This window comes from Streptomyces sp. NPDC048191 (genome assembly GCF_040652655.1).
Lineage (GTDB): Bacteria > Actinomycetota > Actinomycetes > Streptomycetales > Streptomycetaceae > Streptomyces.
This window is the reverse complement of record NZ_JBEZMO010000001.1, coordinates 1-57,671: the sequence shown is the minus strand read 5'-3', so window position 1 is coordinate 57,671 and position 57,671 is coordinate 1. Positions and strand designations below refer to the sequence as shown.

The window sequence follows — 57,671 nt, the reverse complement described above, 5'->3', positions numbered from 1 at the left end:
AGCCGTGCAGCACGGGTTCCAGCAGATCCACCGTGACGACGTCGGCGAACTGCGGCACCGCCGCCTCGGCCAGCTCCTGGGCCGTACGCCTCACGTCCAGCGTCGTCCCGACCCGCATGCCGGCCTCGTACAGCAGCTGCAAGCGCTCCCGCGCCACCTCGGCACGCCCCGACACCGCCGCCAGCTCCGTGGTGTCGCGCAGCGTCACGACGCAGCCGCTCGGGTCACCCGGGAAGGTGGGCCGCTTGTTCACCGCCAGCAGCCGGTCCCGCACCGGGCGCACCTCGTCGCTGACCGCGTCCGTCGACGTGAGCAGGCCGGCGATCGACTCCGGCAGCCCCAGTTCCCGCACCTTGGTGCCCGGTGCGTCCTCCGGCAGGTCCAGCAGCCGCCGCGCCTCGTCGTTGGCGAGCACCAGCCGCCCGTCGGCGTCGGTGATCAGCACTCCCTCCCGTACGGCGTGCAGGACCGCGTGGTGGTGGTTGTACATCCCCGCGAGCTCCGCCGGGGCCAGGCCGCCCGTCTGCCGCAGCAGCCGCCGGGACACCAGCGTGGTCCCCGTCCCGGCCACCACCAGGGCGACCAGGCCGGCGCCTACGGCCATCAGGAGCTCCGGCAGCCACAGACGTGCCACGTTCTTGACCGTGATGCCCGCGGAGACCAGGCCGACGATCGTGCCGTGCGCGTCGGTCACCGGTACCACCGCCTGGACGGCCGTCCCCTTGCCGGCCGGCAGGGGCGGTCCACCGGCCTGTTCGACGACGGTGCGGCCGTGCAGCGCCGGTTCGATGGTGCCGACGAACTTCTTCCCGATCTCCTGCGGGTAGGGATAGGTGTAGCGGATGCCCTGGGTGTTCATGACGACGACGAAGTCCACGCCGGCCCGCTTGCGCGCCTCCTCGGCCCGCGGTTGGAGCAGCGCCGTGGGGTGCCGGCTGCGCAGTGCCGGGGCCGTTCCGGGGGCGCTGGCGAACGACTGGGCCGCGATCACCGACGCCCGGCGGCCCTGCCGCAGGGCGTCGTCCGCCGCCTGCGTCACCAAGCCTGCCACCGCGGCGAGGACCAGCAGCAGCACGATCAGGACCTGGAGAAGGAACACCTGCCCGGCCGAGCTGCGCGGGTTGACCAGGCGAGGGAGCTGACGAGAGCGCTCGGGGAGCGCATCACGCGACGGTGTTCGAAATCGCCCGAAAGGCACCTCCACGTACCCTTCATAACACTTCCGGCGCCACCCGGCCGATCGGCGGGGGACCCCGCCCCCCGGCCGGCGCGCGAGCCTCGCGGACGGCTTGGCCCTGGACGAAAAGGGCCTGAAGAAGCCCCCGGTCAGGGCATAGGCTCACCGCCATGCCACCGGCCAAGAAGCGCGCCCGCAGCTACGACCCCGCCAGGACCCGAGCAGCCGTCCTCGCCCAGTTCGGCAACGTGCGGGAGGCGGTGGGAGGTCTCGGCCCCGAGCGGCTCGCGCTGCCCACACGGCTCGGCGAGTGGACCGTACGCGAGCTGGTCGTGCACATCGGCATGGCGCTCACCGCCGTCCACCGGGCGCTCGCCCTGCCCGAGCCGCCGAAGGCGGACGCCGCGCCGCTCGACTGGCCCTTCGCCACCGCGGCCAACTCCGCCGCCATCGACGAGTTCACCCGGAACCTCGCCGCCGAACAGGCCGATCCCGACGCCTTCCTCGCGGACGTCCAGCGGTCCCTGCGCGCCCTCCTCGACGAGCATCCCGGCAGCCGGGTCCTCGCGACGAGTGCCGGTGCGATGTCGATCGACGACTACCTCGTCACCCGCGCCGTCGAACTCGTCGTCCACACCGACGACCTCAACGCCGCCGTCCCCGGCCTGGACGTGCCGTACGACCGCCAGGCCCTGGCCGCCGCCACCCGGCTGCTCGCCGACGCCCTCGCCCTGAAGGCGCCCGGCGGCTCCACCGAGGTGCGCGTCCCGCCGTACGCCGTGGTGCAGTGCGTCGAGGGGCCCCGGCACACCCGGGGCACCCCGCCCAACGTCGTGGAGACCGACCCGCTGACCTGGATCCGGCTCGCCACCGGCCGGGTGACCTGGAAGGACGCGGTCGAGGAGGCCAAGGTGAGCGCCAGCGGGGAGCGCGCGGACCTCGGGGGGCTGCTGCCGCTGATGTCGTAGGCGCCGGTGGCGGAACCGGTCGTACCGTCGCACCGTCGAACCCACATGAACCGGTACAAGCACCGCATGATCCTCACGCCGGCGGCGGCCACGCTCGTCGCCCTCACGGTGGCGTGCGGCAACGGGAGGGCGGACAGTGGGGCGGTGACCGTCCCACAGCCCGTGACCGGCATCGACTGGCGCGTCGACAGTCTCACCGTCGGCGCCACGACCCGGCACGCGCCCGCCGCGGCCCGCCTGCGCATCGACGAGGACGGCAAGGCGGCCGGCAACCTCGGCTGCAACCAGTTCAGCGCCCGCGCCACGGTCCACGGCGACCGGATCACCTTCGGCGACCTGCGCACCACCCGGATGGCCTGCGCGCCGGAGCGGATGGCCTTCGAACGGGCCCTGTCCCGCGCCCTGACCACCGGCACGCTCGTCGCCAAGAGCGAGGACGACAGGCTGACGCTCACCGACGGCGACGGCGACCGCATCCACCTCAGCCGCAACCCGGCCGAATGATGTGCGACACCTCACTCACGCACACGGCAAACGGACCCGCGATCGCCGCACGGTGGGTTCCCGGCGATCGCCCGAACGTCACAGATTCCGCGCTGACCAGCGAAAACGCGGAAACCGACAAGGTGATCGGCGGGCCGTGACCTGTCAGGGGCACGTATCCCCAATTCGGACCAGTGGTCGACCTCGCCTACACTCGGTGGCGTGCCACGTGGTGACGGTCGACTCAATCACGATCTGCTTCCCGGCGAGAAAGGCCCCCAGGACGCTTGCGGCGTCTTCGGTGTCTGGGCTCCGGGTGAAGAGGTCGCAAAGCTCACGTACTTCGGGCTCTACGCCCTCCAGCACCGGGGTCAGGAATCCGCGGGAATCGCGGTCAGCAACGGCTCCCAGATCCTCGTCTTCAAGGACATGGGCCTGGTCTCCCAGGTCTTCGACGAGACCTCGCTCGGTTCGCTCCAGGGTCATATCGCGGTCGGACACGCCCGCTACTCGACCACCGGCGCCTCCGTGTGGGAGAACGCCCAGCCGACGTTCCGCGCCACCGCGCACGGCTCGATCGCGCTCGGCCACAACGGCAACCTGGTCAACACGGCCCAGCTCGCCGAGATGGTCGCCGAACTGCCGAACGACAACCACAGCCGCTCCACCCGGGTCGCGGCCACCAACGACACCGACCTGCTGACGGCCCTGCTCGCCGCCCAGGTCGACGAGGACGGCAAGCCGCTCACCATCGAGGAGGCCGCCCACCAGGTCCTCCCGAAGGTGCGGGGCGCCTTCTCGCTCGTCTTCATGGACGAGCACACCCTCTACGCCGCCCGTGACCCGCAGGGCATCCGCCCGCTGGTCCTCGGCCGGCTGGAGCGCGGCTGGGTGGTCGCCTCCGAGTCCGCCGCCCTGGACATCTGCGGTGCCAGCTTCGTCCGCGAGATCGAGCCGGGCGAGTTCGTCGCCATCGACGAGAACGGCCTGCGCAGCTCCCGGTTCGCAGAAGCGAAGCCCAAGGGCTGTGTCTTCGAGTACGTGTACCTGGCCCGCCCGGACACCGACATCGCCGGCCGGAACGTGTACCTCTCCCGGGTGGAGATGGGCCGTCGGCTCGCCAAGGAGGCCCCGGTCGAGGCCGACCTGGTCATAGCGACCCCGGAGTCCGGCACCCCGGCCGCCATCGGCTACGCGGAGGCCTCCGGCATCCCCTTCGGCGCGGGTCTCGTGAAGAACGCCTACGTCGGGCGGACCTTCATCCAGCCCTCGCAGACCATCCGCCAGCTGGGCATCCGCCTGAAGCTGAACCCGCTGAAGGAAGTCATCAAGGGCAAGCGCCTGGTCGTCGTCGACGACTCGATCGTGCGCGGCAACACCCAGCGGGCCCTGGTCCGCATGCTCCGCGAGGCGGGCGCCGCCGAGGTCCACATCCGGATCTCCTCCCCGCCCGTGAAGTGGCCCTGCTTCTTCGGCATCGACTTCGCCACGCGTGCGGAGCTCATCGCCAACGGCATGACCATCGAGGAGATCGGCACCAGCCTCGGCGCCGACTCCCTCGCCTACATCTCCATCGACGGCATGATCGAGGCGACGACGATCGCCAAGCCGAACCTGTGCCGCGCCTGCTTCGACGGCGAGTACCCGATGGAGCTGCCGGACCCCGAGCTGCTCGGCAAGCAGCTCCTGGAGACCGAGCTGGCGGCCGGTCCCGCCGCCACGGCCGCGGCCGACGCGATCCGTCGCCCGTAACACCCTGCAGTACGACACGAAAGCTCTCACAGTCATGTCTGAGACAACTGGTGCCAGCTACGCAGCGGCGGGCGTCGACATCGAGGCGGGCGACCGCGCGGTCGAGCTGATGAAGGAGTGGGTGAAGAAGACCCAGCGCCCCGAGGTCCTCGGCGGCCTCGGCGGCTTCGCCGGCCTCTTCGACGCCTCCGCCCTCAAGCGCTACGAGCGTCCCCTCCTCGCCTCCGCCACCGACGGCGTGGGCACGAAGGTCGACATCGCGCGCCGCATGGGCGTCTACGACACCATCGGCCACGACCTGGTCGCCATGGTGATGGACGACATCGTCGTGTGCGGCGCCGAGCCGCTGTTCATGACGGACTACATCTGCGTCGGCAAGGTCCACCCCGAGCGCGTCGCCGCCATCGTGAAGGGCATCGCCGAGGGCTGTGTGCTCGCCGGCTGCGCCCTGGTGGGCGGTGAGACGGCCGAGCACCCGGGCCTGCTGGGCGAGGACGACTTCGACGTCGCCGGGGCCGGTACGGGCGTCGTGGAGGCCGACCGCCTGCTCGGCGCGGATCGCATCCGTACGGGCGACGCGGTGATCGCCATGGCGTCCTCCGGGCTTCACTCGAACGGGTACTCCCTGGTCCGCCACGTCCTGCTGAACACGGCCGGGCTGTCCCTGGAGTCCGAGGTCGCCGAGTTCGGCCGCAGCCTCGGCGAGGAGCTGCTGGAGCCCACGAAGATCTACTCGCTGGACTGCCTGGCGCTGACCCGCACCACGGACGTGCACGCGTTCTCGCACATCACCGGCGGCGGTCTCGCGGCCAACCTGGCCCGAGTGATCCCCGACGCCCTGCACGCCACGGTCGACCGCTCCACCTGGACCCCGGGCGCGATCTTCGACCTGGTCGGCAGGACCGGGAACGTCGAGCGCCTGGAGCTGGAGAAGACCCTCAACATGGGCGTCGGCATGATGGCGATCGTCCCCGCGGAGTCCACCGAGGTGGCCCTCGCGACCCTGGCCGACCGCGGCGTCGAGGCATGGGTGGCCGGCGAGATCACCGAGCGCGGCTCCAAGGAGACGGGCGCCGAGCTGGTCGGGACGTATTCAAGCTGAGGGCGCCGCGGCCGGATTCCACGGCCGGTGACCGTGCGGACAGCACAGAAACCGGTCGGTGGCTGTGCCACCGACCGGACTGGTCACTGCAAGGTCAAGCGCCGCGACGGTGCTGTTGGTGAGGATCGTCCTCGTCCTCGTCCTCGTCGTCCTCGTAGAGGTCGGCGTAACGAGAGTAGAGATCGTCCTCGTCGTTCTCATCGTCCTCGAACGGCTCGCCGTTCGGCGGCTGGCTCGAAGTCGATGCGCCCAGTTCACTGGCCAGACGTGACAGGTCAGTCCCACCGCTGTTGTACTTCAGCTGGCGGGCGACCTTTGTCTGCTTGGCCTTGGCCCGGCCGCGCCCCATGGCTCGACCCCCTCGGTGACGGGGCTCGACGGCCCCAGAGTCTGACACGCGTTCATGATCCGGAACGGACCCTCCGTAGAGAGGCCGGTCCGTAGGGCTTCCACGGTACCTGAGCCCGCGCCCATACGGTACGTCGCCCGCAGCACGCGCGTGTGCCCAGGACCTTCGAGGCGCCCCGTCCTCGCTGGTCAGTGGCGATTTTAACCACTTATCGGGGAACGACCCGCCGGTGGAAGTGAGAGTTCTCTCCAAGTTCCCGCCGACGGGTACCGCTCACCTGTGCGACCGGGTCACAGCGCGGCGTGTCCGGCGCGCGCCTCGGCCATCCGCTGCTCGGCGATCCGGTCGGCCGCAGCGGCCGGCGGAATCCCGTCTTCCTTCGCACGTGCGAATATGGCCAGCGTGGTGTCGAAGATCTTCGCCGCCTTCGCCTTGCACCGGTCGAAGTCGAACCCGTGCAGCTCGTCGGCCACCTGGATGACGCCGCCGGCGTTCACCACGTAGTCCGGCGCGTAGAGGATGCCGCGGTCGGCGAGGTCCTTCTCCACCCCCGGGTGCGCGAGCTGGTTGTTGGCCGCGCCGCACACCACCCTGGCGGTGAGCACCGGGACGGAGTCGTCGTTCAGGGCGCCGCCGAGCGCGCAGGGGGCGTAGATGTCGAGTCCCTCGACCCGGATCAGCTCCTCGGTGTCGGCGACCGCCGTCACGCCCTGGGGGTACTGCTCGAGGATCCGCTGGACGGCGTCCATGCGCACGTCCGTGACCACGACCTCGGCGCCCTCGTCCCGCAGGTGCTTGACCAGGTGGTGGCCGACCTTGCCGACGCCGGCGATGCCGACCTTGCGGCCGCGCAGCGAGGGGTCGCCCCACAGGTGCTGGGCGGAGGCGCGCATGCCCTGGTAGACGCCGAAGGCGGTGAGCACGGAGGAGTCGCCGGCGCCGCCGTTCTCGGGGGAGCGGCCGGTGGTCCAGCGGCACTCACGGGCCACGACGTCCATGTCGGCCACGTACGTGCCGACGTCGCAGGCGGTGACGTAGCGGCCGCCGAGCGAGGCGACCATGCGCCCGTAGGCGAGGAGGAGCTCCTCGGTCTTGTCGCGCTCCGGGTCGCCGATGATCACGGCCTTGCCGCCGCCGTGGTCGAGACCGGCCATGGCGTTCTTGTACGACATCCCGCGCGCGAGGTTGAGGGCGTCGGCGACGGCCTCGGCCTCGGTCGCGTACGGATAGAAGCGCGTGCCGCCGAGGGCCGGGCCCAGGGCGGTGGAGTGGATGGCGATCACGGCCTTGAGGCCGCTGGCGCGGTCCTGGCAGAGCACGACCTGCTCATGGCCTCCCTGGTCCGAGTGGAACAGGGTGTGCAGAACATCAGCAGGCGCGCCGGTTACGTCGGTCACTGTGGTGACTCCTGTGTACATAGCGGCGAGTGGGGTCGGACCCCGTGCGGGTGGCGGGGTGCCTGGCATGAGCGTAGAGCCTCGGCACGACCACCATCCGCGCAGTGTTCAGGATCACCCTCCCGGGGCGTTCGCGCACGCATGACCGTGGCACGATTTGCAGTGTTTCGAGCCGGGTCCGTTGGGGAGGGAGCAGGCGTGCCGAAGGTGTCCTCCGTGGTCGTCCCCTATGCCGCGTACCTGCGCGTGTACGAGCCGCTGGGCGCCTTCCCCGAGCCGGAGCGCAGCCACTGGGCACGCTACGCCCGCCGCCCCGACCGGCCCTCGTACCAGGACGAACTGCGCCGTTCCCTCGCCGACTTGCTGCCCACCCCGCCGGTCGCGGTGCCGGTGCACGAGAGCAGCGACGCCTTCGTGCTGGAGGTGGACGGCGTGGTCTGCGTGTGTCCCTGGCGGACCCGGCTGCGCGGCTGGCAGGCGCTGGGTGAGCTCGCCGAGGAGCTGCCGGCGCCGGTCCTGGACGCGGTGCTGCCCCCGGTCGTACGCCGCCAGGCCGCCCAGGACTACGAGCGCTGGCTCGCCCGCAACCCGGACGCCCGCCCGTGGATCCGTACAGCGACCTGGCAGGTGCCGCTGAACTGGTTCGTGCTGGTCTCCGACGAGGAGCGGCGGTACGACAAGGGCACCGCGGACGTGCCGCCGCTGCTGCGCTACCGCACGCCCATGGTGCAGGCCAGGCGGCGGGTGGCGCGGGCCCTGCGCACCCTGCGGAACACCGTCGAGGAGAGCCCGCTGATCGACGGCCTGGTGGACGTCGGCCGCTGGCTGGAGGAGTTCCATCCGCGCGCGCTGGTGGAGCTGGACTACGGCGGACTGGTGCATGTGCTGCCGGCCGGCGAGCTGGAGGACGACCACTCGGCGGCGGACGTGGCCGAGGGCATCGAGGCGCTGCGCCGGGGCGACGGGGAGGCGGCCGGGGAGGCCTATGTGCGTCTCGTGGAGCGCTGGCGTGCGGTGCGGGACCGGCGCTCGGCGAACTGAAGTTCCTGAAACGCCGCAAGAGTGACGTACGTCACGGCTCGAACGGCGGCGAACAGCGTACGGTCTAGGCCACTTGACCATGTGACGGGATGTTGGTCCCGATCTGGACTTTTGTCTCAAGGGTGATGGACGGCACTTACGCGGCCCTTGCGCCTCTTGCCGCCCCTCATGCCAAAATAGGACAAGGAGTCCGGGGAAGGCTCCGTTCGCCCGCGTGTGATCCATTGTGGGCGGAATCTCAGCATTGCACGCTTTGGGGGGTCTTGTGACTCCTGATCGCCCTGTGACTGATCGTCACAGTGGCGTGACTGTCCGCTATGGCATGGTCCATCGGCTTCCGTCGCTGATGAACACCTGGGAGGGCAATTCCATCGGTTTGGCCGACGCGGCTGGACAGATGGTGTAGTTGTAGTGCCGAGGACAAGCCGTTCGTCCTATAACCGACTCGACTCGCGTCCGCCATTTCGGGCAACGCGGGTCAAGGTGCAGAATTTAGAGGAAAGAACCGAGAAGGTTCGGTTCTCCCGAGGAGGCCGCTCATGACCGCTCGCACCCCTGATGCCGAGCCGCTGCTGACCCCGGCTGAGGTCGCCACCATGTTCCGTGTCGACCCCAAGACGGTCACGCGGTGGGCGAAGGCCGGCAAGCTCACGTCCATCCGTACGCTCGGCGGGCACCGCCGCTACCGCGAGGCCGAGGTCCGCGCTCTTCTCGCGGGCATCCCGCAGCAGCGCAGCGAGGCCTGAACAACTCCATAACCGGGCAGATCGGTAGGTCCCCCAACCCGCCGAGGCGCCCGGAACCCTAGCTCCAAGCGACGCGGGACCTGCCCCAACAGGCCCCACGCCCAAGCCGAAGAGAACGTAGGCAGCGACACAGGGTGCGTCGTAGATCGCGCTGGACTCCGCCGGGTCCAGCGCGATCTTTTTTGTGCGCTGGTCGGGGGCGTGGGCGGGTCACTGTGAGCGGCCTTGTCGGAGTCTGCGCAGGGCTGTCGGAACGACTGTGCGCGATCTCTGCGGCCGGTGCAATTGCACATATTAAATTGACCAGTTGTAGGACGTGGGTAAGTACCGCCCTTTCAAAAACTCATGCGGTGACTCCCGTCACACGCCCCGGCGGTTGTTGCCGGTGGCGCGGGTGCGCTAGTGGAGCGGCGAGTTCCAGCGTCCCGTCCCCGGTGGGTCGTTGAGGTGGGCGCCGGTCATGCGCTGCGGGGACTCTCGTCCTCGGCTTCCTCGTCGGTCGCCTCGGGAGCCCGTGAGCCGGCGTCCATGGCCAGGCGCAGAAGGTGATGACAGATGGGGCAGTGGCGGGTGAGATGCCGGTAGGACGAGGCGGCCGACAGATGGGCCCGGAGCAGCGCCCGCGTCTCGTGCCTGGCCGATGCCGCCATGAGCCACCTCCGCGGACCGCACAGGGGAACCGGCCCTGGTCCCTGGGTACCGGCGGAATGTGACGTCGTCAAGGGCGCCGGCGGCTGCTCGGGGGCGAAGGGACACGGGTCCTGCCGCAAGGGCGTCCACTGTGCCCGCGCGGACCGGGGGCGCGCGGGGCTCACCGCGCGGAACCTCAGAAGGCCCCCGCGAGGGGGGCCTTCATCGATGCGGTCCTGACGGGATTTGCTGTGTCTGATGGCGGCTCCGCCGCGGACGCGGCCTTCGGGGAATGCGGAAGACCCCCGTCCGGGTGGACGAGGGCCTTCTTCGATGCGGTCCTGACGGGATTTGCTGTGTCTGATGGCGGCTCCGCCGCGGACGCGGCCTCCGGGGAATGCGGAAGACCCCCGTCCGCGTGGACGAGGGCCTTCATCGATGCGGTCCTGACGGGATTTGAACCCGCGGCCTCCACCTTGACAGGGTGGCGAGCACTCCAAACTGCTCCACAGGACCAGGTTTCGCGGCACTCGGCTTGTCGCGTTGCGCTGCGAGAAGAGACTGTACAGGAGGTGGGGCCGCCTGGTCGAACTCACCCCCTGTACCCGAGCGGTTACGGCACGAGCGCGTCGATCGCCTTCACGATCCGCTTGTCGGAGACGGGGTACGCCGTGCCCAGCGCGTGGGCGAAGTAGCTGACCCGGAGCTCCTCGATCATCCAGCGGATGTCCAGGACCTGCTGCGGCACCGGCCGGCCCTTGGGGAGCTGTTCCAGGAGCCAGGCGTACTCGTCCTGCATCTCGTGGACCTTCTCCATGCGCGTGGTGTCGCGCTGGACGTTCGTCGGCATCTGCTGCAGACGCCGGTCCGCGGCCACCAGGTAGCGCATCAGGTCGGGAAGGCGCCGTATGCCCGCCCAGGTGACGAAGCCCGGCTTCACGAGGGCGTCCAGCTGCTTGCGCACGTCCGTCAGGTTCGCCAGCAGCGCGGGGCTCCGCACGGCCTTCAGACGGCGTTCACAGGCCTGCCAGGCGGCCAGCACCTGCTGCACCTGGGCGACCGTACGGATCGTCGTGTCGACGATCTCGGCGCGCACCTTGTCGTACAGCTTCCGGTACGACTCCTCGTCCCACGCCGGTCCGCCGAAGTCCGCGATCAGCTTGTCCGCCGCCGCCGTCGCGCAGTCGTCGAAGAGGGCCTGGACGGAGCCGTGCGGGTTGGCGGACAGCCCCAGCTTCTGCTGGTTGGTCAGCTTCTCGGACGCGAACTTCGCCGGGTTCACCGGGATGTTCCGCAGGATCAGGCGCCGGGTGCCCTTCCACATGGCCTCGGCCTGCTCGGCCTCCGTGTCGAAGAGCCGGACGGAGACCGTGTCGCCGTCGTCCACCAGCGCCGGATACGCCTTGACCGGCTGGCCGGCCCGGCGGGTCTCGAAGACCCGGGTCAGCGCGCCGATCGTCCAGTCGGTCAGGCCCCTGCGCTCCAGGGACTCGCCGCCCTCGCGGGACGCGGTCGCCGCTGCCGCCTGGGAGAGGGCCTGGCGCGCCTTCGGCTTCAGGCGCAGCTTCAGCGCCTCCAGGTCCTTGTCCTCGGCCAGCTTCCGCCGCCGCTCGTCCACGATCCTGAAGGTGATCTTCAGGTGGTCGGGGACCTTCGTCCAGTCGAAGTCCTCCGCCTCGAAGGGCACCCCGACCATCCGCTTCAGCTCACGGGCCATCGTCACGGTCAGCGGCTCCTGCAGGGGCACCGCCTTGTCCAGGAACGCCTTCGCGTAGTTCGGCGCGGGGACGTAGTTGCGGCGGATGGGCTTGGGCAGCGAACGGATCAGCTCCGTCACCACCTCCTCGCGCAGACCCGGGATCTGCCAGTCGAAGCCCTCGTCCGTGACCTGGTTGAGGACCTGCAGCGGGATGTGGACCGTTACGCCGTCCGCATCGGCGCCCGGCTCGAACTGGTACGTCACCCGGAACTTCAGCTGTCCCTGCCGCCAGGAGTCCGGGTAGTCGGCCTTGGTCACCGCCTCCGCCGACTCCCGGATGAGCATCTCCCGCTCGAAGTCCAGGAAGTCCGGCTGCTCGTGCCGCTTCCGCTTCCACCAGGAGTCGAAGTGGGCGCCGGACACCACGTGTTCGGGCACCCGCTGGTCGTAGAAGTCGAAGAGCGTGTCGTCGTCGACGACGATGTCCCGGCGCCGGGCCCGGTGCTCCAGCTCCTCGACCTCGCTCAGCAGCTTGCGGTTGTCGGCGAAGAACTTGTGGTGCGTGCGCCAGTCGCCCTCCACCAGCGCGTTGCGGATGAAAAGCTCGCGGCTCGTCTCCGGGTCGATGCGGCCGTAGTTCACCTTGCGCTGGGCGACGATCGGGACGCCGTACAGCGTGACCTTCTCGTACGCCATCACGGCCGCCTGGTCCTTCTCCCAGTGCGGTTCGCTGTACGTGCGCTTGAGGAGGTGCTCGGCGAGCGGTTCGACCCACTCGGGCTCGATCCTGGCGTTGACCCGTGCCCACAGCCGGCTCGTCTCCACCAGCTCGGCCGACATCACGAACTTCGGCTGCTTCTTGAACAGCGCCGAACCGGGGAAGACCGCGAACTTGGCGTTGCGGGCGCCCAGGTACTCGTTCTTGTTGCCCTCCTTCACGTCCTTCATCCCGATGTGGGAGAGGAGGCCGGCGAGGAGGGAGACATGGATGCGGTCGCCGGGGGCGTCCTCCTCGTTGAGGTGGATGCCCATCTGCTTGGCGACCGTGCGCAGCTGGGTGTAGATGTCCTGCCACTCGCGGATGCGCAGGAAGTTCAGGTACTCCTGCTTGCACATCCGCCGGAAGGAACTGGATCCGCGCTCCTTCTGCTGCTCGCGGACGTACCGCCACAGGTTGAGGTAGGCGAGGAAGTCGCTGGTCTCGTCCCTGAAGCGGGCGTGCTGCTGGTCGGCCTGGGTCTGCTTGTCGGCCGGACGCTCGCGCGGGTCCTGGATGGACAGCGCGGCCGCGATCACCATGACCTCGCGGACACAGCCGTTCTTGTCGGCCTCCAGGACCATGCGGGCCAGGCGCGGGTCGACGGGCAGCTGGGCCAGCTTGCGACCGGTGTCGGTGAGCCGCTTGCGCGGGTCCTTCTGGGCCGGGTCCAGCGCGTGCAGCTCCTGCAGCAGCTGTACGCCGTCGCGGATGTTGCGGTGGTCCGGCGGGTCGATGAAGGGGAACTTCTCGATGTCGCCGAGTCCGGCCGCGGTCATCTGGAGGATGACGGAGGCCAGGTTCGTGCGCAGGATCTCGGCGTCCGTGAACTCCGGCCGGGCGAGGAAGTCGTCCTCGCTGTACAGCCGGATGCAGATGCCGTCGCTCGTACGGCCGCAGCGGCCCTTGCGCTGGTTGGCGCTGGCCTGCGAGACCGGCTCGATGGGCAGCCGCTGGACCTTGGTGCGGTGGCTGTAGCGGCTGATCCGGGCGAAGCCGGGGTCGATGACGTACTTGATGCCGGGGACGGTCAGGGACGTCTCGGCGACGTTCGTGGCCAGAACGATCCTGCGCCCGGTGTGCGGCTGGAACACCCGGTGCTGCTCGGCGTGCGAGAGCCGGGCGTACAGGGGCAGTACCTCGGTGAATCTGTACTTCTTCTTCTCCAGGGCGTCCGCCGTGTCCCGGATCTCCCGCTCACCGGAGAGGAAGACGAGGATGTCGCCCTTTCCCTCCGCCATCAGCTCCTCGACGGCGTCGGTGATCGCGGTGATCTGGTCCCGGTCGGCGTCCTCGGAGTCCTCCTCCAGCAACGGCCGGTACCGCACCTCCACGGGGTACGTACGCCCGCTGACCTCGATGATCGGGGCCTCGCCGAAGTGCCGGGAGAAGCGCTCGGGGTCGATGGTCGCGGAGGTGATGACGACCTTGAGATCCGGGCGCTTGGGCAGCAGCTGCGCCAGGTACCCGAGCAGGAAGTCGATGTTCAGGGACCGCTCGTGGGCCTCGTCGATGATGATCGTGTCGTAGGCGCGCAGCTCGCGGTCGGTCTGGATCTCGGCGAGCAGGATGCCGTCCGTCATCAGCTTGACGAACGTGGCGTCCGGGTTCACCTGGTCGGTGAAGCGGACCTTCCAGCCGACGGCCTCGCCGAGCGGCGTCTTCAGCTCGTCCGCGACCCGCTCGGCGACGGTCCGGGCGGCGATGCGCCGGGGCTGCGTGTGCCCGATCATGCCGCGCACGCCACGTCCCAGCTCCATACAGATCTTCGGGATCTGGGTGGTCTTGCCGGAACCGGTCTCACCGGCCACGATGACGACCTGGTGATCGCGGATGGCCGCGGCGATCTGGTCCTTCTTCTGGCTGACCGGCAGCTGCTCCGGGTAGCTGATGGCGGGCAGACGGGAGCGTCGCTCGGCCATCAGGGCCTCGGCCTTGCCGACCTCCGCCTCGATCTCGGCGAGGACGGCGGCGCGGGCCTCCGGCTTACGGATCTTGCGCGCGCCCTCGAGCCGCCGACCGAGCCGATGCGCGTCGCGCAGCGACAGTTCGGTCAGCCGGGGGGCGAGGGTGCCGAGAGCGGGGGCGGGATGCGTAGACATACGCGATCCAGGATCTCACCCCGCCCGAAAAACACGCGAACGATTTGCCCGTGCTGTCTAGGGGGTGCGCTGGGCGGGTGGTGTGGCGGGGGCCGGTTCGGTGTGCCGCGGGGGCGTCGCGCCACTGAGGCTCATCGACTTCGCGGTGTTGGCGACGGCCTTGATGCCCAGGTAGGCGGTCGTCATGCTGCTCACGGCGGTGAACGCGGCCGTCAGGATGCCGACGATCACGGACTTGTCCCCGTCCAGCCGCCATACGCCGAAGATCGCCACGCCGGCGATCGCCAGGTTGCTCACGATGACCGCGAGCAGCCCGTACCGCGCCCGCGTCTTCTCCACGTCGGTGTCCTGAGCGACCCCGGTCCCGCTGCTGCTCATCGTCCCCCGCCTCGTAGCTGCTCCCCTACGACGAAGGCCCCGTTCGCTGAACGGGGCCTTCTGGCTGTGGCTGGGGCCGGGGTCGAACCGGCGACCTTCCGCTTTTCAGGCGGACGCTCGTACCAACTGAGCTACCCAGCCATGAGGTTTCATGTGAAACCTCAGCGGTCCTGACGGGATTTGAACCCGCGGCCTCCACCTTGACAGGGTGGCGAGCACTCCAAACTGCTCCACAGGACCAAGCTTGCGTGCAACAGTGTCGCACACGGTATTGCGTGCCCCCAACGGGATTCGAACCCGTGCTACCGCCTTGAAAGGGCGGCGTCCTAGGCCGCTAGACGATGAGGGCTATCGGCCCGCCTGGGCGCTTCTCAGCGCGTCGGGGACGTGAGAAGCATATGGGATGGCGGGGAGTATCGCCAAAACGGTTTACGGCGAGGGCGCGGACGAGCTGCGGGAAGAGCCGGAGGGGGTGCCTGCGGAAGGCGCGGTCTTCGGCCGGTTCTCGTCCGCCAGATGGCGGCTGACCTCGGCCGTCGTCTCGCCCAGGCCGCCCAGTTTGATCGCGTCCCAGGCCTGCAGACGGCGGCTGTCGCGGTCGAAGTAGAGGATCGAGGCCTCGACGGGGGCGGGATACTTGTGCTCCACCGCACGCAGCCCGCTTCCGCCCGTGGAGCCCTCCATGCGCAGCCGGGTGCCGAAGGGCAGCTTCTCGTCCCCCTCGTGGTGCAGATGGCCGCACAGCACCAGCGGTACCTCGCCGTCCGTCTCGCGGGCCGCGGCCGGCTCGTGGGCCATCGCGACGTCGACCGGTGTGCCGGCCGCCCGCTGGTCGCGCAGGGCGCTGGCCAGCTGGTCGCCGGCCAGTCGCTCGGCCGCGTCGCCGCCGGGCACCACCGAGCGGTCGGGTGTGAACTGCGGGTCGCCGATGCCCGCGAAGCGCAGGCCCGCGACGGTCTGCGCCCGGCCGTCGTCCAGGACGTGGACGTTCCTCATCCGCTCCAGATAGCGCTGGGTGGCCGTGGAGTCGTGGTTCCCGCGTACCCAGACGTACGGCACTCCCAGGTCCTTGATCGGGTCCAGGAAGCCGTTCTCCGCCGATGTGCCGTGGTCCATGGTGTCGCCGGTGTCGACGATCACGTTGACCTTGTACTGCTCCACCAGCGAGGCGATGATCTTCCAGCTCGCCGGGTTGAGATGGATGTCCGACACGTGCAGGACCCGGATCGTGGAGGGGTCCGGCTGGTAGGCCGGGAGCGTGGAGGTGACGTCGTAGAGCTTCGTCACATTCGTCACCAGGCGGGCCAGCTCCTTCTGGTAGACGTCGAAGTCGGTGACGATGCTGCGCGCGTTGCCGACCACGGCCGGCGCCGAGCTGAGCAGCCCGGAGAACTTCGGCTCCAGCACCGACTTCGGGTTCCAGGTGGCGTACGCGCTCCCCCCGGACGCGGCCAGCAGGGCCAGGGCGAGGCCGCCGGCGGCGAGGGCCCGGCGCGGGCTGCGGTAGACGGCGAGGCCGAGGGCCGTGGCTCCGGCGACCACGGCGACGCAGGAGCGCACGGCCAGGTCCAGCGTGCCGTGCGCGACGTCCTGGGCGACCTCGTCCTGCAGGCCGGAGATCCGCTCCGGGTGGTCGACGAGGGCCTGGGCGCGCAGCGGGTCCAGCTGGTCCACGTTGACGTCCAGCCGGACGGGGGCCACATGGCTGTCCAGGGTGAGCGCGCCCAGCGGCGAGACGTTGATCTTCGTGCCGCCGGTGAGGGACGGGCGCAGCGCCATCGTCGTGTTCATGGGGCCGACCGGGGCCCGTACGCTCCCGACGATCAGCAGGCCCAGCCAGGCGCCGGCCAGGACGACGGCCGTCATGCCGAGGGCGCGGAGCCAGGGGCGGGGCCGGTCGGCGAGTTCCAGGCGGGGGAGTGGGCGGGTGCCGCGGCGGGCGGGGCGCAGGCGGTTCGTCATCGTGCGGAGGGCTGCGACGGGGACGCGGACCATTGGTGCCGTATGCCCGTGCACCGCCGCGGATATGCCGCGCCGCGCCGCTCTCGTACGGGCCTTCGTACCGGACAATGTCCGTGTGCTGGAGATGACGCGCGAGGAGTTCGAGGAACTGGTCGCCGAGGCGCTCGACCGGATCCCGCCGGAGCTGACGCGGCTCATGGACAACGTGGCGGTGTTCGTGGAGGACGAACCGCCCGCCGACGATCCCGAGCTGCTCGGGCTGTACGAGGGCACGCCGCTGACCGAACGTGGCGAGTGGTACGCGGGGGTGCTGCCGGACCGGATCACGATCTACCGCGGCCCGACACTGCGGATGTGCGACAGCCGTGCGGACGTCGTCGCGGAGGCCGAGGTGACGGTGGTGCACGAGATCGCCCACCACTTCGGCATCGACGACGCCCGCCTCCATGCCCTCGGGTACGGGTGAGAACCGGCCTCGCCCGCGGGTGAGAACCGACTCGGCCAAGGGCCGAGCAGCGAGGGGTACGGCTGGGCGCGGGCGGGCCGTGCGTATGGCCGAGCGGGGGCGGGCAGCCGCGTGGGGGTGTGCGGTTGGACCGCGGCGCGGTTGTGGTGCCGGGATGTGGTCGCGGGTGAGGTGCCGTCGCCGGGCGAGGGGCCGGGGATACGGGCGGGGCGCGTGTCCTCTTGTGGGCGGCGGGAGTTGGGGAGGTTGACTCCTTTCCTTGCCTCCGGAGGTGGCCGCCGTGCGCCCCTTGCCCGTACCCGTCCGGCTCACCGTCACGGTGCTGGCCCTCGCCGCTGCCACCGGCTGTGTGAACGTGGGTGACGACGCGGGCCCGGCCAAGCCCTCGCACTCGGCGGGGCAGCACGGAGGCGAGGCGCCCGACGGCCCGGCCGACGGCGCCGGTGGCTTCGGCGGGCACAGCGGCACCGCGGGCGACGGCAAGCACGAGCACGGCGGCAAGCCGAAGCCCGGGGAGGAGTCGCCCTCCGCGTCGGCCACCCCGTCCGGCGAGGGCGGCTCAGCCGCGGCCCCGGCGCGGCCCGGCAAGCCCGGCAGGACCGTCAAGCCCGGGGACCCGCCGCCGACCGACGCCCCGCCGACTCCCCCGGTCACCTCCGCCCCGCCCGAGCCGCCGGCCTCCACCCCGCCCCCGGCGACCTCCGAGCCCCCGTCGGCCGAGCCGTCCTCCTCGGCGCACGGGGAGACCGGATCGCAGCTCGTCCAGCGTGAACCGGCACCGGCGGCGGGCATGCCTGCATGATCGGTCACACCCGAGCCGACCTGCGGCGATGCGCCCCAGCCCGCTCTCCCGGGTGGCTCGGTTTGCGTTCAGGGGTGGTAGGTGCGTATGGTGGTAGATCGTTTGATCCCATTTGCCCGGCGCCACCACAGAGCGCGCCGTGTGGCGCGTACTCTCCTTTGCCGTGGCGGACCGCATTGAGGCGGTCGTGAGCGAATCACGGAGTTGACGGGCGCGTGCCGAAGAGACTCCGGAAGGTTTCCCATTCGCATGTCCGTGTCCAGTGCTGATCAGATCGTCGTGTCCGAGAACGAGCTCGCAGGCGAACTCGTCGACGTGACGACCGAGGTCACCGAGGCCCCCGAGGCCGAAGACACCACCCCCCAGACCACCTTCGCCGACCTCGGCCTCCCCGAGGGCGTCGTGCGCAAGCTCGCGCAGAACGGCGTGACGACCCCCTTCCCGATCCAGGCCGCGACCATCCCGGACGCCCTGGTCGGCAAGGACATCCTCGGCCGTGGCCGCACCGGCTCCGGCAAGACCCTCTCCTTCGGTCTGCCGACCCTGGCCACGCTGGCTGGCGGGCACACCGAGAAGAAGCGGCCCCGCGCGGTCATCCTCACCCCGACCCGCGAGCTCGCCATGCAGGTCGCCGACGCCCTCCAGCCGTACGGTGACGTCCTCGGCCTGAAGATGAAGGTCGTCTGCGGCGGCACCTCGATGGGCAACCAGATCTACGCCCTGGAGCGCGGCGTCGACATCCTGGTCGCCACCCCGGGCCGCCTGCGCGACATCATCAACCGCGGCGCCTGCTCCCTGCAGGACGTGCAGATCGCCGTGCTCGACGAGGCCGACCAGATGTCCGACCTGGGCTTCCTGCCCGAGGTCACCGAGCTGCTCGACCAGGTCCCGGCCGGCGGCCAGCGCATGCTCTTCTCCGCCACGATGGAGAACGAGATCCAGACCCTCGTCGACCGCTACCTGAACAGCCCCGTCTCCCACGAGGTGGACGCGGCCCAGGGCGCCGTCACGACGATGTCCCACCACATCCTCATCGTGAAGCCCAAGGACAAGGCGCCGGTCACCGCCGCGATCGCCTCCCGCAAGGGCCGCACGATCATCTTCGTCCGCACCCAGCTGGGCGCCGACCGCGTCGCCGAGCAGCTGCGCGACGCGGGCGTGAAGGCCGACGCGCTGCACGGCGGCATGACCCAGGGCGCCCGTACCCGCACCCTCGCCGACTTCAAGGACGGTTACGTCAACGTCCTGGTCGCCACGGACGTCGCGGCGCGCGGTATCCACGTGGACGGCATCGACCTGGTCCTGAACGTGGACCCGGCCGGCGACCACAAGGACTACCTGCACCGGGCCGGCCGTACCGCCCGTGCGGGCCGCACCGGCACGGTCGTCTCCCTGTCCCTGCCGCACCAGCGCCGCCAGATCTTCCGCCTGATGGAGGACGCCGGCGTCGACGCCGCGCGCCACATCATCCAGGGCGCCGGCACCTTCGACCCGGAGGTCGCCGAGATCACTGGCGCCCGCTCGATGACCGAGGTGCAGGCCGAGTCCGCGGGCAACGCCGCCCAGCAGGCCGAGCGCGAGGTCGTCCAGCTCACCAAGCAGCTGGAGCGCGCCCAGCGCCGCGCGGCCGAGCTGCGCGAGGAGGCCGACCGGCTGGTCGCCCGGGTCGCCCGCGAGCGCGGTGAGGACCCGGAGGCCGCGGTGGCCGAGGCCCAGGCGACGGCCGCGGAGGAGCTCGCCGTCGTGGCCGAGGAGCCGGCGGAGCGCGCGACCGAGCGCGAGGAGCGTCCGGCGGCCTCGGCGCCGTACGAGCGCCGGGAGCGGCGCGGCTTCGACCGTGGCGAGCGCGGCGAGCGCGGTTTCGAGCGCCGTGAGGAGCGGGGCGACCGTGGTGGCCGTGGCTTCGAACGCCGCGACGACCGCCGTCCGTTCGACCGCGACCGTGGCGACCGTGGCGAGCGCGGTTTCGAGCGCCGTGACGACCGCCGTCCGTTCGACCGGGACCGTCGTGACGACCGTGGTGGCCGCTCCTTCGAGCGCCGCGACGACCGTGGCGGTCGTTCCTTCGACCGTCGTGACGACCGTGGTGGCCGTGGCTTCGAGCGCCGTGACGACCGCCGTCCGTTCGACCGGGACCGTCGTGACGACCGCGGTGGCCGCTCCTTCGAGCGCCGCGACGACCGTGGCGGCTTCCGCCGTGACGAGCGTGGCGGGCACCGCGGCAGCGACCGCCCCTTCAACCGCGACCGCCGCGACGACCGCCCGGGCTTCCGCACCGGCGGCCACGAGCGCCCCTACGGCCGCCGTGACGACCACCGCGGCAACGGCTCCTTCGGCCGCCGCGACGACAAGCCGCGCTGGAAGCGCAACGGCTGACGCCGAGTGACCTGAGAAGGGCCCGTACGACGACGTCGTGCGGGCCCTTTTTGGCCATCAGGTGACGCATGTCACGCCCCTGGCGAGGGAATTGCTGGGGGCATGACAGACGACGCGAGAGTGCGCGTACAACAGGGAACACACGGCCTGTCGGACGAGGAACGGCTGGCCCAGCTCGGTTACACCCAGGTCCTCGCCCGCCGGATGTCGGCGTTCTCGAACTACGCCGTCTCCTTCACGATCATCTCGGTCCTGTCCGGCTGCCTCACGCTGTACCTCTTCGGCATGACCACCGGCGGTCCCGCGGTGATCACCTGGGGCTGGGTGGCGGTGGGCCTGATGACCATGTTCGTCGGCCTCTCGATGGCCGAGATCTGCTCGGCGTACCCCACCTCGGCCGGCCTGTACTTCTGGGCGCACCGCCTGGCCCCACCCCGCTCGGCGGCGGCCTGGGCCTGGTTCACCGGCTGGTTCAACGTGCTGGGCCAGGTCGCGGTGACCGCGGGCATCGACTTCGGCGCGGCGTCCTTCCTCGGCGCGTACCTGAACCTCCAGTTCGACTTCGAGGTGACACCGGGCCGCACGGTCCTGTTGTTCGCGGCGATCCTCGTCCTCCACGGCCTGCTGAACACCTTCGGCGTCCGGATCGTCGCGTTCCTGAACGGCGTGAGCGTGTGGTGGCACGTGCTGGGCGTGGCGGTGATCGTCGGCGCGCTCGCCTTCGTGCCCGACCACCACCGGTCGGCGTCCTTCGTGTTCACGAAGTTCGTCAACGAGACGGGCTGGGGCAGCGGCCCGTACGTCGTCCTCCTCGGCCTCCTGATGGCCCAGTACACCTTCACCGGCTACGACGCCTCGGCCCACATGACCGAGGAGACCCACGACGCGTCCACGGCCGGTCCCAAGGGCATCGTCCGCTCGATCTGGACGTCCTGGATCGCCGGCTTCGTGCTCCTGCTCGGCTTCACGTTCGCGATCCAGTCGTACGACAAGGAACTCACGTCCCCCACGGGCGCGCCCCCGGCCCAGATCCTCCTGGATGCGCTGGGAGCGACGACCGGCAAGTTGCTGCTCCTGGTGGTGATCGGCGCCCAGCTCTTCTGCGGGATGGCGTCGGTGACGGCCAACAGCCGGATGATCTACGCCTTCTCGCGCGACGGCGCGCTGCCCTTCTCCCGGGTCTGGCACACCGTCAGCCCGCGCACCCGTACCCCCGTGGCGGCGGTCTGGCTGGCCGCGCTGGGCGCCCTGGCGCTCGGTCTGCCCTACCTGATCAACTCGACGGCGTACGCGGCGGTCACCTCGATCGCCGTCATCGGTCTCTACATCGCGTACGTCATCCCGACCTTCCTGCGGGTCCGCAGGGGCGCCGCCTTCGAACGCGGGCCGTGGCACCTGGGCCGCTGGTCGGTGCCGACGGGCGTCGTCTCGGTGACCTGGGTGGTCGTGATCACGGTCCTCTTCATGCTCCCGCAGGTCTCCCCGGTCACCTGGAAGAGCTTCAACTACGCCCCCGTGGCCGTCCTGGTCGTCCTGGGCTTCGCGGCGACCTGGTGGCTGGCCTCGGCCCGTCGCTGGTTCCTCACCGGGGAGCGGACTCCGACCCCGGATCCGGTCGAAAAGTGACCATCCGAAACCTTTGGCTCTCCCCTGACGCGGCCGGGTCACCGATACCCGATCGGAGACGCGGCCTCGTCCGGCTATGCTCGGACAGGCAACATCGCCTGGGCCCTTAGCTCAATTGGCAGAGCAGTGGACTTTTAATCCATTGGTTGTGGGTTCGAGTCCCACAGGGCCTACGGCCGGCGGGCGGGGGATATGGCCCCTGACCTGCTACGCAGCGCCTGAGTCGGCTTCGGCTGGCTCGGGCGCTGCTTCGTTTTCGAGCCAGTGCGTGAGCGATGCGTGAGCGGATGTGCTCGTGGCCTGCGGATCGGGGGCCGCTTGGGCGGATGAATCGGCAGTTGCCGGACGCGACCGCGGAGTGGGGCGAGATAGCCCAGCGCATCGTCCAGGTCGCCGGCATCGCCCCCGCCGGTGACGACCTGGCCTGCCGCTGCATCGCCGTACGACATGCCGGCGACCACATCCACATCCTCGCCACCACCGTCCGCGAGGACGGCCGCCGCCCCAAACTCCACGACAGCGGCCTGCGCGTCGGTGACGCCTGCCGAGAGGTCGAGAAGGTCTACGGGCTGCGGCCGACCGGATCAAAACCATGTTCGGCCTCCTCCGCCCCCACCTGAAGAACGCGACCGCGCGAGACCTCTACGAGCGCGCACGAACGGTCGCCCCACCATCCCTGGCCCTTTGAGCGCATCGGGTCGTTGGACTGGACGACCAACGCCATGAGGACGAGGGACCGAACTCCCCGTTGGACGTCCTGCCGCCTACGGTTCTCGCCTGGTCCAAGCTGCCCACCAACCGGCCGACGAAGGGACACAACCGTGGCTCAACGGACAACCGACGACCAGCCCAAAGCCCTCAAGCCCGCCCTCGAATCCATGACCCTGCTGGTCGCCGCCGTCATCGTCCACGACAAGGCCGCCAACCGCGTCGTCCTCCTCCAGCGCAGCCAGAACGCCAAGTTCGCCCAGGGCATGTGGGACCTGCCGGTCGGCAAGAGCGAGCCCGGTGAGCCGATTAACGAAACCGCGGTACGCGAGCTGTACGAGGAAACCGGCCTGGCAGTGAAGCCGGAGGCCCTGAAGGTGGCCCACATCATCCACGGCGCCTGGGGCGTCGAAGCTCCCAACGGTTTCCTCACCGTCGTCTTCGCTGTCCACGAATGGACGGGCGAGCCCGAAAACCGCGAGCCGCGCAAGCATGCCCAGGTCCGCTGGGTCGACGCCGACGCAATCCCTGAGGAGTTCGTCGACACCACTGCCAGCGCCCTTCACCGCTACCTCAGTGACGGTCCTCAGGTCTCACTTGACGGATGGAAGTAGCAGGCAGGTGCTCGGCCGCTACTGGGCCTTAGGGTTTGTGCCTCAGCTGGTGCAGCCGCACCCCGATGCGGCCTTGGTCTCGGTGACGGTCTGGGCTGGGTGGACCGTTGCCTCGGCCGGAGTGCAGCAGGCGTTGACGCCGCAGCAGGCGTCGGGCGACTCTCCAGCCTCGGAGGACGTGTCGGTCGTTACCCGCTTGGTGGCCCGGACGATCGCCGAGTGCATTCCGTCCGCGACCGAATGGGTCGGGGTGATCTCGATGTCCGTGAACCCGGCGGCCTCCAGCCCTGCGCGGTATTCGGCGAAGGACAGCGCGCCGGCAATGCAACCGACGTAGTCACCGCGCTCGGCACGCTGGTCGGGGCTGAGTGAGTCGTCGGCAACGACGTCCGAGACGCCGATACGCCCGCCTGGCTTCAGAACACGGAAGGTCTCCGCGAACACGGCGGGCTTGTCGACGGACAGGTTGATCACGCAGTTGGAGATCACCACGTCGATGGTGTTCGCGGGCAGCGGGATGGACTCGATGGTGCCCTTCAGGAACTCGACGTTCGTCGCGTCGGCCTTCTCGGCGTTGGCAAGTGCCAGTGCCAGCATCTCGTCGGTCATGTCCACCCCGTACGCCTTGCCGGTGGGGCCGACGCGTCGGGCCGAAAGCAGGACGTCGATGCCGCCGCCGGAGCCGAGGTCGAGGACGCGCTCACCCTCCCGCAGCTCTGCGACGGCGGTCGGGTTGCCACAGCCGAGGGAGGCGGCGACGGCCTCGGCGGGCAGGGCGTCGCGCTCGTCGGCGGCGTACAGGGTCGAACCGAAGTTCTCGTCGACCTCGACCGGCTGCGGCCCGCAACATGCGGCACCGCCCTCGGTCACCTTCACGGCCGCCGCGGCATAACGCTGGCGGACGGTTTCACGCAGGTCACTGAACTGCTCGCGCATGGCTCACTCCCAGGTGACGGGACATGGCGGTGCCCCGGAAGGGCCTGTATTGACGTTCATTGATGCAACCTTGCGCCTTGAATCGAAAAACGTCAACATAGAGGTATGTCGAAACAAGAGCTTGAGGTGATCGGGCAGGACGCCGCCTGCTGCCCGGGGCTGTCCTCACCACTGGATGAGGACCAGGCGGCCGAGCTGGCGAAGGTGTTCAAGGCCCTGGGCGACCCCGTCCGGCTCCGGCTGATGTCGATGATCGCCTCCCGTGGTGAGGGCGGCGAGGTCTGCGTGTGCGAGCTGACGCCGGCCTTCGAGCTGTCCCAGCCGACGATCTCCCACCACCTCAAGCTGCTCCGGCAGGCCGGGCTCATCGACTGCGAGCGGCGCGGGACCTGGGTGTACTACTGGGTGCTGCCCGGTGTCCTGGACCGGCTCGCCGCATTCCTGACCGCGCCGCAGACCGCCGGAGCCACCGCGTGACCGCGTCCCTGGGCCGCCGTGTCGCCGCAGAAGCCGTGGGGACCGGGCTGCTGGTCGCGGTCGTCGTCGGCTCCGGGATCCAGGCCACCGAGTTGTCGCGAGACGTGGGCGTGCAGCTGCTCGCCAACTCCCTCGCCACCGTCTTCGGCCTGGGCGTGCTGATCGCCCTGCTCGGGCCGGTCTCCGGCGCGCACTTCAACCCGGCCGTCACCCTCGCCGCCTGGTTCACCGGCCGCCACAAGGCCGACGGCATCGCCCTGCGAGACGTGGCCGCGTACGTGCCCGCACAGATCGCCGGGGCCGTTGGCGGGGCGATCCTGGCCGACGCGATGTTCGCCAAGCCGCTGGTCGAGTGGTCCACGCACGACCGGTCCGCCTCTCACCTGTGGCTGGGTGAGGTGGTCGCCACGGCCGGGCTGATCCTGCTGATCTTCGGTCTCAACTGCATCGACCGAGCATCCCTCGCTCCGGCGGCCGTGGCCTCGTACATCGGGGCCGCCTACTGGTTCACCTCCTCGACCTCGTTCGCGAACCCAGCGGTGACCATCGGCCGGGCCTTCACCGACACCTTCGCCGGCATCGCCCCCGCCTCCGTCGCCCCGTTCATCGCTGCCCAAATGGTCGGAGCCGTGCTCGGGCTGGGCGCCGTGATCGCTGTGTACGGCCGTCCCGCCCCCGCCGCGGACGAGGTCGTGGTCCCACACGGCGAACCCGAACTCGCCTCCTCCTGATCCACTCCGCTCTCCCGGAAAGACGCCTGCCATGAGCACCCGCGCCCCGCGCCCCTCGGTCCTGTTCGTCTGCGTCCACAACGCCGGCCGCTCCCAGATGGGCGCCGCGTTCCTGACCCACCTGGGCGGTGACCAGGTCGAGGTCCGCTCGGCCGGTTCCGCCCCCGCCGACGCGGTCAACCCCGCCGTGGTCAAGGCAATGGCGGAGGTCGGCATCGACATCTCCGCCGAGACACCCAAGGTCCTCACCACCGAGGCCGTGCAGTCCTCGGACGTGGTGATCACGATGGGCTGCGGGGACGCCTGCCCCGTCTTCCCCGGCAAGCGGTACCTGGACTGGCAGCTGGACGATCCCGCCGGGCAGGGTGTCGACGCCGTCCGGCCGATCCGGGACGCCATCGAACCGCGGGTACGCAACCTGTTGGCCGAGCTCGGCATCCCTGCGGCGACATGACCACTACGAGCCGGCTCGGCGGGAGTGCTACCGCGCCAGTGACTCGTCGCGCTGCTCGCAGGACGCAAACCTGCTGCTCAGCGGCGCCTTATGTGTGAGCGATGCGTGAGCGGACGGTGCGGCACGAGCCGTCACGAGCCGCACCGCGCATCACGACGCACATGCTCTGACCAGGCAGTTCCGGACGCCGAGGCAGCGTCCGGAACCATTCGGCAAGCTTTGGCCAGGACTTTTAATCCATTGGTTGTGGGTTCGAGTCTCACAGGCGGCGGACGAGGGCTTGAGGTCCGGGACCGGGCACGCGACGCGCCCGGCTGTGCGGTGCGCTCGTACGACGGTCTCCCACGACCGTCCGTTACGGCGTGGAGTCCCGGCGGCTGTGCGCGGCGTGCCGGGGCTTCGTCACCTTGGACGAGACCTGGCCGACGATCTCCCAGAAGCACACCAGGGCGGTGATCGGCGGAATTCCGAAGATGATCAGGGAAAGCAGTGAATGTGATGAATGGCTGATGCACAGGGCGACCGCCATGGCGGAGGCGCCCAGCACCACACCCCAGGATCTCCGCGCACTCCGATTCTGCACGGTGGCCCGCAGAATGGACAGAGCCGCGACCAGCCACGGCCCGTACACCGTCAACGGCCACCACTGGGCCAACTTCGTCGGCAGCACGAAGGACGCGGTGGCGCGCAGTTGGGCATAAGAATAGGAGAACGACCAGCCCAACATACAAACTGCGCACACCGAGATTGTCGCGACCAGGATCGTGACGTGTGTGCCACGATTGCTGTCCTGCGTGCGGGATTCCGCGCGGATCCGCCGTCGGGTTCTGCGGTGGCTGGACCGTTCGTGCGGCGGCGCCGGGTCGGGGCTCGCGGCGGACGCCGCGGACAGCATCTGGGCCAGCTCTTCGACCGGATCCCACTGTATCTCGATCGTGCTGAACTCAGAGTCACTGAAGATGTCTTCGTCGTGAATCCTGTCCATCACGTAAGTCCTATAGCCCGAGCATTGCCTGCAGGTAGTCACTTTCCAGCTGGTTCATTCTTCGCAGGAAGTCGTCGAGAAGATCGGAACATCCGTCAATGAACACCTCGCCTTCGTCACGCTGCACCTGAAACGTGATCGTCGAGCGAAGATTTCCGGCTGTGCGCTCTTCAGTCCGTGTCACGACCGCCTAACGAGCCCCTCTGGCGGATCGGGTGTCGGGCATTCGGGTGTTTCCGTGCCTCGAAAGCAGTATCCAACAGGTCGTATGGCAGCACTGAGCGAAAATGCGAGTAAGCAGGAAATTGCATTCCGTGAATATAGGTGTGAGTGGGGGAGTGTCACGTGCCGGGCACGATGCGCTCCACCGCCGCCGTGACCAGCGCGTCCCGCTCCGCCTCGGAGAGCACGTCCGGCAGGGTGAGCTGCTCGACGATCAGCCAGTTCAGGGTCAGGTAGAGCAGTTTGACGGCCGTGGCGTCGCCGGGGAGGCCGGCGTCCTCGTGGTAGCTGACGTTGGCGGCGAGGTCGGCGCGGACCCGCTCGGTGAGCACCGCGCGCAGCTCCGGGCGGCGGGTGGCCTCCAGGCGGAGCTCCAGCAGCGCGAGGTAGCCGGTGCGGAAGGAAGCGACCCGGCCGACGAGTTCACGCATCAGCTCCGCGTACGTCTCCCGGTCGCGGCCGGCCGACCGCTGGCGGGCGATCGTGGCCTCGTCCGGCTGCAGCCGCTCGTAGACGCGGGCGCCGGCCTGGGTGAGCAGGTCGTCGCGGCTGGAGAAGTAGTTGGACGCCGTGCCGGGAGGTACGGCGGCCTCGCCGTCGACGGCGCGGAAGGTCAGCCCGCGCGCCCCTTCCCGCGCCAGCACCTCGATCGCGGCGTCGACGAGAGCGGCGCGCCGCTGGTCGTTGCGTCTCACCATGGGATGTGCGGCCCCCTGTGTGCGTACCGACAGAAACCACTCTGCCCAGAGTACTCCGACTGGAGTGGTCCGGTTTCGGGTCGACGGCGATCCGGTGTCGGTGCCGCAGGCGGTGAGGGCGTTGATGTTCAGCCGGCGGGGCGGACGGCACCGCGTCCGTAGGCCCGCAAGAACGCCGCCACCCCGCCCCTGATCAGCCGGTCCGTCTCCGCCGCCGGGAGCGGGCGGACGCCGTAGTGGGTGGTCTCGACGATCGAGTGCGTGGTCAGGGCCATGAAGTGGGCGGCGGTCAGCGCCGCGTCGCCGTGCGGGTCGAGCAGGCCGGCGGCCGCGAGGTGCGCCATCGCCTCGGCGACGGCCCGGGCGACCGGTTCCGGACCGGCCTCGTGCCAGGCCTTCAGGACCTCGGGCGGCACATGGTCGGCCTCGGCGTGGATGTGCCGGACGAGGGCGAAGTGGTTCGGGTGGTCGGCCATGAGACCGGCGAACGCCCGGGCCAGGGCCACCAGATCGCGTTCCAGGTCCTCGGCGCGCGGCGGCCGCTCGGGGTCCAGCACCGCGCGCAGACGGGCCAGTTGGGCGTCACGGACCTCGCTGGACGTCCAGGTCACCACGGTCTGGAAGAGCTGTGCCTTGCCGCCGGGGAAGTGGTTGTAGAGCGTGCGCGTGGAGACGCCGGCCTCGGCGGCCAGCGCGTCGACCGAGGCGCGCGCATAGCCCTCGCGGCCGAAGAGCGTGCAGGACGCGCTCGCGATCGCCATCTGCTTCTCCAGCCTGCGCGGCGAGACCTCCCGTCGCGCCCGCGCCAGCCGGGACTCGTTCGTCTGGCCCACACCAGCCTCCTTCGACCGGCCACTCTACCCGACTAACAACGACCGTTGTACTTCTTACAACGCTCGTTGTACTTTGCTGTGCGGAAGGCCGCACCGGGCGGCCCGCCGTCAGCAGAAGGGGGACACCTGTGTCTGTCACCACCCATCCCGCGGACGAGGCACCGCTGCGCGTCGCCGTCGTCGTGGGCAGCGTCCGGCAGGGCCGGCAGGGCCGGGCGGTCGCCGACTGGTTCCTCGGTACCGCCGCCGGGGACACCGGCCTCGACCTGGACGTCATCGACCTCACCGAGGTCGACCTCCCTCTGGTGCTGCCCGACTGGGGCGGGGCACCGAGTCCCGACGCGGCCGCCGCGCTGCGGGACGTCTCCCCGCGGCTGGCCGCCGCCGACGCGTTCGTCGTCGTCACCCCGGAGTACAACCACAGCTTCCCGGCGTCCCTGAAGAACTTCATCGACTGGCACCACGTCCAGTGGCGGGCCAAGCCGGTCGGTTTCGTCTCGTACGGCGGTCTCGGCGGCGGCCTGCGCGCGGTCGAGCAGCTCCGGCTGGTCTTCGCCGAGTTGCACGCGACGACGGTGCGCGACTCGGTGAGCCTGCACGGTCCCTGGTCCGGCCTCGACGAGGACGGCACCCCGCGGGACGCGGCCGTGTGCGCGGGCGCCGCCAAGGGCATGCTCGGGCAACTCGCCTGGTGGGGGCGGGCGTTGCGGGACGCCCGGGCCGAGCGCCCGTACGCCGGCTGAGGGCGGGGCGGGGGGAGATGCGTACGACCACACCCGCCACGGCACCGGTCCGCCCGGTGCCGGAGCGGGCCACGGCCCTGAACCGCACCCTGGCCGTCACCGTCACCGGCTCGGTGATGGCGGTGCTCGACATGACGATCGTCAATGTCGCGCTGCGCCGGCTCGCGCAGTCCTTCGGCGCCTCACTGGAGACCGTCCAGTGGGCCACCACGGCCTACACGCTCGCGTTGGCCGCCGTCATCCCGGCCGCCGCCTGGGCCATGGCCCGGATCGGCGCCAAGCGCGCCTACCTGACCGCGCTCACCCTCTTCACCCTCGGCTCGCTGCTCGCCGCGTGCGCCTGGGACGCGGGCAGCCTCATCGCCTTCCGGGCGGTGCAGGGGCTCGGCGGCGGGCTGTTGCAGCCGGTCGGCATGGCGATGGTGATGGGCGCCGCCGACCGCTCCCGGCTCGGCCGCGCGATGGCCGTGGGCGGGCTGCCGATCCTGGTCGGGCCGGTCGCCGGACCCGTGCTCGGCGGCTGGCTGGTCGACACCGCCTCCTGGCACTGGATCTTCCTGGTCAACCTGCCCGTGGGCGCCCTGGCCCTCGTCCTCGCGCTACGGCTGCTTCCGGCGGACGCACCGAAGCCCGGCACCACCGCGCGCCTGGACCTCCCGGGCCTGCTGATGCTCTCGCCCGGCCTCGCCCTGGTCCTGTACGGCCTGGCCCGGGGCGGTGAGCACGGTGACTTCGCCGTGCCCGGCGTCCTCGTGCCGACGCTCGCCGGCGCGGCCCTCGTGGTGGCCTTCGTACGGCGGGCGCTCACCGTGGCCGCACCGCTGCTGGACCTGCGGCTGCTGCGCGACCGCACCTTCGCCGCCGGCGCGGGCACACTCGCGCTGTTCACCTGCGGCTACTTCGGCTCGATGCTGCTCGGCCCGCTGTACTGGCAGCAGGAGCGGGGCCTGAGCGCCACGGCGGCCGGGCTGCTGGGCGCGCCGGTCGGTCTCGCCGTCGGTACGACCATGCAGATCGCGGCGCGCGGGATCGACCGGGTGTCACCGCGCCGGCTGATCCCGGCCGGTGTCGCGGTGGCCGCTCTCGGGATGGCGCTGACGGCCTGGCAGTCCGGGGTGCCCGGGGTCGCGCCCTGGCGGATGGTCGCGTCGGCGATGGTGACGGGCGTCGGCACCGGCATGGTGCTGATGCCGGCGATGACCACGGCGAGCCGTGACCTGCCCGGGGACCGGCTGGCCGCGGCGAGCACCGCGCTGAGCATCAACTCCCAGCTGGGCGCGTCCGTCGGCACGGCCGTGCTGTCGGTGGTGCTGGGCCAGGCCGGCACGGCCCCGGCGGGTTTCCGCACCGCGTACGCCGCCGCGGCGCTCCTGCTGGCCGCGGCGGCCCTGCCGGCCCTGGCCCTCCCCTCCCGCCGCCCCGTGCGCTGACCGGCCTCAGGCGGGACGCAGGGGGGAACGCACCTGCCGATCCCGGCCGCCTCCCCCGGGCTCAGCCCACGTTCAGTTCGGCCAGGGGGAGGGTGTGGCGGGTCTGGAGGACCTTGGCGCGCAGGTAGCGGACGTTGTGGGCCGTGGTGAAGACGCCGGTCGGCACCCGGTCCCGGACGACGACGCCCAGCGAGCGCAGCTGCTCGGCCTTGTCGGGGTTGTTGGACAGCAGGTCCAGCTCGCCGATGCCGAGGGCGGCGAGCATCTGTGCGGCGGCCGTGTAGTCGCGGGCGTCCTCCGGCAGGCCGAGCGCGGCGTTCGCCTCGTAGGTGTCGAGGCCCTGGTCCTGGAGGGCGTAGGCGTCGAGCTTGTTGTAGAGGCCGATGCCGCGGCCCTCCTGGCGGAGGTAGAGCAGGACGCCGCCGCGGTCGGCGATGCGCTCGACCGCTTCGCGCAGCTGGGGGCCGCAGTCGCAGCGGGCCGAGCCGAAGACGTCGCCGGTCAGGCACTCGGAGTGCAGGCGCACCAGCGGGACGGTGCCGGGGCCGGGGTCGCCGAGGACGACGGCGACGTGCTCCTGGCCGTCGGCCAGGCCGTGGAAGGTGACGAGTTCGGCGTCGACGCCGTAGCCGTCGTCGAAGCGCAGCGGTACCCGGACGCGGGCGCGCGGCGTGGCGGCAGGGGTGTCGGGCATGCGGTTCCCTCCGAAGACGGGCACTGCTTCAGATTTGAAGCAGCGGTACGGAGGGACACTATCCCATGTTTCAAAGTTAAAGCGATTGTTTTTTCGGCTGCCGGGCGTGGCGCAGGATCACGCGGGCGGTGGGGACGAAGTGCCCGAACAGGACGAACGGCGCCGCCAGGGGACGTCCTCCGTCCCGGACTCGGTGCCGCCGCCCTGCAGGCCGCGTGCGATGCCCGTACAGATCTCCTCCAGCTGCCCCACCTGCTCCGGCGTGAGCCGGTCGAACAGGGTGGCGCGCACGGTCTCGACGTGCCCCGGCGCCGTACGCTCCAGCACGGCCACCCCCTCCTCGGTCAGCACGGCGATGCTGCTGCGCTTGTCCCAGCGGCAGTCCTCCCGGCGCACCAGCCCGTCCCGCTCGAGCCGGTTCACCGCGTAGGTCAGCCGACTGCGCGTGATCTTCAGGCTCTCGGCGAGGTCGGTCATGCGCAGCCGCCGGTCGGGCGCGTCGGAGAGGTTGGCCAGCACGGAGTAGAACAGGTGTGGCATGCCGGCGTCCTGCTGGAGCTGTCGGTCGATCGCGTCCTCCAGGAGATGCGTCGCGGCCAGGTACGCGCGCCAGGCGCGCTGCTCCTCGGGGCTGAGCCAGCGGGTCGTCATGCTGCCAGTGTAGGTTTGATTCAAACTTGAACCAAGGATCACTTCGCAGGGAGACCGCGCCGATGTCGTACCCGTACGTGCTGCTGTCCGCCGCCGTCTCCCTGGACGGCCACCTGGACGACACCGGCCCCGACCGTCTGCTGCTGTCCAGTCCGGCCGACTTCGACCGGGTCGACGCGGTACGGGCCTCGGTCGACGCCATCCTGATCGGCGCCGGCACGATCCGCGCCGACAACCCGCGGCTGCTGGTCAACTCCGCCGAGCGCCGCGCCGCCCGTGTCCGGGAGGGCCGGCCGGAGTACCCGCTGAAGGTGACCGTCACCGCCACCGGCGACCTCGACCCCGACGCCAACTTCTGGCACACCGGCGGCGACAAGCTCGTCTACACGACCGACGAGGGTGCGCGGCAGGCCGCCCGCCGCCTCGGCGGCACCGCCGACATCGTCCCGCTCGGCCCCGGCCTCGACTGGCGGGCGCTGCTCTCCCACCTGCACGACGTGCGCGGGGTGCGGCGGCTGATGGTCGAGGGCGGTGGCACGATTCACACCCAGCTGCTTCAGCTGGGCCTCGCCGACGAGCTCCAGCTGGTCCTCGCGCCCCTCTTCGTCGGCGACCCGGCCGCCCCGCGCCTCTTCGGCCCCGGCGGATACCAGGGCGGCCGGCTGCGCCTGACCGAGACCCGCCGGATCGAGGACGTGGTCCTCATGCGCTACGAGCCCACGGCCCCCGGCGCCGGCCCGCTCCCCAGCGCCGCGGACCGCCACTGGCTGCGCACCGCCTGCGAGCTCGCCGCGCTGTGCCCGCCCTCGGAGACGGCGTTCAGCGTGGGGGCGGTGGTGGTCGCGGCGGACGGTACGGAGCTCGCGCGAGGCCACTCGCGCGAGGGGGACGACCCTGTGGCGCACGCGGAGGAGGCCGCGCTCGCGAAGATCGACCCGGCGGATCCGAGGCTCGCTGCCGCCACCGTCTACAGCAGCCTGGAGCCCTGTGCGCGGCGGGCCTCGCGGCCCGCGCCCTGCGCCGAGCTGATCCTTCGGGCGGGGGTGCGGCGGGTGGTCACGGCGTGGCGGGAGCCGGACACGTTCGTTGCGGGGGCCGACGGCACCGGGGTTCTGGTGAAGGGGGGTGCGCAGGTGGTCGTACTGCCTGAGCTGGAGGGACCGGCCAAGGCACCGAACCGGCATCTGCTGGGGTGATCCCGACCGCTCGCCCCTCAAGGGGCGCCCCTCGGAGCTGGAAAGCACCGAGGGCCGGAATCCATTGGATTCCGGCCCTCGGCCATCAGTAGCGGGGACAGGATTTGAACCTGCGACCTCTGGGTTATGAGCCCAGCGAGCTACCGAGCTGCTCCACCCCGCGTCGTTGTGTCTCCAGTGTACGCCATGCGCAGGACCGGATGCACATCGCTTTCCCGGGGGCCGTCCCGGAGGGTCATCCGCTCGGGTCACCGGGGTCGCCCGCCCGGCCCGCACCGGCCACGCTGGAGCCACGTCGGACATGTGGGAGACACGTGGTGCGCCCTGGTGAGGTGGAGGAGAGCCAGTACGCCAGGGCGGGGGGCCGGCTGCCCGGCGACCCCGTGCCCGACCCCGGCCCCGGCGACGAGGGCGACGAGCCGGCGCCCGTGCGGCACGGACGCCGTCCGGCCCCGCGCTCGCCGGTCCGCGCGCTGCCCGCCCTGCTCATCGCCTGCGGTGTGCTGTACGGCCTGCTCACCCCGAGGGAGTTCACCGCCGTCCCCTTCTTCGCCGCGGCTCCGCTGATCGCCGCGCCCCTGTCCTCGCTGCGCACCACCGCCCTCACCGGCATCGGGGCCCTGGCCGCCATGTACGCGCTGCGCGCCCCGGGCGGCGGGCATCCGGCCGTGGCCACCGTCACGGACGTCGTCACCGTGGCCACGGTCGCCCTGCTGGCCCTCGCCATCAACCGTGTGGTCCGCCGCGGCGACCGCCGGCTCGCCTCCGCCCGGGAGATCGCGGAGGCCGCCCAGCGGGCCCTGCTGCCCGAGCCGGCCGAGAGGATCGGCGGTTTCGAGATCGCCGCCCGCTACGAGGCGGCCCAGCAGGACGCGTTCATCGGCGGCGACCTGTACGCGGTGCAGGACAGCCCGCACGGGGTCCGGCTGGTCGTCGGCGACGTGCGCGGCAAGGGACTGGGCGCGGTCGCCGCCGTCGCCGTGGTGATCGGGGCGTTCCGGGAGGCGGCCGAGCAGGAGACGACGCTGGAGGCGGTGGCGCAGCGGCTGGAGCGGGCGCTGGCCCGCGAGGGCACCCGGCGGGAGGGTGTCGACGCCTTCGAGGGGTTCACCACCGCCGTCCTCGCCGAACTCCCGCACGGCGAAGGCGTCGTACGGATCGTCAACCGGGGCCATCCGCCGCCGCTGCTGATGCTCGCCGACGGCAGCGCTCGCCTGCTCACCGCTCCCGAGCCCGCGCTGCCCCTCGGCATGGGCGACCTCGGGATGTGGCCCGACCACACCCTGGAGGAGGACTTCCCGCGCGGGGCCACCCTGTTGCTCCACACCGACGGACTCTCCGAGGCGCGGGACGCGCGCGGCCGGTTCTACGACCCGGGGCGGCGGCTCGCCGGCCGCGTCTTCCCCGGCCCGGGCGCTCTGCTCGACCACCTCGCGGCCGACGTGCGGCGGCACTCCGGGGGAGGGATGGCGGACGACATGGCCCTGCTCGCCGTACGACGCCCTGATCGTCTTCACCCAGGGTGACCGGACGGAAGCCCTCCGCATAACAACTGAGACACCATCAAAAGCGCCGAGACTCCTGTACGCCGGCCAACTCGCCCGTTTTGCAGTACTCGTGCATGGTAAGTCCGCCGTCGAAAACGTTAATGATCAAGCCGAACGGCTTGGAAAGTGACTGCCAGGTCTATTAACGTTCGATAACGCAGCGCGGTCGTCCCAGCCGTCACAAGAGGCGGCTCCGTGCGCACGCGCCGAATCCCGCAAGGGAACCGGGGAACCACCACCTTGGGGTGAATCACGCGGACGCCGTCGTGAACTCGCAGAGTCCACACCCGGTATACGCGCGTAGGAGACCTTCCTGCTCCGAACCCGTCAGCTAACCCGGTAGGCGGAGGAAGGAAAGGAGAACGCCCGAGTGGCGTCCAACCGGCCTGCCCCAGAAGCCCCGTTCGTGCCCGCGCCGACCGAGCCCGAGACCTTCGGCTACGGCGCCTACCGCGCCGAGGAGGGCCCCTGGGAGGAGTGGAACCCCACCGAGGACTCCCTCGCCCAGGCCCGCGGCCGGCACCGTGTCGCCAAGCAGCGCGGCGGCTTCGCGCGCAGCTCCACCGTCCTCGGCGTCGGCGTGATGGCCGCGGTCGGCGCGGGCGGCATGGCCAGCGCCAACACCGGCAAGCCGCCGGTCTCCATATCCCTGCCGGACCTGGACTCCGTCAGCCACCTCTTCGGCCAGGGCTCCTCCGACGCGCCCAAGACCACCGCCACCGGGCTCAGCAAGGCGGGTGCGGTCACCGACAGCGGCGACAGCAGTGACGCCGGCGAGGCCCTGCGCAACCGGATCATGGCGCAGGCCGAGCAGCAGAAGGGCAAGGCCGCGAGCAAGGCCACCGCCGCCGCGATCGCCGCGTCCGAGAAGCAGACCGCCGACGCTGCCGCCCAGGCGGAGAAGGACGCCGCCGCCAAGGCCGCCGCCGCCCAGCAGAAGGCGGAGGCCGACGCCAAGAAGGCCGCCGAGGCCAAGCGCCTGGCCGAGCTGGCCAAGCAGTACCAGCTGCCCGTCGTCTCGTACACGATCACCGGCACCTTCGGTCAGCCCGGCGCGATGTGGTCCTCCGGCTACCACACCGGACTCGACTTCGCCGCGCCCACCGGCACCCTCATCAAGGCCGTCCACAGCGGCACGGTCACCCAGGCCGGCTGGGCCGGCGCCTACGGCTACCGCACCGTCATCACCCTGGACGACGGCACCGAGCTGTGGTTCTGCCACCAGTCCTCGATCAGCGTCTCCGTCGGTCAGAAGGTCTCCACCGGCGAGGTCATCGGCCGGGTCGGCGCCACCGGCAACGTCACCGGCCCGCACCTGCACCTGGAGGTCCACCCGAACGGCCAGGCCACCGCCGTCGACCCGGCGCCGTGGCTGCGGTCCAAGGGCCTCAACCCCTGAGCGTGACATTCGCGTGAACCAGGGCCTCTCGTTCGGATCACCCGGGGTTCCGGCCTGATCCGAACGAAAGCCCGGCGCCGGCGGCGGAATGCGATCATCCTCCGCCGGTGTTGACGTGAAGCATGACTTCTCTGCGCACACTCGGCTCGTCCGACCTCGAGGTCTTCCCGCTCTCCCTGGGCGGCAACGTCTTCGGCTGGACCGCGGACCAGGCGACCTCCTTCGCCGTTCTCGACGCCTACACGGCGGCCGGCGGCAACTTCATCGACACCGCCGACTCCTACTCCGCCTGGATCGAGGGCAACGAGGGCGGCGAGTCCGAGACGATCATCGGCAAGTGGGTCAAGGCCCGCGGCAACCGCGCCGACGTCGTCATCGCCACCAAGGTCAGCCAGCACCCCGAGTACCAGGGCCTGTCCGCCGCCAACATCAAGGCCGCCGCCGACGCCTCCCTGCGCCGCCTGGACACCGACCACATCGACCTCTACTACACCCACTTCGACAAGCCCGAGGTGCCGGTCGAGGAGATCATCGGCGCCCTGGACGAGCTGGTGAGGGCGGGCAAGGTCCGGCACATCGCCGCCTCCAACATCAGCCCCGAGCGTCTGAAGGCCTCGCTGGACTTCTCCGACCGCGAGGGCCTGGCCCGCTACGTCGCCGTCCAGCCGCACTACAACCTCGTCTCCCGCGACACCTACGAGGGCCCGCTGCAGGACCTGGTCGCCAAGGAGGGCCTGTCCGCGGTGCCCTACTTCTCCCTCGCCTCGGGCTTCCTGACCGGCAAGTACCGCCCCGGCACCAAGGTCGACAGCGCCCGCGCGGGCTCGGTGGCGAAGTACGCGGACTCCGAGCGCGGCCAGAGGGTCCTGACGGTCCTGGACGAGGTCGCCACCGCGCACGACGTCCCCGTCGCCACGGTCGCCCTCGCCTGGCTGGCCGCCCAGCCGACGATCATCGCCCCGATCGCCTCGGCCCGCACGGCCGACCAGCTCCCGGCCCTGCTGGGCGTGGCCGACCTGAAGCTGTCGGAGGAGGAGGTGACGAGGCTGACGGAGGCGTCGGCCTAGGGCTCCGCCCGGCGCCCGGTCCGCCTGCGGCCCGCTTCTTCCCCGGCTACGACCGGTACGGGTTGTAGACCGAGTAGGGCGCCGCCGGATAGCCGTACCCCGGCCAGTGCGGCGCAGGCGCCGGGTACATCGGCCGGGGCGGCGCAGCCACCCGCGCCCCGTACTCCAGGGCCGGCCGGGCCACTTCCCGCCGCTGCCACAGCTCGTCCAGCAGCTCGCGCTCGCGTACCACGAAGTCGGCACCGGCCTTCCCCTTGCGCCCCCGGTGCCGCAGAAACGCGAGCGAGGTGGCGTACGCCTCGTACTGCGCCACCGTCCGCGCCGCCGGCCGGCCGTGGTGGTGCCGGGCGTAGTCCCGGGCCGTCCGTCGCGCCCGCATCGAGCCGAGCGCGAACGGCTCGGCCGGGCCCAGCCAGCCGGCCAGCACATACGCCGGCAGCTCCTCCCGCACGGTGCGCAGCTCCCGCTGCCGCGTCCAGATGGCGAGCCAGGTCAGCAGTCCGAACACGGGGACCATGAACCCGCCGTAGACGGCGAAGAAACCGAACTCGCCGAAGGTGGAGGAGCCGTTCCAGAAGGCGTGCATGCTCATCGCGAGCAGCAGCCCGCAGACCGGCAGCAGCACCCGGCGCACGCGCTGCCCGTCTGCGGAGAGCGCGGCGATGCCGAAGCCGAGGCCGGTGAGGGTGGTGAACAGGGGGTGCGCGAACGGGGACATCACGATGCGCACGAAGAAGGTGGCCGCGGTGACGGAGGCGATGCCGCGGCCGCCGCTCATCTGGTCGGCCCCGAAGGCCGTACCCAGGTAGAGGATGTTCTCGGTGAACGCGAACCCGGTGGCGGTGATGCCCGCTATCACCACTCCGTCGACGATCCCGGTGAAGTCACGCCTTCGGAAGAGGAAGACGAGCAGGACGGCGGCGGCCTTGGCGGATTCCTCCACGATGGGCGCTATCACGGTGGCGCCGAGGGTGTCGGCACTGGCCGGATCGGCGGTCGCGGTGGCTATCCACTTGGTCGCGAAACTGTTGGCGACGATGGCTATCAGCGCCGCCGCGCACGCCCCCCAGGCGAAGGCGAAGACCAGGTTCCGCCAGGGGCCCGGCTCCACGCGGTCCAGCCACCGGAAGGCGGCTATGAGCCAGGGCACGGGCAGCACGGCCAGTCCGAGCCCGACCAGGAACCCCTCGGTACCGGTCTGTCTGCGCACCAGCGCGAGGATGACGAGACCGGACAGCGTGAGCAGGGTGATCAGCGCCCCGTACCGCACCCACCGGCGCTGCCACCAGTGCGGATGGTGGAGCAGCACGGGGCCGTGGGGGCCCGGCGGGTACGTCGGAAACGGAGGACTGGTGGCCACGGCATCGACCCTAACGGTGGCGGGACGAGGGGCTGGAGCGGTTTATCAGACCTGACGCGGTTCGCGTGGGCGGTCCTGGTGCGGTACGCGACGGAACAGCAGATCGTTCACCACATGTCCCTTGTCCAGCCCCTGCCCCTCGAAACGGGTCAGTGGCCGGAACTCGGGGCGCGCCGCGAAACCGCCGTCCGCCTGCGTGTTCTCGAAGTCGGGATGTGCGGTGAGCACCTCCAGCATCTGTTCGGCGTACGGCTCCCAGTCGGTCGCGCAGTGCACGAGCGCTCCGGGCCTCAGCCGGGTCGCGGCGAGCGAGAGGAACTCGGGCTGGATCAGCCGCCGCTTGTGATGCCGCTTCTTGGGCCAGGGGTCCGGGAAGTACACGCGCAGCCCGGCCAGCGAGTCGGGGGTGAGCATCTCCCTGAGCAGGATGATCGCGTCCCCGTTGCCCACCCGGACGTTGGACAGCCCGTGGTGGTCGGCGAGATTGAGCAGGTTGCCCTGTCCCGGGGTGTGGACGTCGACGGCCAGGATGTTGGTGTCCTGGTCGGCCGCGGCCATCTGCGCGGTGGCCTCGCCCATTCCGAAGCCGATCTCCAGCACGACGGGCTTGTCGTTGCCGAACAGCTCAGCGAGATCGATGACCCGCTGCCCGTCGATGTCGAGCCCCCACAGGGGCCACAGCCGCTGCAGCGCGTCCGCCTGCCCGGCGGTCACCCGGCTGCGCCGGGGCTGGAAACTCCGGATCCGCCGCTCGAAGTGCGATCCGGCGGGGTCGGCCTTGGGCCCGTCCGGGAACCGTGGCTCCCCCTTGGCCCGGGTGTGCCGGACGGAGACACCGGGGGCGTGGGCGGTCGGCGCGGGGGCTTCGGGGGCGTTGAGGGAATCAGACACAGTGCTTCCGATTTTACGGCGCCGTACGAGGGTGCCCTCTCTACAGTGCCCCGAGCATCGACAGCACCCGGCGCCCGACCTCCCGGCCGATCGGGAGCGAGGCCGTGGCCGCGGGCGAGGGTGCGTTCAGCACGTGCACGGCACGAGCCCCCTCCTTGATCAGGAAGTCGTCGACCAGCGTCCCGTCCCGCAGCACCGCCTGCGCCCGCACCCCGGCCGGGGCCCGCACCAGGTCGTCCGGCTCCACCGCGGGCAGCAATCTGCGCACCGCCTCCAGGAACGCCCCCTTCGACACCGAGCGGCGCAGCTCCCCCGCGCCGTATCTCCAGTGCCGCCGGGCGATGGCCCACGATCCCGGCCACGCGACCGTCCCGGCCAGCTCCCGGGGGCGTACGACCCCCCAGCCGTACCCCTCGCGGGCCAGCGCCGGCACCGCGTTGGGGCCGATGTGCACGCCGCCGTCGATGCCCCGGGTCAGATGGACCCCGAGGAACGGGAAGGCCGGATCCGGCACCGGATACACCAGGCCGCGCACCAGCTCGGGCCGCGCCAGCTCGTAGTACTCCCCGCGGAACGGCACGATCCGCACCCCGGGCTCGTCCCCGGTCAGCCGCGCCAGCTCGTCGCAGTACAGCCCGGCGCAGTTGACCAGCACGCGCGCGCGTACGACGTCGCCGCCCGCGGTGAGCACGGCCACACCCCGCTCCGGCCGCCGGTCGACCCGTACGACCCGGGCGCCGTACCGGATCTCGGCACCGGAGGCCCGTGCCAGCTGCCGGGCGACGCCGACGAAGTCGCACACCCCCGTCGTGCCGACGTGTATGGCGGCGAGACCGCGCACCTCGGGTTCGTGGTCACCGATCTGTGCGGGCCCGAGCTCCCGTACCGGAATGCCGTTCTCGCGGCCCCGCTGGACGAGTGCGTGCAGCCGGGGCAGCTCCTCGCGCTCGGTGGCGACGATCAGCTTGCCGGTGACGGCGTGCGCGATGCCGTACTCGGCGCAGAACTTCACCATCTCGGCGGCGCCCCGCACCGCGTACCGCGCCTTGAGGGAGCCGGGCCGGTAGTAGATCCCGCTGTGGATCACCCCGCTGTTGCGCCCCGTCTGGTGCCGGGCCGGTCCCGGCTCCTTCTCCAGCACGGTCACCCGCGTGCCCGGCGCGGCACGCGTGATCGCATACGCCGTGGACAGCCCGACGATCCCCCCACCGACCACGAGCACATCACAGTCGTACGCCTCGACCGGCACCTGCACCACCTCCCGCTACCGATAGTGCACTGCGCCACTGACAACGCCTTCAAACGCGGGCGGTGGGGCTCGTCACGCCGGGGCCAGCAGCGGCCGGGCCCGCTCCCGCAGCTCCACCACCCGAGGCTCGTCCCCGTACGGCTCCAGCCGGTGCAGCAGATCCTTCACGTACTCGGTGGTCCGGGCCGACGAGATCCGCCCGGCCACCTCCACGGCCCGCACCCCCTGCTCGCACGCGGCGTCCAGGTTCCCGGACTCCAGCTCGGCCACCGCCGAGACCACCAGCCGCAGGCCGTGCGACCGCACGAACTCCTCCGTCGGCTTCGACAGCGCCTGTTCGGTGAACCGCCGTACCTGCCGGGGCGCCTTCAGGTCCCGATAGCACTCGGCCGCGTCAGCGGCGAACCGGTCATAGCCATAAAAACCAAGCCAAGAAGGATCGTTGTCACCCTCCCGTGATCGCTCCAGCCATCCCTCGGCGGCCTTCAGCGCCGCACCCGCCGCCTGCGCGTCCCCCGCACGCGCGTGAGCGCGCGCCTCCACCAGCCGGAAGAAACTCATCGTGCGGGCCGTCGCCAGCCCGCGGTTCCGCTCCAGCGCGGCCTGCGCCAGGTCGACGCCCTCGTCGCCGAAGCCGCGGTAGGTCGCCTGCAGCGACATGGAGGCCAGGACGTAGCCCCCCAGCGGGACGTCCGCCGCCGCGCGCGCGAGCCGCAGCGCCTGGATGTAGTACCGCTGAGCCGCCTCCTGCTGACCGGTGTCGAAGGCCATCCAGCCGGCGAGCCGGGTGAGTTCGGCGGACGCCCCGAAGAGCGCGCGGCCCACCTCGTCGGAGTAGGAGCCGAGCAGCAGTGGCGCCGCCTCGACCCGCAGGCACTCCGGCACCATCGACGAACGCCAGTCCCCGCCGCCGTACTTGGAGTCCCACCGCCGGGCGTCCTCGGCGGCCTCCCGCAGCTTCTGCACATCGCTGTGGCCGACTTTGATCGGTGCGCCGGAGCCCTCGACGGAGCCCGCCTCCCGCGCGACCGAGCTGTCGGCGGGGGTTATCAGCCATCGTGAGGCGGGCGTTGCGTATGCGCTCACCGCGAACGACCCGGCGAGCGACTGCCAGATGCCGCCGGAGCCGGCCCGGCGCCCGGCGAGGTCGAGGCGGTACAGCTCCGTCGCCGACTTCACCGCCTGTCCCACGTCCCTGGGGAAGGCGAGGCCCACTTCGGGCGCGGGGTCCGCGTCCGCCAGGCCGATCTCGTGGAGCGGCACGGGGCGGCCGAGCTTCTGGCCGATGGCGGCCGCGATGAGGTGCGGCGCCGCGCCCTGCGGCACCATCCCCTTCGACACCCAGCGCGCCACGGAGGTCTTGTCGTAGCGAAGAGTCAACCCGCGTTGAGCGCCAAGGTCGTTGACGCGTCGCGCGAGTCCTGCGTTGCTGATTCCCGCGAGGGCGAGAACGGTGCCGAGCTTTTCGTTCGGCCCGCGTTGCTCCCTGGACATGCGCCACCCCTCGACACAGACGGCTGCCGCGCTGGCATAACCACGCGGCATTCGTAAACCCAGCGTAGTTCGCCGCATCCCAAGCGTTAAGGGGCATTGTTCCGGTTGGCGGGATTGTGGTCCGTACGGAAGTGCGGTCCTGTACGCACCGTGCACGGCCTGTCGCCGCGTGCCCCCGCCCGTGTGGCCGTGCGCCCGTCCGTGCGCTCTTCTCCGGCCATCGGGGGAGCGGTTCCATGGCTCTTGCGTGGGTCGGCCCGCTGTACTGGATCCAGTGGGCTGGGGGACACCGCCACCTTCATCCCCGCGGGTGGCGGACCGGTCCGGGAGGCGATGCCCGCCTCCCGGACTGTGCGCGTGCGCGCGCCGCTCCGCGTTTCGCAGGCATGTACGGAGCGTGCTCAAATTCCGCGCGCTCCGGGATGTTTGGCTGAAAATCGACTCTGCTCGTCGCGGTTCATTTCCGCTCCCACCATGCAACTTGAGGGCGCGAAAGGCGTCTTGAGGGAGCGCACAGGGGGCGCATTCGCGTCGTACTCATCGTGAACGTCCGGCGGCCGGCGGGTGTCGCGGCCGTCGGTCCCTCCTGGTGGCCCCCGTCATCCGCCGCCGGTTTCCCTCGATCGAAGCCGGTGCCGCCGCCCCTCCACACCGCGTCTTTCATGGCAGCATGAGGATCCGGTTCGTACGGTGCACTGTTGTCCACAGCGTGTGGAGGCGTCGATGCGGTGGTTGGTGGGTTGGAGCAGCACCGCCGCGGGCGTCGCCGGAACCGGTTCCGCGGGCGCCACCGGCTACGACGGCGAGACCCTGCACCCGGTCGGTTCCCAACTCCTGTGGGGCGACCCGGATCCGCTGTGGGCCGTCGGCGACTGGCGCCCGGACGAGGTGCGCGTGGTTAAAGCCGACGCCGGCAACCGCATCGCCGTCCTCGGCATCTGCGGCGCCTCCGACGAGGAGCTGCGGCGCGGACTGTTCACCGCGCGCGGGGGCGCACTGCGCCATCTGACGGCCTGGCCGGGCAGCTACACGGCCGTCGTCCAGGTCGGCCGCCGCATCACCGTCTGCGGCGACCTCGCGGGCGCCCGCCCCGTCTTCCACACCCCCTGGGCCGGCGGCACCGCCTACGCCACCGCCGCGCTGCCGCTGGCCGACCTCATCGAGGCCAACCTCGACTTCGGGCACCTGGCCGCCCTGCTCGCCGCCCCGGACGCCCCGGCCTCCCTGCGCGACACCACCCCGTACGACGGCGTACGGCGGGTTCCGCCGGGGCACGCGCTGGTGCTGCGTGCCGGAGCGCGTGAGATCGCCGGGTACGAGCCGGTCGCCTCCCTCGCCGTGGCCGCACCCCCGGCCGACCCCGACCACGCCGTGGACGCCGTACGCGACGCGCTCGTGGAGGCGGTCCGCACCCGGCTGTCGGCGCCCCGGCACGTGCCCGACCTCGACCCCGGCCCGGTGCCGGGAATGGGCCCCGCCGAGCGGCGGGCCCGGCGCGGGATGCCCGTGCCCGGCATCGGCGCCGACCTCTCCGGCGGCCCTGCCTCCGGCACACTGGCGCTGCTGGCCGCCGGGCTGCCCGGAAGACCCGGCACGCTCCTCGGCCACGGCACGGGCGCGGGCGAGCGGCTCCTCGCCGTCACCTTCAACGACCTGGCCGTCGGCGGCCGCGAGGCCGAACTGGAGCGGGCCGGCGCCCTCGCCGCCAACCCCCGCCTGCACCACGTCGTCGTGACCGGCGCCGAGGAGACCCTGCCCTACGCCGACCTGGACGGCCCCCTCACCGACGAGCCGGGCCCCGCGCTGATCACCGCCGCCCGGCACCGCGCCCGGCTCGCCGCCGGCAGCGCCGACCACTTCACCGGCCACGGCGCCCGCCAGGTCCTGGACGCCCACCCCGCGCGCCTGGCGGACCTCCTCATGGACCGCAAACGGCGCCACCTGGTCCGCCCGGTCGCCGCGCTCGCCAAGGCCGACGGCTCGGTGATGGTCCCCGCGCGCGTGTACGGCGCCGCCCGCCGCCTCGCCCGCACGCCCTACCGGGCCGGCGTGGAAGAGCTGGCCGAGCGGCTGATGCGGCGCCGCTTCGACGAGCCCGGCGGAGCGGTCGGCGCGTCCCTCGCCGCGCTGACCTGGGGCAGACCCGGGCCGGCGGCCCGCTGGCTGACCGGGGAGGCGCTGGCCGAAGTATCGGTTCTGCTGCAGGCGGAGGCGGTCCGCTCCGGAACCGGCGCCCAGCGCCCCGGCGACTATCGCGCGCGTGCCGCCCTCGCCCGCCACGCCGCCGACCTGCGCGTCCTGGAACAGGCCGCCGAAATCCGCTCCCAGCGCCTGCACGCGCCGTTCCTCGACAACCAGGTCGTCCGCGCCTGCCGCGCCCTCCCCGAGGCCCTGCGCGTCCGGCCCGGCGCCCGCGCCGCCATCCTCCGTACGGTCCTGGAGGGCGCCGGCGTCACCGAACTCCCGCCCGGCTGGGGCGCCCCCTCCCACGCCTCCTCCGCGGCAGCGGCACGCGCGGGCCTGCGGGTTTCGGCCGACCCCTTGCTGGACCTCTTCGCCTCCCCCCTGCTGGCCGACGCCGGCCTGGTGGAGGCCCGGGTCATCCGCAAGGCCGTGCGCGCGGCCGCCGCCGGCGACCCGCTCCCCCTGGACGGCCTCGCCGACCTCGTCTCCCTCGAACTCTGGCTCCACCGCCTCCTCTCCCGCCGGGGCACGTGCTGGACGGGAACACCGGCACGCGCGCGTGCGGTGCCGTCGGGAATCCAGCCGAGAAGGGGAGCGCTGGCCTCGGGCGCGTGAAGGACGAGGGGCGGCCCCCGCCCTGCCGAGGGCTGCCGTTCGCCGGAAAGCCGCGGCACGGGGCACCGATTCCGCACGGCCCGGTGAAACTCCGTCGCCCCACCCCCGGCCCCCCGCGACAATGACCCGGTGCGGTACAGAATCCTGGGCGTGACCGAGGCGGCAGACGACCAGGGCACCCCCGTACCCATCGGCGGCCGGCGCCTGCGCACGCTCCTCGCCGCCCTGGCCCTGCGCCCCTCCCGCCCCACCACGCCCGAGACCCTGATCGACGAGGTCTGGGCGGGCGACCCACCCCACGACGCCCCCGCCGCCCTCCAGGCCCTGGTCGGCCGTCTGCGCCGGGCCCTCGGCCGCCACACCATCGCCTCCACCCCCGGCGGCTACCGCCTGGAGGCGACCGAGGACGACGTCGACCTGTACGTCTTCGAGCGCCTCGTCCACGCCGGCACCAAGGCCCTCGCCGCGGCCGACCCCGCCACCGCCCACCACGCCCTCACCGAGGCACTCGCCCTCTGGCACGGCCCCGCCCTCGCCGACCTCCCGGACCGCACCGCGGCCGCCCGCCCGGAGGCGCTGCGCAGGGAGGCGACCCGCGCCCGCGCCGCCGCCGCTCTCGACCTCGGCCGCGCCCCGGACGTCGTACCGGAGCTGACGGAACTCACCGCGGCCCACCCGCTGGACGAGCCCCTGCACGCCCTGCTCATCCGCGCCCTGCGCGACGCGGGCCGCCCGGCCGACGCCCTCGCCTCGTACGAGTCCGTCCGCCGCACCCTCGCCGACACCCTCGGCACCGATCCGGGCCCGGAACTCAGGGCCCTGCACGCGTCGTTGCTCGAGGAGCAGGAACCCCCGCCACCGGCGCCGCCGACGTCACCGAAGCCCACGACCCCGCCGGCCCCCGCTCAACCACCCGAGCGCACCGGCAACCTCCGCCCCCGTCTGACGTCCTTCGTCGGGCGGGAACCGGAACTCGAAGCCATTCGTTCCGATGTGCACAGGGCCCGCCTGGTCACGCTCACCGGACCGGGCGGCTCGGGAAAGACCCGTCTCGCCGAGGAGGCCGCCGCAGGGCTCCCCCAGGCATGGCTGGTCGAGCTGGCCCCGCTCGACCATCCGGAGGCGGTGCCGGGCGCGGTGGTCAGCGCGCTCGGTCTGCGCGAGACCGTCCTGCTGGGCAACGACCTGGCGACCCCGCAGGCCGACCCCGTCGCCCTGCTGATCGAGTACTGCGCCCCGCGCAGCAGGCTGCTGATCCTTGACAACTGCGAGCACGTCATCGGCGCGGCCGCCGCCCTCGCCGAGACCCTCCTCACCCACTGCCCGGGGCTCACGATCCTCGCGACCAGCCGTGAACCCCTGGGCGTGCCCGGTGAGTCGGTGCGCCCGGTCGAGCCCCTCGTCCCGGAGCAGGCGCACCGCCTGTTCGCCGAGCGAGCGAAGGCCGTCCGCCCCGACGCCGACGCGGTGCTCGCCGACACCGGGGCCGTGGCGGAGATCTGCCGCCGCCTGGACGGGCTGCCGCTGGCCATCGAACTGGCCGCCGCCCGGCTCAGGCTGCTGACCCCACGGCAGATCGCCGACCGGCTCGACGACCGTTTCCGTCTGCTCACCTCCGGAAGCCGCACGGTCCTGCCCCGCCAGCAGACCCTGCGCGCGGTCGTCGACTGGTCCTGGGACCTGCTGGACGAGCGGGAGCGCACGGTGCTGTGCGAGACGTCGGTGTTCGCCGGCGGCTGGGACCTCGCGGCGGCCGAGGCGGTGTGCTCGGGCCCGGCGGCCGACCTGATCGGCGCCCTCGTGGACAAGTCCCTCGTCGTGGCCGCACCCAGCGGCCCCGACGGCTCCGGCGGCATGCGCTACCGCATGCTGGAGACCATCCACGAGTACGCCACCGAGCGCGCGGCCGAGGTCCCCGGGCTGCGTGCCACGGCCGAGCGCCGGCACCGCGCGTGGGTGCGGACGCTGGTCGAGGAGGCCGAGCCACGCCTGCGGTCCGGGGACCAACTCCCCTGGATCTCCCGCCTGGAGACCGAACTGGACAACATCCGGGCGGCGCTGGACCGTTCCGTGCGGGCCGGCGACGAACCGGAGGCCGGCGCGGTCGCCGTGACCATGGGCTGGTTCTGGTGGCTGCGCAACCACCGCCAGGAGGCGGTGTCCTGGGTACGGCTCGTGCTGCGCCTGGGCGTGGCCCTGGACGCCCTGGACACGGCGGCCACCCCGGCCGCCGGTGGCGGACTGACGGCACTCGTCGAGTCGGCCGATCCGATCGGCGCCTTCCTCGCCGCACCCGACGGCGAGGCCGGCCATCCGCTGCGGGAACTGCGGATGGACCTGCGGATGCTCGACCTGTTCCTGACCTCCGAGTCGAGCACCGAGCACCTGGCGGCCGACCCGCGGGCCCCGGAGTACATCGCGCGCGTCCGCGCCGCCTACGAGCCGGGCGGTCCCCAGGCCGCACGGCTCCCGGGCATCGTCTGGCCCCTGACCGCCTACTACCTGGGCAGCCCGGCGGACCTCGGCCCGGACATGGCCGCTGCCGTCGCCAACTGCCGTGCGTACGGCGGCGACTGGGAGATCGGTGTCTCCCTGATGTACCGCACCCATGTGATCGTCGACTCCCCGGGCAACCTGCGGGGGGTGGACGAGGACCTCGCCGAGCTGCGGACGCTCAGCCGGCGCGTCGGGGACCGCTGGATGCGGGCCCAGGTGTGCAGCGCGGCCGGAGAGGCGGCCATGGCACGCGGCCGGTACGAAGAGGCACGCGGTGAGTACGAGGAGGCGCTGCGCCTCGCCTACGAGGTGGGCGCCTACGCCGAGTCGCCGTTCCTGATGGCGCGGCTCGCCGAGATCGCCTACCGCTCCGGCGACACGAAGACCGCGCTGGCGGACCTGGAGGAGGCCGGAGCGGCCGCCGACCGCTACGCGGTGCCCGAGTCACGCGCCTTCGTGCTGGTGATGCGAGCCCACATCGCCCTGCACGACGGACAGACCGCCCGTGCCCGCGAACTGTACGAGGCGACGCGGGCGGTGACGCGGGGCGGCGGCAATCCGCCACCGCAGTTCGCGGCGGCCCTGCGCACCGTCGAGGCCCTCCTCGCCGCCGACGAGTCCGGCCCCGAGCACGGGCTGCCCATCGTCGCCGAGGCGCTGCGCGAGGCCGTGGCCCAGCGGTGCGCGGAGTCGATCACGGCGGGGCTGGTGGACATCGCGGCCGGTCTCCGGGCCCGGCGTGGCGATCTGGCCGGTGCGGTACGGCTGTTCGCCGCCGCGGACCACTGGCGCGACGGCAATCTGCGTCCCGAGCCGGAGCGCGGCGAGGCCGCCCGGGTGCAGGCCGGCGCCCGTACCGCCCTGTCGCCCGAGCGGTACGCGGCCGAGCGTGCCCGGGGTGCGTCCCTCGGCGTGGACGACGTGCTGCGGGAGCTGGGCTCCCCGGAAGCGGCGGCCGAACGCGGCCGCTGACGGCCACCCGGCTGCCGGTACACCGGTACGCCGGCCTACCGGCAGGTGAACCGGGACTCCGCCCAGTCCGCGACCGCCGCCTCGTCGAAGACGTCGCTGTGCGGCCGCACCACGAGCCGTACGGTCCTGCGCCCCGTCAGATCGACGTGGACGGGGACGGCCTGGTCGTGCCCCTTGACCGTCCCGGACTGCCAGAGCCGGGCCCCGTCGGCGTAGACGGAGAAGGACACCTTCCCGAGGCCGAGCGTCATGTCGTCCACGCCGGCCAGTGCGTCGAAGGAGGTGCACTGCCGGTTGAGGGCGATGGTCACGGACGACTCACCGTGCACGCTCGCCCCGCGCGCGTACTGCTTGCCGCCGACCGACATGCCGTAGCGCTGCCACACCCAGCTGCTCTCGCCGAGCTGGATCTCGGGCCGGGTGCCGTCGCCGCTCACGTCGTAGTCGAGGTCGCTCAGCTCGTAGACGGTCGGCGCGGGCGGCGCGGGCGGAACGGTGGGTGTCGGGGTCGGTTCCGGCTCCGGGGTGGAGGGCGGTGCCGGGGTGGGCGTCGGGCTGTGCCTGGGGGCCGGCTTGGGTGTGGGTTTCGGTGTGGGCGTCGGAGTCGGGGTGGGGGCCGGTGCGGGCGCGAGCACCACCGGCCGCGGTGAGGGCTTCTTCGTCGACGGGGCCGGCTGCGGCGCCTGGGGGCGCACGACCGGCGCGGACGGCGACGGCTTGGCCGCCTCCGTCGCCGGCGGACGACCGTCGTTCACCAGGGCCAGCGCCACCGCGGCGGCGGCCACCGCGACCACCCCCGCCGCGATCCCCGCCTTCACCGGCGCCCCGAGCCCCTCCGCGGCCGCTGCACCGCCCGCGCCGCCGGCCCCGCCGGACGACCCGGAGGCCGCGGCGGCGGCACCCGCCGCCCCGACCCCGGCGCTGCCGGCGACGATGCCGAGCGCCTTGGCGTACCCGGCGGCTCCGAACCAGCCGATGACCGCGACCGGGACGACACCGGGGATACCGTCGGCGACCTCTTCGATCTGCGCGGCCGCCAGCCGGCACCTGGCGCACTCCTCCAGGTGCTTGCGCAGGCCCCGTTCGGCGCGGACGCGCAGCTTGCGGCGGGCGTAGGTGCCGAGCTGGTCGGCATAGCGGGCGCACTCCTCGGCACCGGCCAGGGAGGCGCTGACGTGGGCCTGGAGATAGGCCTGCTTCAGTCCCTCGCGGGCGCGGCTGGCGAGGACGCGGGTGCCGTTGGCGTCCAGCCCGAACAGCACGGCCACGTCGCTCGGGGACTCGTCCTCCACCTCGGTGTGCCACAGCACGGCCTGCCAGCGCTCGGGCAACGAGCGGAAGGCCCGCATCGCCATGGACTGCTCGGCCTCGTGCATCGCGCGCACATCGGCGCCCAGGTCCGTCCCCGCCCCGAAGGAGCCCATGGACGCGGTGTCACCGGACACCTCCGGGGCCCGGGAGGCCTGCTGGGCGAAGACGGCGAAGTCGTCGACGAGCTGCTCGCGGCGGGCGGACCTGGTCCAGTGCGCGGCGACACGCCGCACCGAGGTCAGCAGATAGGCCCGCACGGCGTGCTCGGGACCCGCCCCGCCGCGCACGGCCTGCAGCATCCGGGCGAAGACCTCGGCGGTGAGGTCGTCGGCGGTGTGCCCGTCCCGGCAGCAGGTGCGCGCATAGCGCCGTACGGCGTCCGCGTGCCGCCGGTAGAGCTCCTCGTAGGCGGAGTCGTCACCGCCGCGCATCCGCTCGATCAGCCGGCCGTCGCCGGGCGGCTTCTGCCGGGGCGGCGGCAGCACACTGCCGTCACGCTGGGCCGGCACGCTCCCGGGGGACACGGGGGGCCCGCCCTGAGGCGGCACCTGTGGCGGGATCGGCCCGGCGCCCTCCATGCCCGCGTCGTCATCGCGTGACTCGTCCCACCCGTCAACGCCCATCGCGGAAAGCCCCCGGCACCGGCCCAGCCCAACCCGTCACCGGCTCAGGGTGCCACACCGCCTTTTGCCCAAGGGCCCCGTGTTCACGGCATCCACTCATCCGAGGGCCGTTGCCAGCACAGCCTTACGACCACCATCCGAACGAGCGGTCGCACAGAGGAACCCCGGCCTCGCTCTCGACCGGGGCGCCGCCGGGGCAGGCGGCACGGCGGCGCCCCCGGGGTTCGGGGAACCGCGCGCCCGACCACTGATGACCCGCAGTCCGATGACCACGCGTGCCACCCACCCGGAACCGTCCCGCGACCCCTAGGCCGGCCGGGACCGAAGCCCCTCCAACAGGATGTCCAGCAACCGCGCCGAAGCCGCCGCCTGCTGCGCGGCATCCGGCAGGGACGGCGCCGCCGTGGCGATCACCAGCAGCACATCCCCCACGGACACGTCCGCCCGCAGCTCACCGGCCGCCCGGGCCCGCTCCACGAGCTGCCCGACCACATCGAGCAACACCCCGGCCCCGCTGTCATCGGCAGCCCCAACCGGTTCCCCCGGCACCAGCCGCAGCTCACCACTGCCCGGCTGCGGCCGCTGCTGCGGCACCCGAGGCTCCTCCACGGACCCGGCCGAACCGGTCGAGCCGGCCAGCACCTGCGGAGGCAGCAACCGCCCCGCCCCGGACGCCACGGACGTCCGCAGGAAGCGGGACAGCGCCGACCACGGCTCGTCCTCCTGCCCGAGCGCGGCCCGCGCCTGCTCCGTCAGCCGCGCGGTCTCCTCCTCGGCTATCCGCCGGACCAGCACGTCCTTGCTGGGAAAGCGCCGGTACACCGTGCCGACACCGACCCGTGCGCGCCGCGCCACGTCCTCCATCGGCGCGCCGTAGCCCAGCTCGCCGAAGACCTCACGCGCCGCGCGCAGCACGTGCTCCAGATTGCGCTGTGCGTCCACCCGCAGCGGCGTCGTACGCGGCCCGTCCGCGCGTCCGTTGCCCACCGCCGCGTTCACCGCCCCGCCACCGGGTGCGACGGCGGCTGCAGATGACCAATGCGTGTCCTGAACATGCATGTGTTCCCCCGGTAATGACGTCTCCCCCCGGAGACTCCCCGCAACTGAATACGAAGTGCGTGGAACTGAAGCCGTCTCGACCGGGTCCGCCCGTCGCGACACCCGTTCGACCACATCCCCTACACCCCGTCGACACACGAACATAGTTGAGAGGGGGTCAATTCAGAAGGGGCAGGTTCCGCACAGTGCGCCCCCCGATCGGAGTACGGGTCTCGTACATCCCGTTTCCTCACCTTCGCCCCCCATCTCCCGCCCCCGCTGACCTGCCCCCTTTCGTCCCGCCCCGGCACCGCGCCCGACCCCGCGCACACCCGGCCGCCAGTCACACAAATTGCCGGGGCTGTGGACAAACAACTGCGCCGGGTGCGTCATGGGATGGTGAAGGAACGTGCGCGCATTCTGGTTGTCGGCGGCGGCTACGTCGGGATGTACACGGCCCTGCGTCTGCAGCGGAAGCTGAAGACCGAGCTCAGGCGGGGCGAGGTCGACATCACCGTCGTCACTCCCGACCCCTACATGACGTACCAGCCGTTCCTTCCCGAAGCAGCCGCTGGTTCGATTTCCCCTCGCCACGTCGTCGTACCGCTGCGCCGTGTCCTGGACCAGTGCCACGTGGTCATCGGCGAGGTCACGTCCGTCGACCACGCGGTGCGCACCGCGGCCGTCGCCACCCTCGCCACCGCCGAGGAGGGAAAACCGGCCGAACTCCTCGGCTACGACGAACTCGTGCTCGCCCCCGGCTCCGTCTCCCGCACGCTGCCCGTCCCCGGTCTCGCCGAGTACGGCATCGGCTTCAAGACCGTCGAAGAGGCCATCGGCCTGCGCAACCACGTCATCGAGCAGATGGACATCGCCTCCTCCACCCGCGACCCCGCCGTCCGCGACGCCGCCCTCACCTTCGTCTTCGTCGGCGGCGGCTACGCGGGCGTGGAGGCGCTCGCCGAACTGGAGGACATGGCCCGCTACGCCGCCCGCTACTACCACAACGTCCGCCCCGAGGACATGAAGTGGATCCTCGTGGAGGCCTCCGACCGCATCCTCCCCGAGGTCGGCGCCGAGATGGGCCGCTACACCGTCACCCAGCTGCGCCGCCGCAACATCCAGGTCCTGCTCGAAACCCGCCTGGACTCCTGCGCCGACCGCGTCGCCGTCCTCAGCGACGGCCAGCGCTTCCCGACCCGTACGGTCGTGTGGACCGCGGGCGTCAAACCGCACCCGCTGCTCGCCGCCACCGACCTGCCGCTCACCGCACGCGGCCGGCTGAAATGCACCGCCCAGCTCACCGTCGACGGCGCGGAACACGCCTGGGGGGCCGGAGACGCGGCCGCCGTCCCCGACGTCACCGCCGCCGGACCCGGCACCGAGACCGCGCCCAACGCCCAGCACGCCGTACGCCAGGCCCGCACCCTCGGCGACAACATCGCCCACGCGCTGCGCGGCGAGCCGCTGGAGACCTACGCCCACAAGTACGTCGGTTCGGTCGCCTCCCTCGGCCTGCACAAGGGCGTCGCCCAGGTCTACGGGCGCAAGCTGAAGGGCTACCCTGCCTGGTTCATGCACCGCGTCTACCACCTCAGCAGGGTGCCCACCGTGAACCGGAAGGCCCGGGTCCTGGCGGAATGGACCATCGCCGGACTCTTCAAGCGGGAGATCGTCTCGCTGGGTTCGCTCGAACACCCCCGAGCGGAGTTCGAACTCGCTGCCGGTGGAAAGGCTCCTCACAGCCCCTCGGACGACCCGAAGGGGTCGTCCTGACCGGACCCTGGAACTCCCCGGCACGCCCAGGCGTCTGACGGATGTCGCCGCGGCCCGCCCCCTGCCAGACTGCCCCACGTCCTCGGACGGGCCGCCCGCCCGCCCACAGCACCCACGAGGCTTCTTCCCAAGTGAACTTCACGCGCTGGAGCGCCCGCCTCCCCGGAACACAGCGCCGCGCCGCCGCGCGGACCGAAACCCCGGTCGCCCCGGACCGGCGGGGGGATGGCTCCGTGCCCGCGGCCCGCGCCGAACCGCCGTCCGGCGACACACCGGCCGTGCCCGCCGTCGACGAACTGCCCGCGCGCGACGTCCTGGACCGCGTCCCGGCCCTGGTCGCCCTGGTCCACGGCCCGGACCACCGCATCGCGTACCTCAACGACGCATACGTGGCGGCCTTCGGCGTACGAGCGACGGGCACGCCCGCCCGCGACGCGCTCCCGGAGCTGGCCGGACTGGGCCTGCTCCCGCTCCTCGACCAGGTGCTGCGCAGCGGCAAGCCCCGCACCCTGAAGTCCCGCAAGGCGGTCGACGGCCGCTCCTACACCTTCACCTGCACCCCCGTCGCCGAGGACGGCGACCGCGACGGCGGCGTCCTCGTCTTCGCCACCGACGTCACCGACCACGCCGAGGCCGCCGAACGGCTGCGCGCCAGCGAACGCCGCCAGCGCGAGACGGCCGTCACCCTCCAGCGCTCCCTCCTCCCCCAGGAACTGGAGGAGCCCGACGACCTGCGCATCGCCGCCACCTACCACCCCGGCGGCACCGAGGCCGCGGTCGGCGGCGACTGGTACGACGTGATCACCCTCGGCGGCGGCCGCACGGCGCTGGTCATCGGCGACGTGATGGGCCGCGGCGTCCGCGCGGCGGCCGTGATGGGCCAGCTCCGCACGGCAGTCCGCGCCTACGCCCGCCTGGACCTCCCGCCGCACGAGGTACTCCAGCTGCTGGACGGCCTGGCCGCGGAGATCGACGCGAACCAGATCGCCACCTGCGTCTACGCCGTCCACGACCCCAACGAGGGCCGGCTCGTGTACGCCTCCGCCGGCCACCTGCCGATCCTGGTCCGCGACGAGAACGGCACGGTCTCCCGCGCCGACGAACCCACCGGCCCGCCGCTCGGCACCGGAGGCTGGATGCACGCCTCCGGCTCCATCGCCCTCGGCCCCGGCGCCACGGCGGTCCTCTACACGGACGGCCTGGTCGAACGCCGGAACGAGGACCTGGACGAGGGGATCGCGTCCCTGGAAGCGGCTCTGGCGGGCGCCACGGGCACTCCCCAGGTGGTCTGCGACCGCCTGGTCCGCTCCGCGGGCGTCACCGCCGACCACGACGACGACGTCGCCGTCCTCGTCCTCCAGCACCCGGCCCGCACGGGCCCCGACGGCGACCTCTTCCGCAATGCGGCCCTGGAGCTCCTCGGCGGCGTCGAGGCGGCGCCCCGCGCGCGTGCGTTCGCCTCCGGCGTCCTCACCAGCTGGCGCTTCCCGGCCGAGCTGCACGATCTCGGTGTCCTCGCGGCGAGCGAGCTGGTGGCCAACTCCCTCCAGCACGGCACCCCGCCCATGCGGCTCCGGCTCCGCCGCACCGACCGCCGCCTGATCATCGAGGTGACGGACGGGGACGATCACCTTCCCCGGCGCCGGCGGGCGGAACCGGGGGACGAGTCGGGCCGCGGCATCGCCATCGTGGCGACGATCGCTTCCCACTGGGGCTGCCGCCGCACGCCGGGCGGTGGCAAAGCGGTGTGGTGCGAGTTCGTACTGCCGAAGAGCTAGGCGCCGTACGGACCTTGCCGCCGCGGCCGGCGGGCAGTCGTGCCGCCTGGGGGGACGGGTGGGCGCAGGCGGAGCAGCGCCCCCCCACTCGCCGAGCACCGGGAGCCTTACGCCTCCGCGGCCACCGGCTCCGCGGGCGTGCCGCCCCGGGTGACCACCCGGCTCCCGCGGGCCAGCCACGGCCGGTCCTGGACAGGGGTGAGCCTCCGCCCCAGCCGCAGCGCCAGCATCGTGATCCCCAGCGAGAACAGCAGGAAGGTCACGACGTACGGCGCATGCAGTGAGGCCCCGAGCGGACCACCGACCGCCGGTCCGACGGCCAACGCCAACTGCTTGACCAGCGCAAACGCGGAGTTGTACTGCCCGGCCATCCCCTCGGGGGCCAAGTCGGCCACCAGCGGAGCGACCGTCGGCGACAGCATCGCCTCACCCAGCCCGAACAGCGCGTACGTCGACACGAACGCGGCCGTCGCCATCTCCTGGCTCCCGTGCCCCAGCCCCGCGTACCCCGCGGCCAGCCAGGCCACGGCCCAGATCAGACCGACACCGGCGATGACCCGGGACCGCCGACGACGCTCGACGAACCTCAGCACGGCGAACTGGGCCACCACGATCATCAGCGTGTTCGCGGCCAGGGCGGTCCCCAGCGCGGAGGTGGATATCCCGGCGGCCTCGACGCCGTACGCGCTCAGCCCGGACTCGAACTGGCCGTAGCAGGCGAAGAACAGCACGAAGCCCAGCACACACAGCTGCACCATCGCCCGGTTCCCGAGCAGCTGCTTCCAGCCGCCCCTGCCCGACCGCGCTGGCGCGTCGTCGATGCGCGGCGAGTGCGGCATCCGCACGGTCGCCATCACCACGACGAGCAGCAGGAACATCGCCGCTTCGATCGCGAACAGCAGCGTGAACGAGGACACGCGCGTGGTGTCGACGAGATGACCGCCGATGAGGCCGCCTATACCGAGCCCCAGGTTCTGCAGGAAGAACTGCATCGCGAACGCCCGCGACCGCGTGTCGGCCGTGGAGCAGTCCACGATCATCGTCGCCAGCGCCGGCTGCATCACGGCCTGCCCGGCACCGAGCGCCGCGGCCGACAGCAGTACGGCGGTGGCGTTCCCCGCGAGCCCCAGGCTCAGCGCGCCGAGCGCGGCGGTGACCAGGGCGGCGAGCAGGACCGGCAGCGGGCCGCGCCGCACGATCGCCCTGCCCGCGAACGGCAGCACGATCAGCGCGGCCACGGCGAAGACGGCGAGCACGAGTCCCGCCGTCATGGCTCCCAGGCCCCGCACCTGCGCCACGTAGACGTACAGGTACGGGACGGTGAAGCCGAGCCCGAACGCGCTGAGTGCGTTGCCCACGTGGATCCGGCGCATCGCTGCGCCCATCGCCCTGGTCACGTTCACCTCTCTCACTAGTTAGACCTGAAGACTTCAAAGCTAAAGTTCGAAGCTAAAGACTACACAGGGAAGGACTTCAACGCAAAGCGACCGCGTGCGATACTGCGGCCATGGCCGACACCGCCCCCGACGTCACAGAGCCGACGCTCGAAGAGCAGATCGCCGCCTACCAGCGCGAGTTCCAGGACCTCGACCCCCAGGTCGAGAAGATCGTCTCGGCGCTGTCCCGGCTCAACCGCCGTATGAACGTCGCCTACGGCCGCCAGACCTCCGCCCTCGGCATCAGCAACGCCGAGTGGGAGGTGCTCAAGGCGCTGGTCCTCTCCGGAGCTCCCTACCGCCTGGGCCCCAGCGACCTCGCCAAGCGCCTCGGCCTCACCCCGGCCGCGATGACCCATCGGATCGACCGCATGCTCGCCGAGGGACTGGTCACCCGGGAGCGTGACGAGTCCAACCGCGTTCGGGTGATTGTCGAGCTGACCCCCGAGGGCCGTGAGAAGTGGCTGGAGGCGATGCGCCTGGCGACCGTGTTCGAGGAGGACCTGCTCCAGGACCTCACTCCGGCGGAGCGCGCGGTCCTCGGCGAGGTGCTGACCAGGCTCCTGCGCAGGGTGGAGGACGCCCAGCCGGACGCCGGCGGCCGCCTCAGTGACCTGGACTGAGACCGTCCTAAAAAATCTTGACAGACAGGGTTGACGCCGCCCTGGCGGATCCGTAAAGTTCTTCGGGTTGCCGCGGAGCCGTAACGGTTCTCCGGTAGCACCTCAGTCGCTTCGAGCGACGCCCTCACACCAGCAGCACGATCTCCCGTCCGGGTCGATTTTCGGCATGCCCGAATTCAATTCGAATGGAAGTCCGGTGGCCCGATTGGGAATCGCCGAGCGGATCCGCTAAGGTTTGAGACGTCGGAACGGCCCAACGGCCGGGAAGACAAACCCCGCTGACTGGGAGTCAGAGCCGAAAGGATCTGATAGAGTCGGAACCGCCGGAAAGGGAAACGCGAGAGAATCGCGGGCACCTGGAAAGCACCGAGGAAATCGGATCGAGAAAAGATCTGATAGAGTCGGAAACACCGAAGGGAAGCCCGGAGGAAAGCCCGAGAGGGTGAGTACAAAGGAAGCGACCGTTCCTTGAGAACTCAACAGCGTGCCAAAAGTCAACGCCAGATATGTTGATACCCCGTCTCCAGCATCTGCTGGGGCGAGGTTCCTTTGAAATAACACAGCGAGGACGCTGTGTGCGAGGGGATCATTCCTCCTCTCGCACCGCTCTCGTGGTGTCATCCCGAT

The 57,671-nt window shown here is 71.6% G+C and carries 45 protein-coding genes, 6 tRNA genes, 1 pseudogene and 1 riboswitch (1 of these 53 running past the window's edge); of the genes and pseudogenes, 27 read left to right on the top strand and 25 right to left on the bottom strand.

The genetic code is table 11. The annotated features are described in order from the left end of the window. Positions 1-1,099, bottom strand: the start of a protein-coding gene (locus AB0D93_RS00260) for a SpoIIE family protein phosphatase (protein ID WP_362110367.1). Its footprint begins 1,586 nt before the window's first position; the window shows 1,099 of its 2,685 coding nt (coding positions 1-1,099); its start codon is at positions 1,097-1,099; its stop codon lies off the left edge, out of view. Positions 1,100-1,347: 248 nt separating this feature from the next. Here AB0D93_RS00260 and AB0D93_RS00255 point away from each other — a divergent pair, with 248 nt between their 5' ends. The 4 genes from AB0D93_RS00255 to purM all read left to right on the top strand — a co-directional run bounded on the left by AB0D93_RS00255 (position 1,348) and on the right by purM (position 5,482). Next, on the top strand, positions 1,348-2,145 hold the full coding sequence (locus AB0D93_RS00255; protein WP_362110364.1) for a sterol carrier family protein: 798 nt from the start codon (positions 1,348-1,350) through the stop codon (positions 2,143-2,145). A 45-nt stretch (positions 2,146-2,190) separates the two neighbouring features. Further along, positions 2,191-2,649, top strand: a complete 459-nt coding sequence (locus AB0D93_RS00250) for an META domain-containing protein (RefSeq protein WP_362110361.1) — start codon at positions 2,191-2,193, stop codon at positions 2,647-2,649. A gap of 201 nt (positions 2,650-2,850) precedes the next feature. Further along, positions 2,851-4,380 (top strand): amidophosphoribosyltransferase, encoded by a 1,530-nt coding sequence (purF, locus tag AB0D93_RS00245; protein WP_362110358.1) that lies wholly within the window; start codon positions 2,851-2,853, stop codon positions 4,378-4,380. Between the two features lie 34 nt (positions 4,381-4,414). Further along, positions 4,415-5,482: a phosphoribosylformylglycinamidine cyclo-ligase gene (purM, locus tag AB0D93_RS00240; protein ID WP_362110355.1), complete on the top strand. Its 1,068-nt coding sequence runs from the start codon at positions 4,415-4,417 to the stop codon at positions 5,480-5,482. 94 nt (positions 5,483-5,576) lie between these two features. Here the strand turns inward: purM and AB0D93_RS00235 are convergent, their stop codons facing one another. Next, entirely contained in the window at positions 5,577-5,831 is a 255-nt protein-coding gene (locus AB0D93_RS00235) for a DUF3073 domain-containing protein (RefSeq protein WP_362110352.1), read from the bottom strand. Between the two features lie 290 nt (positions 5,832-6,121). Continuing rightward, positions 6,122-7,228: a Glu/Leu/Phe/Val dehydrogenase dimerization domain-containing protein gene (locus AB0D93_RS00230; RefSeq protein ID WP_362110349.1), complete on the bottom strand. Its 1,107-nt coding sequence runs from the start codon at positions 7,226-7,228 to the stop codon at positions 6,122-6,124. A 198-nt stretch (positions 7,229-7,426) separates the two neighbouring features. Here AB0D93_RS00230 and AB0D93_RS00225 point away from each other — a divergent pair, with 198 nt between their 5' ends. After that, positions 7,427-8,269, top strand: coding sequence for a hypothetical protein (locus AB0D93_RS00225; protein WP_362110346.1), 843 nt, complete (start codon positions 7,427-7,429; stop codon positions 8,267-8,269). Positions 8,270-8,808: 539 nt separating this feature from the next. Continuing rightward, positions 8,809-9,015 carry a developmental transcriptional regulator BldC gene (bldC, locus tag AB0D93_RS00220; RefSeq protein ID WP_003949541.1) on the top strand — a complete coding sequence of 69 codons (207 nt, stop codon included), beginning with the start codon at positions 8,809-8,811 and terminating at the stop codon, positions 9,013-9,015. A gap of 458 nt (positions 9,016-9,473) precedes the next feature. Here the strand turns inward: bldC and AB0D93_RS00215 are convergent, their stop codons facing one another. The 8 genes from AB0D93_RS00215 to AB0D93_RS00180 all read right to left on the bottom strand — a co-directional run bounded on the left by AB0D93_RS00215 (position 9,474) and on the right by AB0D93_RS00180 (position 16,543). Next, a complete protein-coding gene (locus tag AB0D93_RS00215) occupies positions 9,474-9,665 on the bottom strand; it encodes a DUF6274 family protein (protein ID WP_362110343.1) in 192 nt (63 codons plus the stop codon). 421 nt (positions 9,666-10,086) lie between these two features. Beyond that, a tRNA-Asp gene (locus AB0D93_RS00210) sits at positions 10,087-10,161 on the bottom strand. A gap of 97 nt (positions 10,162-10,258) precedes the next feature. Then, on the bottom strand, positions 10,259-14,203 hold the full coding sequence (gene hrpA / locus AB0D93_RS00205; protein WP_362110340.1) for an ATP-dependent RNA helicase HrpA: 3,945 nt from the start codon (positions 14,201-14,203) through the stop codon (positions 10,259-10,261). Positions 14,204-14,260: 57 nt separating this feature from the next. Continuing rightward, entirely contained in the window at positions 14,261-14,581 is a 321-nt protein-coding gene (locus tag AB0D93_RS00200; protein ID WP_362110336.1) for a hypothetical protein, read from the bottom strand. 67 nt (positions 14,582-14,648) lie between these two features. Continuing rightward, positions 14,649-14,722, bottom strand: a tRNA-Phe gene (locus AB0D93_RS00195). A 24-nt stretch (positions 14,723-14,746) separates the two neighbouring features. Continuing rightward, a tRNA-Asp gene (locus AB0D93_RS00190) sits at positions 14,747-14,821 on the bottom strand. 36 nt (positions 14,822-14,857) lie between these two features. Beyond that, positions 14,858-14,930 (bottom strand) — tRNA-Glu (locus AB0D93_RS00185). An 80-nt stretch (positions 14,931-15,010) separates the two neighbouring features. Then, positions 15,011-16,543: a metallophosphoesterase gene (locus AB0D93_RS00180; RefSeq protein ID WP_362110333.1), complete on the bottom strand. Its 1,533-nt coding sequence runs from the start codon at positions 16,541-16,543 to the stop codon at positions 15,011-15,013. 115 nt (positions 16,544-16,658) lie between these two features. Between AB0D93_RS00180 and AB0D93_RS00175 the strand changes: the two genes are divergently transcribed. The 7 genes and pseudogenes from AB0D93_RS00175 to AB0D93_RS00145 all read left to right on the top strand — a co-directional run bounded on the left by AB0D93_RS00175 (position 16,659) and on the right by AB0D93_RS00145 (position 23,135). Continuing rightward, positions 16,659-17,009: a metallopeptidase family protein gene (locus tag AB0D93_RS00175; protein ID WP_362110330.1), complete on the top strand. Its 351-nt coding sequence runs from the start codon at positions 16,659-16,661 to the stop codon at positions 17,007-17,009. 280 nt (positions 17,010-17,289) lie between these two features. Further along, a complete protein-coding gene (locus AB0D93_RS00170) occupies positions 17,290-17,811 on the top strand; it encodes a hypothetical protein (protein WP_362110327.1) in 522 nt (173 codons plus the stop codon). Between the two features lie 249 nt (positions 17,812-18,060). Further along, positions 18,061-20,187, top strand: a complete 2,127-nt coding sequence (locus tag AB0D93_RS00165; protein WP_362110324.1) for a DEAD/DEAH box helicase — start codon at positions 18,061-18,063, stop codon at positions 20,185-20,187. Between the two features lie 102 nt (positions 20,188-20,289). Beyond that, complete coding sequence (locus AB0D93_RS00160; protein WP_362110321.1) at positions 20,290-21,813, top strand: amino acid permease; 1,524 nt, start codon at positions 20,290-20,292, stop codon at positions 21,811-21,813. A gap of 100 nt (positions 21,814-21,913) precedes the next feature. Further along, positions 21,914-21,986 (top strand) — tRNA-Lys (locus tag AB0D93_RS00155). Positions 21,987-22,142: 156 nt separating this feature from the next. Continuing rightward, positions 22,143-22,388: pseudogene (locus AB0D93_RS00150) on the top strand (mobilization protein); the annotation flags it as partial. A 246-nt stretch (positions 22,389-22,634) separates the two neighbouring features. Beyond that, positions 22,635-23,135 (top strand): NUDIX domain-containing protein, encoded by a 501-nt coding sequence (locus AB0D93_RS00145; protein ID WP_362110318.1) that lies wholly within the window; start codon positions 22,635-22,637, stop codon positions 23,133-23,135. 42 nt (positions 23,136-23,177) lie between these two features. Here the strand turns inward: AB0D93_RS00145 and arsM are convergent, their stop codons facing one another. Continuing rightward, positions 23,178-24,071, bottom strand: coding sequence for an arsenite methyltransferase (arsM, locus tag AB0D93_RS00140; protein WP_362110315.1), 894 nt, complete (start codon positions 24,069-24,071; stop codon positions 23,178-23,180). Positions 24,072-24,176: 105 nt separating this feature from the next. Between arsM and AB0D93_RS00135 the strand changes: the two genes are divergently transcribed. The 3 genes from AB0D93_RS00135 to AB0D93_RS00125 are packed head-to-tail and all read left to right on the top strand — an operon-like array spanning position 24,177 to position 25,733. After that, a complete protein-coding gene (locus tag AB0D93_RS00135; RefSeq protein WP_362110312.1) occupies positions 24,177-24,548 on the top strand; it encodes a metalloregulator ArsR/SmtB family transcription factor in 372 nt (123 codons plus the stop codon). Beyond that, positions 24,545-25,279, top strand: a complete 735-nt coding sequence (locus AB0D93_RS00130; RefSeq protein WP_362110309.1) for an MIP/aquaporin family protein — start codon at positions 24,545-24,547, stop codon at positions 25,277-25,279. Before AB0D93_RS00135 ends, AB0D93_RS00130 begins: the two co-directional genes overlap by 4 nt. A gap of 31 nt (positions 25,280-25,310) precedes the next feature. Further along, positions 25,311-25,733, top strand: a complete 423-nt coding sequence (locus AB0D93_RS00125; RefSeq protein ID WP_362110306.1) for an arsenate reductase ArsC — start codon at positions 25,311-25,313, stop codon at positions 25,731-25,733. Positions 25,734-26,088: 355 nt separating this feature from the next. Here the strand turns inward: AB0D93_RS00125 and AB0D93_RS00120 are convergent, their stop codons facing one another. The 3 genes from AB0D93_RS00120 to AB0D93_RS00110 all read right to left on the bottom strand — a co-directional run bounded on the left by AB0D93_RS00120 (position 26,089) and on the right by AB0D93_RS00110 (position 28,471). Beyond that, positions 26,089-26,718, bottom strand: coding sequence for a DUF2637 domain-containing protein (locus AB0D93_RS00120; protein ID WP_362110303.1), 630 nt, complete (start codon positions 26,716-26,718; stop codon positions 26,089-26,091). Positions 26,719-27,059: 341 nt separating this feature from the next. After that, positions 27,060-27,638: a TetR family transcriptional regulator gene (locus tag AB0D93_RS00115; protein WP_362110300.1), complete on the bottom strand. Its 579-nt coding sequence runs from the start codon at positions 27,636-27,638 to the stop codon at positions 27,060-27,062. Between the two features lie 128 nt (positions 27,639-27,766). After that, complete coding sequence (locus AB0D93_RS00110; RefSeq protein ID WP_362110297.1) at positions 27,767-28,471, bottom strand: TetR/AcrR family transcriptional regulator; 705 nt, start codon at positions 28,469-28,471, stop codon at positions 27,767-27,769. 128 nt (positions 28,472-28,599) lie between these two features. On the opposite strand from AB0D93_RS00110, the gene AB0D93_RS00105 reads away from it, so the two are divergent. Both AB0D93_RS00105 and AB0D93_RS00100 read left to right on the top strand, forming a co-directional pair. Next, positions 28,600-29,214, top strand: coding sequence for an NAD(P)H-dependent oxidoreductase (locus AB0D93_RS00105; RefSeq protein WP_362110294.1), 615 nt, complete (start codon positions 28,600-28,602; stop codon positions 29,212-29,214). Positions 29,215-29,231: 17 nt separating this feature from the next. Then, on the top strand, positions 29,232-30,644 hold the full coding sequence (locus AB0D93_RS00100; RefSeq protein ID WP_362110291.1) for a DHA2 family efflux MFS transporter permease subunit: 1,413 nt from the start codon (positions 29,232-29,234) through the stop codon (positions 30,642-30,644). Positions 30,645-30,705: 61 nt separating this feature from the next. On the opposite strand, the gene ribA is transcribed toward AB0D93_RS00100, so the two are convergent. Beyond that, the gene (gene ribA, locus AB0D93_RS00095; RefSeq protein ID WP_362110288.1) at positions 30,706-31,338 is read right to left on the bottom strand and encodes a GTP cyclohydrolase II; all 633 of its coding nucleotides are present in this window, start codon (positions 31,336-31,338) and stop codon (positions 30,706-30,708) included. 117 nt (positions 31,339-31,455) lie between these two features. Continuing rightward, on the bottom strand, positions 31,456-31,989 hold the full coding sequence (locus tag AB0D93_RS00090) for a MarR family transcriptional regulator (RefSeq protein ID WP_362110285.1): 534 nt from the start codon (positions 31,987-31,989) through the stop codon (positions 31,456-31,458). A gap of 62 nt (positions 31,990-32,051) precedes the next feature. Here AB0D93_RS00090 and AB0D93_RS00085 point away from each other — a divergent pair, with 62 nt between their 5' ends. Beyond that, on the top strand, positions 32,052-33,185 hold the full coding sequence (locus AB0D93_RS00085) for a dihydrofolate reductase family protein (protein ID WP_362110282.1): 1,134 nt from the start codon (positions 32,052-32,054) through the stop codon (positions 33,183-33,185). 89 nt (positions 33,186-33,274) lie between these two features. Here AB0D93_RS00085 and AB0D93_RS00080 read toward each other — a convergent pair. After that, positions 33,275-33,348 (bottom strand) — tRNA-Met (locus tag AB0D93_RS00080). A 154-nt stretch (positions 33,349-33,502) separates the two neighbouring features. Between AB0D93_RS00080 and AB0D93_RS00075 the strand changes: the two genes are divergently transcribed. From AB0D93_RS00075 to AB0D93_RS00065, 3 genes are all read left to right on the top strand, one after another. Next, positions 33,503-34,711 carry a PP2C family protein-serine/threonine phosphatase gene (locus tag AB0D93_RS00075; RefSeq protein WP_362110279.1) on the top strand — a complete coding sequence of 403 codons (1,209 nt, stop codon included), beginning with the start codon at positions 33,503-33,505 and terminating at the stop codon, positions 34,709-34,711. A gap of 215 nt (positions 34,712-34,926) precedes the next feature. Continuing rightward, positions 34,927-35,095, top strand: a riboswitch (cyclic di-AMP (ydaO/yuaA leader). 7 nt (positions 35,096-35,102) lie between these two features. Further along, positions 35,103-36,131 (top strand): M23 family metallopeptidase, encoded by a 1,029-nt coding sequence (locus tag AB0D93_RS00070; RefSeq protein WP_362110276.1) that lies wholly within the window; start codon positions 35,103-35,105, stop codon positions 36,129-36,131. A 122-nt stretch (positions 36,132-36,253) separates the two neighbouring features. Further along, positions 36,254-37,198 (top strand): aldo/keto reductase, encoded by a 945-nt coding sequence (locus AB0D93_RS00065; protein ID WP_362110273.1) that lies wholly within the window; start codon positions 36,254-36,256, stop codon positions 37,196-37,198. Between the two features lie 46 nt (positions 37,199-37,244). Here the strand turns inward: AB0D93_RS00065 and AB0D93_RS00060 are convergent, their stop codons facing one another. The 4 genes from AB0D93_RS00060 to AB0D93_RS00045 form a co-directional block, all read right to left on the bottom strand. Then, positions 37,245-38,558 carry a PrsW family intramembrane metalloprotease gene (locus AB0D93_RS00060; protein WP_362110270.1) on the bottom strand — a complete coding sequence of 438 codons (1,314 nt, stop codon included), beginning with the start codon at positions 38,556-38,558 and terminating at the stop codon, positions 37,245-37,247. Positions 38,559-38,603: 45 nt separating this feature from the next. Then, on the bottom strand, positions 38,604-39,449 hold the full coding sequence (trmB, locus tag AB0D93_RS00055) for a tRNA (guanosine(46)-N7)-methyltransferase TrmB (RefSeq protein ID WP_362110267.1): 846 nt from the start codon (positions 39,447-39,449) through the stop codon (positions 38,604-38,606). 40 nt (positions 39,450-39,489) lie between these two features. Then, positions 39,490-40,707, bottom strand: coding sequence for an L-2-hydroxyglutarate oxidase (gene lhgO / locus AB0D93_RS00050; protein WP_362110264.1), 1,218 nt, complete (start codon positions 40,705-40,707; stop codon positions 39,490-39,492). A gap of 63 nt (positions 40,708-40,770) precedes the next feature. Further along, complete coding sequence (locus AB0D93_RS00045) at positions 40,771-42,192, bottom strand: MFS transporter (RefSeq protein WP_362110261.1); 1,422 nt, start codon at positions 42,190-42,192, stop codon at positions 40,771-40,773. A 723-nt stretch (positions 42,193-42,915) separates the two neighbouring features. Here AB0D93_RS00045 and AB0D93_RS00040 point away from each other — a divergent pair. Continuing rightward, complete coding sequence (locus tag AB0D93_RS00040; protein ID WP_362110258.1) at positions 42,916-44,991, top strand: asparagine synthase-related protein; 2,076 nt, start codon at positions 42,916-42,918, stop codon at positions 44,989-44,991. A gap of 150 nt (positions 44,992-45,141) precedes the next feature. Beyond that, complete coding sequence (locus tag AB0D93_RS00035) at positions 45,142-48,459, top strand: BTAD domain-containing putative transcriptional regulator (RefSeq protein ID WP_362110255.1); 3,318 nt, start codon at positions 45,142-45,144, stop codon at positions 48,457-48,459. 35 nt (positions 48,460-48,494) lie between these two features. Here the strand turns inward: AB0D93_RS00035 and AB0D93_RS00030 are convergent, their stop codons facing one another. Next, entirely contained in the window at positions 48,495-50,393 is a 1,899-nt protein-coding gene (locus AB0D93_RS00030) for a sigma-70 family RNA polymerase sigma factor (protein ID WP_362110252.1), read from the bottom strand. Positions 50,394-50,699: 306 nt separating this feature from the next. After that, complete coding sequence (locus tag AB0D93_RS00025) at positions 50,700-51,452, bottom strand: helix-turn-helix domain-containing protein (RefSeq protein ID WP_362110249.1); 753 nt, start codon at positions 51,450-51,452, stop codon at positions 50,700-50,702. A gap of 375 nt (positions 51,453-51,827) precedes the next feature. On the opposite strand from AB0D93_RS00025, the gene AB0D93_RS00020 reads away from it, so the two are divergent. Together AB0D93_RS00020 and AB0D93_RS00015 are read left to right on the top strand one after the other, a co-directional pair. After that, positions 51,828-53,207, top strand: coding sequence for an NAD(P)/FAD-dependent oxidoreductase (locus AB0D93_RS00020; RefSeq protein WP_362110246.1), 1,380 nt, complete (start codon positions 51,828-51,830; stop codon positions 53,205-53,207). A 131-nt stretch (positions 53,208-53,338) separates the two neighbouring features. Next, positions 53,339-54,985, top strand: coding sequence for a SpoIIE family protein phosphatase (locus AB0D93_RS00015; protein WP_362110243.1), 1,647 nt, complete (start codon positions 53,339-53,341; stop codon positions 54,983-54,985). 107 nt (positions 54,986-55,092) lie between these two features. Here the strand turns inward: AB0D93_RS00015 and AB0D93_RS00010 are convergent, their stop codons facing one another. After that, a complete protein-coding gene (locus AB0D93_RS00010; protein ID WP_362110240.1) occupies positions 55,093-56,382 on the bottom strand; it encodes an MFS transporter in 1,290 nt (429 codons plus the stop codon). A 110-nt stretch (positions 56,383-56,492) separates the two neighbouring features. Here AB0D93_RS00010 and AB0D93_RS00005 point away from each other — a divergent pair, with 110 nt between their 5' ends. After that, positions 56,493-57,044 (top strand): MarR family transcriptional regulator, encoded by a 552-nt coding sequence (locus tag AB0D93_RS00005; RefSeq protein ID WP_362110237.1) that lies wholly within the window; start codon positions 56,493-56,495, stop codon positions 57,042-57,044. Positions 57,045-57,671: the final 627 nt, after the last annotated feature.

What these genes read in the sequence shown, in the direction of transcription:
- AB0D93_RS00255 (WP_362110364.1), top strand. Translation starts at nt 1,348, where the DNA reads ATGCCACCGGCCAAGAAGCGCGCCCGCAGCTACGACCCCGCCAGGACC.
- AB0D93_RS00250 (WP_362110361.1), top strand. Translation starts at nt 2,191, where the DNA reads ATGAACCGGTACAAGCACCGCATGATCCTCACGCCGGCGGCGGCCACG.
- purM (WP_362110355.1), top strand. Translation starts at nt 4,415, where the DNA reads ATGTCTGAGACAACTGGTGCCAGCTACGCAGCGGCGGGCGTCGACATC.
- AB0D93_RS00235 (WP_362110352.1), bottom strand. Translation starts at nt 5,831, where the DNA reads ATGGGGCGCGGCCGGGCCAAGGCCAAGCAGACAAAGGTCGCCCGCCAG.
- bldC (WP_003949541.1), top strand. Translation starts at nt 8,809, where the DNA reads ATGACCGCTCGCACCCCTGATGCCGAGCCGCTGCTGACCCCGGCTGAG.
- AB0D93_RS00215 (WP_362110343.1), bottom strand. Translation starts at nt 9,665, where the DNA reads ATGGCGGCATCGGCCAGGCACGAGACGCGGGCGCTGCTCCGGGCCCAT.
- hrpA (WP_362110340.1), bottom strand. Translation starts at nt 14,203, where the DNA reads ATGTCTACGCATCCCGCCCCCGCTCTCGGCACCCTCGCCCCCCGGCTG.
- AB0D93_RS00200 (WP_362110336.1), bottom strand. Translation starts at nt 14,581, where the DNA reads ATGAGCAGCAGCGGGACCGGGGTCGCTCAGGACACCGACGTGGAGAAG.
- AB0D93_RS00180 (WP_362110333.1), bottom strand. Translation starts at nt 16,543, where the DNA reads ATGACGAACCGCCTGCGCCCCGCCCGCCGCGGCACCCGCCCACTCCCC.
- AB0D93_RS00165 (WP_362110324.1), top strand. Translation starts at nt 18,061, where the DNA reads ATGTCCGTGTCCAGTGCTGATCAGATCGTCGTGTCCGAGAACGAGCTC.
- AB0D93_RS00160 (WP_362110321.1), top strand. Translation starts at nt 20,290, where the DNA reads ATGACAGACGACGCGAGAGTGCGCGTACAACAGGGAACACACGGCCTG.
- arsM (WP_362110315.1), bottom strand. Translation starts at nt 24,071, where the DNA reads ATGCGCGAGCAGTTCAGTGACCTGCGTGAAACCGTCCGCCAGCGTTAT.
- AB0D93_RS00135 (WP_362110312.1), top strand. Translation starts at nt 24,177, where the DNA reads ATGTCGAAACAAGAGCTTGAGGTGATCGGGCAGGACGCCGCCTGCTGC.
- AB0D93_RS00125 (WP_362110306.1), top strand. Translation starts at nt 25,311, where the DNA reads ATGAGCACCCGCGCCCCGCGCCCCTCGGTCCTGTTCGTCTGCGTCCAC.
- AB0D93_RS00120 (WP_362110303.1), bottom strand. Translation starts at nt 26,718, where the DNA reads ATGGACAGGATTCACGACGAAGACATCTTCAGTGACTCTGAGTTCAGC.
- AB0D93_RS00115 (WP_362110300.1), bottom strand. Translation starts at nt 27,638, where the DNA reads ATGGTGAGACGCAACGACCAGCGGCGCGCCGCTCTCGTCGACGCCGCG.
- AB0D93_RS00100 (WP_362110291.1), top strand. Translation starts at nt 29,232, where the DNA reads ATGCGTACGACCACACCCGCCACGGCACCGGTCCGCCCGGTGCCGGAG.
- ribA (WP_362110288.1), bottom strand. Translation starts at nt 31,338, where the DNA reads ATGCCCGACACCCCTGCCGCCACGCCGCGCGCCCGCGTCCGGGTACCG.
- AB0D93_RS00090 (WP_362110285.1), bottom strand. Translation starts at nt 31,989, where the DNA reads ATGACGACCCGCTGGCTCAGCCCCGAGGAGCAGCGCGCCTGGCGCGCG.
- AB0D93_RS00085 (WP_362110282.1), top strand. Translation starts at nt 32,052, where the DNA reads ATGTCGTACCCGTACGTGCTGCTGTCCGCCGCCGTCTCCCTGGACGGC.
- AB0D93_RS00065 (WP_362110273.1), top strand. Translation starts at nt 36,254, where the DNA reads ATGACTTCTCTGCGCACACTCGGCTCGTCCGACCTCGAGGTCTTCCCG.
- AB0D93_RS00045 (WP_362110261.1), bottom strand. Translation starts at nt 42,192, where the DNA reads ATGTCCAGGGAGCAACGCGGGCCGAACGAAAAGCTCGGCACCGTTCTC.
- AB0D93_RS00040 (WP_362110258.1), top strand. Translation starts at nt 42,916, where the DNA reads ATGCGGTGGTTGGTGGGTTGGAGCAGCACCGCCGCGGGCGTCGCCGGA.
- AB0D93_RS00030 (WP_362110252.1), bottom strand. Translation starts at nt 50,393, where the DNA reads ATGGGCGTTGACGGGTGGGACGAGTCACGCGATGACGACGCGGGCATG.
- AB0D93_RS00025 (WP_362110249.1), bottom strand. Translation starts at nt 51,452, where the DNA reads ATGCATGTTCAGGACACGCATTGGTCATCTGCAGCCGCCGTCGCACCC.
- AB0D93_RS00020 (WP_362110246.1), top strand. Translation starts at nt 51,828, where the DNA reads ATGGTGAAGGAACGTGCGCGCATTCTGGTTGTCGGCGGCGGCTACGTC.
- AB0D93_RS00005 (WP_362110237.1), top strand. Translation starts at nt 56,493, where the DNA reads ATGGCCGACACCGCCCCCGACGTCACAGAGCCGACGCTCGAAGAGCAG.